General features: G+C 64.1%; 48 protein-coding genes, 1 tRNA gene and 1 riboswitch (1 of these 50 running past the window's edge). Of the genes, 21 read left to right on the top strand and 28 right to left on the bottom strand.

Translation table 11 applies throughout. The features are described 5' to 3' along the window. Positions 1–151 precede the first annotated feature (151 nt). Positions 152–472 (top strand): GYD domain-containing protein, encoded by a 321-nt coding sequence (locus N675_RS01565; RefSeq protein WP_038037544.1) that lies wholly within the window; start codon positions 152–154, stop codon positions 470–472. Between the two features lie 76 nt (positions 473–548). Here N675_RS01565 and N675_RS01560 read toward each other — a convergent pair whose 3' ends face one another. Then, positions 549–2,759 (bottom strand): LUD domain-containing protein, encoded by a 2,211-nt coding sequence (locus N675_RS01560; protein WP_038037543.1) that lies wholly within the window; start codon positions 2,757–2,759, stop codon positions 549–551. Between the two features lie 408 nt (positions 2,760–3,167). On the opposite strand from N675_RS01560, the gene N675_RS01555 reads away from it, so the two are divergent. The 8 genes from N675_RS01555 (at position 3,168) to pepF (ending at position 14,308) form a co-directional block, all read left to right on the top strand. Then, the gene (locus tag N675_RS01555; protein ID WP_038037542.1) at positions 3,168–3,836 is read left to right on the top strand and encodes a flagellar brake protein; all 669 of its coding nucleotides are present in this window, start codon (positions 3,168–3,170) and stop codon (positions 3,834–3,836) included. A gap of 441 nt (positions 3,837–4,277) precedes the next feature. Continuing rightward, positions 4,278–5,072 (top strand): ferritin-like domain-containing protein, encoded by a 795-nt coding sequence (locus N675_RS01550; protein ID WP_038037541.1) that lies wholly within the window; start codon positions 4,278–4,280, stop codon positions 5,070–5,072. A gap of 381 nt (positions 5,073–5,453) precedes the next feature. Next, positions 5,454–6,587 carry a hypothetical protein gene (locus N675_RS01545; RefSeq protein WP_038037540.1) on the top strand — a complete coding sequence of 378 codons (1,134 nt, stop codon included), beginning with the start codon at positions 5,454–5,456 and terminating at the stop codon, positions 6,585–6,587. Continuing rightward, positions 6,584–7,834 carry an FTR1 family protein gene (locus tag N675_RS01540; protein ID WP_038037539.1) on the top strand — a complete coding sequence of 417 codons (1,251 nt, stop codon included), beginning with the start codon at positions 6,584–6,586 and terminating at the stop codon, positions 7,832–7,834. Before N675_RS01545 ends, N675_RS01540 begins: the two co-directional genes overlap by 4 nt. A gap of 15 nt (positions 7,835–7,849) precedes the next feature. Continuing rightward, positions 7,850–9,907, top strand: coding sequence for a hydantoinase/oxoprolinase family protein (locus N675_RS01535; protein WP_231577891.1), 2,058 nt, complete (start codon positions 7,850–7,852; stop codon positions 9,905–9,907). A gap of 9 nt (positions 9,908–9,916) precedes the next feature. Then, positions 9,917–10,369 carry a hypothetical protein gene (locus tag N675_RS01530; RefSeq protein WP_038037538.1) on the top strand — a complete coding sequence of 151 codons (453 nt, stop codon included), beginning with the start codon at positions 9,917–9,919 and terminating at the stop codon, positions 10,367–10,369. 698 nt (positions 10,370–11,067) lie between these two features. Next, a complete protein-coding gene (gene lysX, locus N675_RS01525) occupies positions 11,068–11,991 on the top strand; it encodes a lysine biosynthesis protein LysX (protein WP_156100770.1) in 924 nt (307 codons plus the stop codon). A gap of 475 nt (positions 11,992–12,466) precedes the next feature. Next, complete coding sequence (pepF, locus tag N675_RS01520; RefSeq protein WP_038037537.1) at positions 12,467–14,308, top strand: oligoendopeptidase F; 1,842 nt, start codon at positions 12,467–12,469, stop codon at positions 14,306–14,308. On the opposite strand, the gene ubiE is transcribed toward pepF, so the two are convergent. The 13 genes from ubiE to N675_RS01460 form a co-directional block, all read right to left on the bottom strand. Next, a complete protein-coding gene (gene ubiE, locus N675_RS01515; RefSeq protein ID WP_277870621.1) occupies positions 14,289–15,023 on the bottom strand; it encodes a bifunctional demethylmenaquinone methyltransferase/2-methoxy-6-polyprenyl-1,4-benzoquinol methylase UbiE in 735 nt (244 codons plus the stop codon). The genes pepF and ubiE overlap by 20 nt on opposite strands. Before the next feature lie 57 nt (positions 15,024–15,080). Next, positions 15,081–15,665 carry a YbhB/YbcL family Raf kinase inhibitor-like protein gene (locus N675_RS01510; protein WP_081886758.1) on the bottom strand — a complete coding sequence of 195 codons (585 nt, stop codon included), beginning with the start codon at positions 15,663–15,665 and terminating at the stop codon, positions 15,081–15,083. Positions 15,666–16,281: 616 nt separating this feature from the next. Further along, positions 16,282–16,357, bottom strand: a tRNA-Gly gene (locus tag N675_RS01505). Between the two features lie 138 nt (positions 16,358–16,495). Further along, complete coding sequence (locus N675_RS01500; protein ID WP_038037536.1) at positions 16,496–17,509, bottom strand: TolB family protein; 1,014 nt, start codon at positions 17,507–17,509, stop codon at positions 16,496–16,498. Positions 17,510–17,513: 4 nt separating this feature from the next. Next, positions 17,514–19,037, bottom strand: a complete 1,524-nt coding sequence (locus tag N675_RS01495; protein ID WP_038037535.1) for a UDP-N-acetylmuramoyl-L-alanyl-D-glutamate--2,6-diaminopimelate ligase — start codon at positions 19,035–19,037, stop codon at positions 17,514–17,516. Further along, positions 19,034–20,074: a lipid II:glycine glycyltransferase FemX gene (locus tag N675_RS01490; RefSeq protein ID WP_038037534.1), complete on the bottom strand. Its 1,041-nt coding sequence runs from the start codon at positions 20,072–20,074 to the stop codon at positions 19,034–19,036. Before N675_RS01490 ends, N675_RS01495 begins: the two co-directional genes overlap by 4 nt. Beyond that, the gene (locus tag N675_RS01485; protein ID WP_038037533.1) at positions 20,071–21,039 is read right to left on the bottom strand and encodes a HEAT repeat domain-containing protein; all 969 of its coding nucleotides are present in this window, start codon (positions 21,037–21,039) and stop codon (positions 20,071–20,073) included. Before N675_RS01485 ends, N675_RS01490 begins: the two co-directional genes overlap by 4 nt. Before the next feature lie 5 nt (positions 21,040–21,044). Further along, positions 21,045–22,637 (bottom strand): hypothetical protein, encoded by a 1,593-nt coding sequence (locus N675_RS01480; RefSeq protein ID WP_038037532.1) that lies wholly within the window; start codon positions 22,635–22,637, stop codon positions 21,045–21,047. Between the two features lie 6 nt (positions 22,638–22,643). Next, complete coding sequence (locus N675_RS14195; protein WP_156100769.1) at positions 22,644–22,814, bottom strand: hypothetical protein; 171 nt, start codon at positions 22,812–22,814, stop codon at positions 22,644–22,646. Between the two features lie 196 nt (positions 22,815–23,010). After that, positions 23,011–23,859, bottom strand: coding sequence for a phosphoenolpyruvate hydrolase family protein (locus N675_RS01475; protein WP_231577890.1), 849 nt, complete (start codon positions 23,857–23,859; stop codon positions 23,011–23,013). A 31-nt stretch (positions 23,860–23,890) separates the two neighbouring features. Then, the gene (locus N675_RS01470; protein ID WP_038037531.1) at positions 23,891–25,129 is read right to left on the bottom strand and encodes a Tm-1-like ATP-binding domain-containing protein; all 1,239 of its coding nucleotides are present in this window, start codon (positions 25,127–25,129) and stop codon (positions 23,891–23,893) included. Between the two features lie 249 nt (positions 25,130–25,378). Then, positions 25,379–26,299 (bottom strand): hypothetical protein, encoded by a 921-nt coding sequence (locus tag N675_RS01465; RefSeq protein WP_038037530.1) that lies wholly within the window; start codon positions 26,297–26,299, stop codon positions 25,379–25,381. 192 nt (positions 26,300–26,491) lie between these two features. Then, positions 26,492–27,499, bottom strand: a complete 1,008-nt coding sequence (locus N675_RS01460; RefSeq protein ID WP_231577889.1) for an ROK family protein — start codon at positions 27,497–27,499, stop codon at positions 26,492–26,494. 67 nt (positions 27,500–27,566) lie between these two features. Here N675_RS01460 and N675_RS01455 point away from each other — a divergent pair, with 67 nt between their 5' ends. Further along, positions 27,567–28,556, top strand: a complete 990-nt coding sequence (locus tag N675_RS01455; protein WP_038037529.1) for a DMT family transporter — start codon at positions 27,567–27,569, stop codon at positions 28,554–28,556. On the opposite strand, the gene N675_RS01450 is transcribed toward N675_RS01455, so the two are convergent. Together N675_RS01450 and mdh are read right to left on the bottom strand one after the other, a co-directional pair. After that, a complete protein-coding gene (locus N675_RS01450) occupies positions 28,537–29,862 on the bottom strand; it encodes a molybdopterin molybdotransferase MoeA (protein ID WP_231577888.1) in 1,326 nt (441 codons plus the stop codon). The genes N675_RS01455 and N675_RS01450 overlap by 20 nt on opposite strands. Positions 29,863–29,887: 25 nt before the next feature. Next, a complete protein-coding gene (gene mdh / locus N675_RS01445) occupies positions 29,888–30,814 on the bottom strand; it encodes a malate dehydrogenase (RefSeq protein WP_038037528.1) in 927 nt (308 codons plus the stop codon). Positions 30,815–30,940: 126 nt separating this feature from the next. On the opposite strand from mdh, the gene aroB reads away from it, so the two are divergent. The 5 genes from aroB to N675_RS01420 all read left to right on the top strand — a co-directional run bounded on the left by aroB (position 30,941) and on the right by N675_RS01420 (position 37,444). Next, positions 30,941–32,602, top strand: a complete 1,662-nt coding sequence (gene aroB / locus N675_RS01440) for a 3-dehydroquinate synthase (RefSeq protein WP_038037527.1) — start codon at positions 30,941–30,943, stop codon at positions 32,600–32,602. Positions 32,603–32,659: 57 nt separating this feature from the next. Then, a riboswitch (SAM riboswitch) is annotated at positions 32,660–32,778 on the top strand. Between the two features lie 58 nt (positions 32,779–32,836). Then, positions 32,837–33,937: an S-methyl-5-thioribose-1-phosphate isomerase gene (gene mtnA, locus N675_RS01435; RefSeq protein WP_051913806.1), complete on the top strand. Its 1,101-nt coding sequence runs from the start codon at positions 32,837–32,839 to the stop codon at positions 33,935–33,937. Further along, a complete protein-coding gene (locus N675_RS01430; RefSeq protein ID WP_038037526.1) occupies positions 33,934–35,196 on the top strand; it encodes an adenosylhomocysteinase in 1,263 nt (420 codons plus the stop codon). The genes mtnA and N675_RS01430 overlap by 4 nt, the downstream gene beginning before the upstream one ends. Before the next feature lie 53 nt (positions 35,197–35,249). Beyond that, positions 35,250–36,464, top strand: a complete 1,215-nt coding sequence (gene metK / locus N675_RS01425) for a methionine adenosyltransferase (protein WP_038037904.1) — start codon at positions 35,250–35,252, stop codon at positions 36,462–36,464. Positions 36,465–36,475: 11 nt separating this feature from the next. Beyond that, the gene (locus tag N675_RS01420) at positions 36,476–37,444 is read left to right on the top strand and encodes a GDP-mannose 4,6-dehydratase (RefSeq protein WP_038037525.1); all 969 of its coding nucleotides are present in this window, start codon (positions 36,476–36,478) and stop codon (positions 37,442–37,444) included. Here N675_RS01420 and N675_RS01415 read toward each other — a convergent pair. Continuing rightward, positions 37,441–38,358, bottom strand: a complete 918-nt coding sequence (locus N675_RS01415; RefSeq protein ID WP_038037524.1) for a formyltransferase family protein — start codon at positions 38,356–38,358, stop codon at positions 37,441–37,443. The two genes, N675_RS01420 and N675_RS01415, sit on opposite strands and share 4 nt — an antisense overlap. A 60-nt stretch (positions 38,359–38,418) precedes the next feature. Here N675_RS01415 and N675_RS01410 point away from each other — a divergent pair, with 60 nt between their 5' ends. Continuing rightward, positions 38,419–38,730 (top strand): oxidative damage protection protein, encoded by a 312-nt coding sequence (locus tag N675_RS01410; protein WP_038037523.1) that lies wholly within the window; start codon positions 38,419–38,421, stop codon positions 38,728–38,730. A 131-nt stretch (positions 38,731–38,861) separates the two neighbouring features. Here the strand turns inward: N675_RS01410 and N675_RS01405 are convergent, their stop codons facing one another. From N675_RS01405 to N675_RS01390, 4 genes are all read right to left on the bottom strand, one after another. Beyond that, positions 38,862–40,145 (bottom strand): ATP-grasp domain-containing protein, encoded by a 1,284-nt coding sequence (locus tag N675_RS01405; protein WP_038037522.1) that lies wholly within the window; start codon positions 40,143–40,145, stop codon positions 38,862–38,864. A 67-nt stretch (positions 40,146–40,212) separates the two neighbouring features. Continuing rightward, positions 40,213–41,121 (bottom strand): SMP-30/gluconolactonase/LRE family protein, encoded by a 909-nt coding sequence (locus N675_RS01400; RefSeq protein WP_051913804.1) that lies wholly within the window; start codon positions 41,119–41,121, stop codon positions 40,213–40,215. An 18-nt stretch (positions 41,122–41,139) separates the two neighbouring features. Then, positions 41,140–41,886: an NAD-dependent epimerase/dehydratase family protein gene (locus N675_RS01395; RefSeq protein WP_038037521.1), complete on the bottom strand. Its 747-nt coding sequence runs from the start codon at positions 41,884–41,886 to the stop codon at positions 41,140–41,142. Next, on the bottom strand, positions 41,883–42,116 hold the full coding sequence (locus N675_RS01390) for a hypothetical protein (RefSeq protein ID WP_038037519.1): 234 nt from the start codon (positions 42,114–42,116) through the stop codon (positions 41,883–41,885). The genes N675_RS01395 and N675_RS01390 overlap by 4 nt, the downstream gene beginning before the upstream one ends. A 371-nt stretch (positions 42,117–42,487) precedes the next feature. On the opposite strand from N675_RS01390, the gene N675_RS01385 reads away from it, so the two are divergent. Continuing rightward, a complete protein-coding gene (locus N675_RS01385) occupies positions 42,488–44,557 on the top strand; it encodes a heavy metal translocating P-type ATPase (protein WP_156100768.1) in 2,070 nt (689 codons plus the stop codon). Between the two features lie 81 nt (positions 44,558–44,638). Here N675_RS01385 and N675_RS01380 read toward each other — a convergent pair whose 3' ends face one another. The 6 genes from N675_RS01380 to N675_RS01355 form a co-directional block, all read right to left on the bottom strand. Beyond that, positions 44,639–45,709, bottom strand: a complete 1,071-nt coding sequence (locus N675_RS01380; RefSeq protein ID WP_051913800.1) for a mannonate dehydratase — start codon at positions 45,707–45,709, stop codon at positions 44,639–44,641. Between the two features lie 31 nt (positions 45,710–45,740). Beyond that, positions 45,741–46,478 carry a ribonuclease activity regulator RraA gene (locus N675_RS01375; protein ID WP_038037518.1) on the bottom strand — a complete coding sequence of 246 codons (738 nt, stop codon included), beginning with the start codon at positions 46,476–46,478 and terminating at the stop codon, positions 45,741–45,743. A 19-nt stretch (positions 46,479–46,497) separates the two neighbouring features. Next, complete coding sequence (locus N675_RS01370) at positions 46,498–47,685, bottom strand: mandelate racemase/muconate lactonizing enzyme family protein (RefSeq protein WP_038037517.1); 1,188 nt, start codon at positions 47,683–47,685, stop codon at positions 46,498–46,500. A 35-nt stretch (positions 47,686–47,720) separates the two neighbouring features. Beyond that, entirely contained in the window at positions 47,721–48,560 is an 840-nt protein-coding gene (locus tag N675_RS01365) for an ABC transporter permease (protein WP_038037515.1), read from the bottom strand. Positions 48,561–48,568: 8 nt separating this feature from the next. Then, on the bottom strand, positions 48,569–49,573 hold the full coding sequence (locus N675_RS01360) for an ABC transporter permease (protein ID WP_038037514.1): 1,005 nt from the start codon (positions 49,571–49,573) through the stop codon (positions 48,569–48,571). An 84-nt stretch (positions 49,574–49,657) separates the two neighbouring features. Further along, positions 49,658–51,544, bottom strand: a complete 1,887-nt coding sequence (locus N675_RS01355) for an ABC transporter substrate-binding protein (protein ID WP_038037513.1) — start codon at positions 51,542–51,544, stop codon at positions 49,658–49,660. Between the two features lie 192 nt (positions 51,545–51,736). Between N675_RS01355 and N675_RS01350 the strand changes: the two genes are divergently transcribed. Genes N675_RS01350 through N675_RS01340 form a run of 3 tightly spaced genes read left to right on the top strand, consistent with a single transcriptional unit; the run spans position 51,737 to position 55,077 of the window. Continuing rightward, positions 51,737–52,693, top strand: a complete 957-nt coding sequence (locus N675_RS01350) for an ABC transporter ATP-binding protein (protein WP_038037510.1) — start codon at positions 51,737–51,739, stop codon at positions 52,691–52,693. A gap of 19 nt (positions 52,694–52,712) precedes the next feature. Continuing rightward, a complete protein-coding gene (locus tag N675_RS01345; protein ID WP_081886757.1) occupies positions 52,713–53,810 on the top strand; it encodes an ABC transporter ATP-binding protein in 1,098 nt (365 codons plus the stop codon). Positions 53,811–53,829: 19 nt separating this feature from the next. Continuing rightward, positions 53,830–55,077, top strand: coding sequence for an enolase C-terminal domain-like protein (locus N675_RS01340; RefSeq protein ID WP_231577887.1), 1,248 nt, complete (start codon positions 53,830–53,832; stop codon positions 55,075–55,077). Here the strand turns inward: N675_RS01340 and N675_RS01335 are convergent. Further along, positions 55,074–56,345 (bottom strand): multidrug effflux MFS transporter, encoded by a 1,272-nt coding sequence (locus N675_RS01335; RefSeq protein ID WP_051913799.1) that lies wholly within the window; start codon positions 56,343–56,345, stop codon positions 55,074–55,076. The genes N675_RS01340 and N675_RS01335 overlap by 4 nt on opposite strands. A gap of 510 nt (positions 56,346–56,855) precedes the next feature. On the opposite strand from N675_RS01335, the gene N675_RS01325 reads away from it, so the two are divergent. Next, a protein-coding gene (locus N675_RS01325) for a YceI family protein (RefSeq protein WP_051913797.1) crosses the window boundary here: on the top strand, positions 56,856–57,671 show its 5' portion. Its footprint extends 12 nt past the window's final position; the window shows 816 of its 828 coding nt (coding positions 1–816); its start codon is at positions 56,856–56,858; its stop codon lies beyond the right edge, outside the window.

Below are 57,671 nucleotides of genomic sequence, written 5' to 3'. Positions count from 1 at the left end.
TTCAGGCAGGGGCAAGCGTGCCTGTTCCAGCATTCGTGTTGGATCTCTGCGCTGAGGTCGCGCAAGTCAAGCGGCTCGCTCTTCATCGCAACTGCGGGATCGCGTTTGCGCGATCGGCACGCTGGCCCTGACGCCGGAAAGGAGCAGTTCCATGCCACTCTTCGCCCTCCTTACCCGTCTCAGCACGAATCTGCCCACTGCCCCCTTCGGTGGTGAACAGCAGGTCGGCCCCAAGGCGATCGCGGAGATCGGTGACCGTGTCTCAGCCGCGATCAAGCAGCAGGTACCAGAGGCGCGCTGGATCGCTAGCTATGCCGTGCTCGGCCCCTATGACTACCTCGATATCTTCGAGGCGCCGGATGCCGAGACGGCCGCGAAAGTTGCTGTCCTCGTCCATACCTACGGCCACGCCACGACGGAAACCTGGGTGCTCACGCCGTGGGAGCGCTTCCGCGAGGTATTGCCGTCCTAGCTCACGCGCGCTTACCTACCTTGCACCGCCTGCTCCGCGGCACGGGCAGACCTGGTGCTATTCGCTCTCTGGCAGATCAGCGTGCCGGCGCGAGGTCGGCAAGCCGTTCGGCGAGCAGTTCGGCCAGATGCAGCGCTCGCACTGTGCTGCCACGCGCGTGGAGCGCCCCGCGAAGTTGCATGAGACATCCAGGGTTATCGGCGATGATCGCGCTCGCTCCGGTGGCAAGTGCATTGTCGAGCTTGCGTCCAGCGAACAGTGCCGAGAGTTCTGGGTAGTCGATCGAGAACGAGCCGCCGAAGCCGCAGCACACACTGGAATCTTCCATCTCAACGAGTGTGCAGCCAAGCACCTCGATGAGCAGGCGTCGGGGAGCTTGACGGATGCCGAGCGCGTTGTGCGACTGGCAGGAGTCGTGGTACGTCACCGTTGGGCCGGGTCGCGTCCAGGACTGTGGCCCGAGCCGGGCGATGCGGTCGAGGAAGGTCACGAAGTCGACCATGCGCTCGGCGACGCGTGCTGCCCGTTCGCGCCATGCTGGTTCGGTGCGGAAGAGGTGCTGGTAGTCCTGGAGCACGGCGGCGTAGCAGCTCGTTGAGTGGCTGACGATCCAGTCGGCCTCGACCTGCTCGAGGACGGTAATGGTGTGGCGGGCCATGGCCTTGGCGTGCTCCCGATCACCGCTGTTGTTGGCGACAAGCCCGCAGCAGTGCTGTTCTCGGGGGAAGACGACCCGGCATCCGCAAGCCTCAAGCACCCGCACAACGGCCTCACCCATCTCCGGCATAACCCAATCGGTGAGGCAGCCGGGGAAGAAGGCAACGGTCGAGCCGGCAACGGCGCTGCTGGCTAGCAACGGCGGTGGCGCTGGCTTCCGGCCATTGCTGCTGAGGCGGTCACGCAGCGGCTGAGGTGTCGGAGCGAGGATGTGGCGGTTGGCGGTGGCCCCGTCAACGACGGGCAGGTGTGCAATGTAGCCATCCTGATCAGCAACCAGCCGCGAGGCACGCGCCGCGAGGCGGACAAGCCGTTGGCCACTCGCTGGCGAAGCCCAGCGGCTGAAGGCCGCCGCCTTGTACCACGGTAAGCCGAGGCGCTCGGCGACACGGGTGCGGACATCGAGGATAAGCCGTGGAATCGGGATCGCGACTGGGCAGACCGTCTCGCAGGCATTGCAGGAGAGGCAAAGGCTCTGTGGGTCGGCGACAGCGGCAAGTCCATGGTGGATAGCAGTCAGCGGCAGGCCGATCGGGCCAGTGTAGATGTAACCGAAGAGATGGCCGCTGACGATTTCGTAAGGTGGGCAGACGTTTGAGCAGGCACCGCAGCGGATGCAATAGAGTGTGTCGACAAGTTCAGGGTCCTCGCGCGTGGCCAGGCGGCCGTTGTCGAGCAAGATAATGTACATTGCCTTCGGACCATGAGCTCCCCGCACTGGTGTCAGTTCGATGTCGGAGGTGCGGGTGGGGCCAGTGATGAAGGAGACGCGCACGGTCAGCTTCTGGGCCGTGCCTGAGCGAGGCAGCAATCGCAGCATGGCGACGGCGTCGTCAAGGCTAGGCAGGATCTTCTCGACGCCGAGCACGGCCACGTGGACAGGCGGCAGCGTTGCCACGAGTTCAGCATTGCCCTCATTGGTGACGAGCATGATCGAGCCGGTCTCGGCAATGGCGGCATTAGCGCCGGTGATGCCCATACCCGCTTCGAGGAAGGCACGGCGGAGTTCTTGCCGAGCAACCTCGACAAGTTGTGCAGGGTCGGGTGGGACGTCGCGGCCCAGCACGCGCCGGAAGATGTCGGCGATGTCCTCACGGCGCTTGTGGATCGCCGGGGCGATGAGATGTGAAGGGTGCTCGCCAGCGAGCTGGATGATCCACTCACCGAGGTCAGATTCGATCGCGTGAATACCAGCGGCCTCGAGGGCGGCGTTGAGCCGGATCTCCTCGGTTGCCATCGACTTGCTCTTGATAGCCAAGCGGACGCCGTGCTGGGCGGCGATCTCGCGGATGCGCGCACAGGCATCGTCGGGGGTGCGGGCCAGATAGACCTGCGCGCCAACGTTTTCGGCCTCGCGCGTGAACTGTTCAATCAGCTCGGGCAAGCGAGCGATGGCAGCTGCTTTGCGGCGTCGCATATCCTGACGCATCGCCTCAAAGTTCATCCCGGCGAACGCCTGGGCGCGCCGCTGACGGAATGTCGAAAGCGAGCGATGGAGTGCTTCTTGCTGGGCTGCGTCGTGCAGAGCACGGGTGAGTGCCTGCTGAAAGGCCTTGCTCCGTGCGGGCATTCGTGACCTCCACGCTGTACTGGGCACGTGCCGTCCTGTGTTCTTGCTGCCAATCGTAACGCGCTGGCAGCGACGTGGAAAGTGGTAGGCGCTGGCCATGCGCCGCACTGTTCTCCCGGCATTCGACTGCCTGATAACCCTCATGCTCATGTGGCAATGTTTTTGGAACGATTCGGCATAATGAGTAGCTGAGAGCGCCCCGAATTGCACGGTTCATTGGTTGAAATACGCCAAATCAGTAGCACAATCATCGTGCAGGAGGTGTCTGCCCGCGCCTGAATGACACACGCAGGACAAGTTGACAGCAGGCTGCTCGACAGCCAGAACGTGGGAACTATGGTAGGCTGAAGAACACGGCGCGTGTGCCGATAGGCATCAGCAGGGAATGGGGCGGAGGAGAGGCCGGACGTGGCGGTTGCGCCGAAAGCACTGCAGATTTGGCAACCGGTTGAGCTCGGCATTGAAGAGCGCGGTCGGCTCAGCTGGTACCGGACACGGCTGGAAGAACTCGATGAGCGCCAGCGCGTGTTCGTCGTTGGCTGGCCGATGGCGCAGTTGCACTACGTCAGCGTCCATACCGGCGACCAAGTCTATCTTGGCACGACCATTGCCAACGATGCCCTCTACGTCACACTTTGTACAGTCGTCCAGACGGTGCTGGAACCCCAGGCTCGACTGACACTGCAGCAGCAGAGCGCCTGGGAGCGGATGCAGCGTCGGGAGTATGTGCGCGTTGAGGTCGCGCTTGTTCCCGACGCTGTCACCTGGATGCCGCAACCAGGTGCGGAGCCAACGCCACTCGCTGCCCGCATCCTCGACCTCAGTGCTGGAGGGGCGCGCCTGCGGGTTCCCACAGCGTTGCCAGTAGGGGCAGCGCTCACGCTCACATTCCGGTTGCCGGGCACCGAGCCGCTTACACTCAAAGCCGAGGTGCGGCGCTGTGCGCCAGTGGAGGGGCTCGACCCGCCGCGGTGGGACATCGGCTGCCGCTTCCTTGACGTGCCGGTGCGCGTGCAGGAGACGATCGTGCGCTTCGTCTTCGCTCGCCTGCGCGAACTGGCGAAACGCGAACGCTAGCCAACTGGGACAAACTTCTCCCGAATTGCTCCGGCTAGCGTCGGCTAGTGGTGCACAAGAATCGGAAGCTGCCCAATCATGGCCTGAATGGTTCCCCGCTGTGTAGTGAATCCTGCATCGATCAGCGGCGCTCACGCTCCAGGAATGGCACACGCATCCCACCAGGCTCCCCAGTCATCCCATCACCCAGGCCCGCCAGTCGGACAGATTGTGCAAAGAGTTTGTCTCCGGAAGTTGAGTATGACAGGTGCTTTCTCATCATGTGTCCTCCCACCGGCATGCTTCTCGCCGCGTCTACACGGCACGGCCATCGCGCGTCAAATTGGCAGCATGACAGAGCCTGTCGGCGGTGATCCAACTGCGCCCAAGTACCCGTAGTTGTTGGTGATCGCGCGATTGCGGTATGCGGTGACGGGCTGCACAGCGGTAAGGAGGGAAACGATGACACCTCTCCCCTACTCCAGCTTGACGCACGTACTGAACGATCTCTCATCACACGGGATGTCGCGCCGCACGTTACTCAAAGCGATAGCTGGCACAGGCGCTGCGGCGGCTGGTGCAAGCCTGCTGCCACTTGCCACGCTGGCTCAAAATGTTGACTCGGTGACGACCATTCTCACTATCGCCGCAATTGCCGAGCGTTTGGCTGTCACCTTCTACACGAACGGCATTCGGAATGCTCCACGTCTTAGACTCAATAGCTACCGGATGCTGAATGAACTAAAAGCCTTCGCGATCGAGGAGCAGATTCACGAAAACTTCTTCATCGCTGCCGGCGCGGACACGAACACGGTGAATCAATTCACTGCCTTCAGCTTTCCATACGGGCAGCAAACGTTTACGAGCTTGCGGCTCTTCTTGCAAACCCAGCAGCAACTCGAGGGCGTCTTCGATGCTGCATTCATCGCAGCCGTCTATGAGTTTGCCGCACAAGGCCGCCCAGACCTCGCCCGTATTGCAGCGATGATCGCAATGGTCGAAGAAGGGCACCGAACCGTGGGCCGACGGCTCGGGTTCGAGCGCGGCTTGCTTGATCTCGCGCCAGCCGAAGAACAAGCCTTCGCGCCGCAGCTCATCAAAAGCGTTGGCGATGCGCCAAACGTGGTCGCTGGCGCTGGCTACTTAAGCCCGCAGGATGGCAACGCCTTCACCTACACTCCGATCAATTTCAATGATCCAGAATATGCTCCCATCTATGCTCGGATCAAATATCAGCAGCCTGAAGTCGCCTCATAGCCCGCAGGTGTTGCAACGCTCTAGTGAAGCGAGGGTACTGGAAGGGGCACCGGCCCACTGGTTCCCCCTCCAGTACCACTCCAGCATGTCTCGAGAGGGATGCACCGAGGCAGCTTCAAACATGCAAACAGTGCATGAGGCAGGAGTGAACCAGCGAAACGTTGGTACTGTGACGGCGAATGCGCCTCATACGGACGCCTGCGCCCGCGGCGCTCTCTGCGCGTGAAGTGTTCGTCTACCTGCTTTGTCGATCTATGCCCATCCACCATGGCTTGACAGGCCAGCACTTTATCCCTAGAATGAATCCCGACTAGTTTAGTCGGGTTTGGTCGCCGGCGGCCGAACCGGGACGGTGTCATGCACAACGGAGAAGGAGTGCAAATGCGTGGCCTTCCCCTTCCGGTTCGGATCGGGGCGAGCATAGTACTGCTTATCGTGGGGTTGACTGCCTGCCGCTCAGCGGCGACGCCGACATCAGATGGGACAATGCCAACGCCGACCCATTCTGGTCATACGATGCCATCCTCTGCCACGACCACGGCTACTGTGGCGACGGGCACCGCAGAGGCGGCCGTCGTGACAACGCTCATGGAAATGCTCGGCCATCTTGAGGCAAGCCGGGCTAATCTTGAACGCGGCAATTGGACACTTGCTCAAGCCCATGCTGCTCATCCCACTGCTGAGTACTGGGCGGCGATCAGTGCTGAGCTTACTGCGCGGGGGCTTGCAGCCACGCTGCGTCCAGCCCTTGATGCATCCCTCGAGGCTGCTAAGGCCCAAGCAAGTGATGCGCTCGCCAAGAACGACGCTGCCCGCCAGGCTGTGCGCCAGGCCATTGATCGTGTGCTCGCCGGTCAGTCGGAGCACACCACACTCGCGGTGGCGCTGGCCGACCTTGCGGAGTCAACAGCAACAGAATTCGGCGAAGGGGTTGCGTCTGGCAAGCTCGTGAATCTTGAAGAGTTTCAGGATGCGTGGGGGTTCTTCCGCGTCTTGGACGCTTATCTGCCTACGCTGCTGCAGCATGCGCCTGCCACTGGTGCAACTGCCGTTGCAGAAGTCCGTGACGATCACCAAGCGCTTGCACAAGGACCTCTTGGCCAGTTTCGCGACCGTGCTGGCGACACCATCGATGGCGCAGAACAGGTAGCTGCGCGCCTGACCCATCTTGCGGCTGAACTCCGCGCGGCATTTGGAATTACCGCGACGAAGCCAGCAGGCATTGACCAGCAACTGGAGCGCATCCGCGCTGATCTTCACCAGGCGCTCGCCGAATATCGCGCTGGTAACACCGACCGTGCGTACGAGCTTGCGGCCAACGCCTATCTTGAGGGATTTGAGCAGCTTGAGCCGCCCTTGCTGCAAGCTGGCCACCGCGATCTCGTTGAGCAGCTCGAGAAAGACTTCATGGCTGTGCGGAACGCGATTCGTGAGGGGCGGTCACCGGACGAAGTCGCGCAACGTATTCAGCAAGTCGAGAACGGCCTGCGTACTGTCGAGGAGGTCTTGTCGTGACCATCGGTCGAAGGTGGCTCGTTCTTGGAATGCTGGTAGGGCTCGTGCTGAGCTTCACGAGCGTCGTTGCGGCGAGCGCTGCTCGGACAACCGCAGACCCTACCGTCGCCGTCCAGCAAGAACTCGACGCGATCCGCCAGCTGATGCAGCAAAGCCAGGAGGCATACCGTCGTGGCGACCATCAACAGGCACTGCAACTTGCCAGGCAGGCCTATCTCGACCACTTCGAGTTGATTGAGATTCCGCTTCGCGTTGCTGACCCGAACTTCACCTTCGCGATGGAAGTCAAGTTCGCGCGCTGGCGACAGCTCATCCAGGAAAACGCCGCGCCAGAGGAGATTGCGCGCTTGCTTTTCGACATTGACCAGGGCCTTGTTGACGTGGAGCGGGTTGTTGGCACGCCTGGCCACGCTGCTCCGCTCTTCGTCAGCGTGGCGTCGTTCTCCGTTCTGTTTCGCGAAGGCATCGAAGCGATCCTCGTCATTGCGGCGTTGTTGGGCTATTTGCGCACCCATCAGCCATCACTCCGACGGCCCCTGTGGATTGGTGCAGCCCTTGCTATTCCAGCGAGCATTGCGACATGGTTGGTCCTCGTGGTGCTGCTTGACGTCGTTCCGGTGGGCCGTGAACTGCTCGAAAGTGTGATGTCGTTGATTGCGGTCGTGCTCATGATCTCCATCAGCCTCTGGCTGCTGCGTCGTATTGATACTCGGCGGTGGATGGAATTTCTGCGGGCCCATGCGTGGGAAGCGGTGGCAACCGGCAACGCATCAGCAGTTGCGCTCCTTGGCTTTACGACGATCTATCGGGAAGGTGCTGAAACTGCTGTGCTCTACCAGTCGCTGGTGCTGATGGCGCGCCGGCTGGAGCTGTGGGTCGTTGTTGGGATTGTGGCTGCCGCCCTTGCGCTCGCTGCCCTGGCGTGGGGAGTCATCGGGCTCGGTGCACGCTTGCCGCTCCGTCTCTTTCTCTCGCTCGCCATCATCGTGATTATGGTTCTGTCAATTGCAGTCCTCGGCCATGCTGTCTGGGAGTTGCAGATGCTCGGCTATCTTCCGGTCACGGTCGTTGCGTTGCCGCCGATGAACCGTGGGCTGAGTGATCTGCTGGGCTTGCATCCGACGCGTGAGACGCTCCTTGCCCAAGGCGCATTGCTGCTCGCCTATCTTGTAGCATGGGGCTACGCGTTTCGCACCTGGCAGCGCAGCACAGCGGCCCGCCCCATGGCCCGCCTGTCAGGCCGCTAGTCGAGGAGGATGATCGTGATCCGTATTGGCGTTGATGTTGGCGGCACCTTCACCAAGGCGGTTGCCGTTGACCAGGAGACTGGCCGTCTCCTTGGCCGTGCTGTTGTTCCCACGACGCACCATACTGAGCATGGCGTTGCTGATGGGGTGGTCGCGGCACTGCGCGCCGTGCTTGCCAGCGGGGACGTTGATCGGCAGGCGGTGCAGCTCGTCATGTTGAGTACCACCCAAGCCGTCAATGCCTTGGTAGAAGGCGATATTGTGCCGGTTGGCGTGCTTGCCCTCGGCCCGCGACAAGAGCGGCGACAGACGATCGAGCGTACCCGGCTGCAGCAGATTACTCTTGCCCCCGGACGCACGCTTGCTGTCCATCATGTCTATCTCGACAGCGAAGATGTGACTCGGGAGCGCCTCCGCGCCGCGCTTGAACACCTTGCCAAGCGCGGCGCACGTGCGCTGGCCATCTCAGCGGCCTACGCCGTTGAAGATCCGGCAGTCGAGTTGCTGGCGCTGGATGTTGCCCAGCAGCTCGGCATCCCTGCCACGGCCGGACACCAGCTCACCGGGCTCTATGGCCTTGAAGTGCGCACCGTCACTGCCGCGATGAACGCGAGCATCTTGCCACGCATGCGCGAAACGACAGCGTGGGTCAACGAAGCGCTCAGCGACGCAGGCATCGATGCGCCCTTGCTCGTGCTGAACGGTGACCTCAGCGTAGCACCGCTCGACCAACTCAGCGCGTTGCCGGCTGCCAGTATCCTCTCCGGCCCCGCGGCCAGCGTAGCTGGAGCGCTTCGCCAGTACGAGATTGTCAATGCGCTCTTTGTCGAGGTCGGTGGGACAAGCACGAACATCGGGGTTATTCGTGATGGCCGACCTGCCCTGCGCTATGTGCGGATCATGCGTCATCCCACCTGCCTGCGCTCAGTTGACGTGCATGTCGCCGGTATTGGAGGCGGCTCACTTGTACGCCTTGACCGCGGGCGTATCGTTGGCGTTGGCCCACGGAGTGCGCATATTGCAGGGCTGCCCTATGCCAGTTTTGTCGCTGCGCTCCACCCACCGCTTCGGCTTGAGCGGATTGCGCCAACGCCGGGAGACGAGCCGTGCTATGCTGCTGTACGTGACGCCACCGGCCAACTTGTCGCTATTACCCTGACTGACGCTGCCAATGCCCTCGGGTTACTCCCTGCTGGCGACTATGCCCATGGAAACGCCGCATTCGCCCAGATGGCGTTGGAGCCGCTCGCGGCGGAGCGAGGGGACACGGTTGAGCATGTTGCCCGGCAGATCCTCCATCACGCGCTTGCGCTGCTTACGCCGCTTGCCCAAGAACTGCTGCGCGAATATGGTCTGCAGCGTGCACGCGTGGTGGGCCTCGGCGGTGGAGCAGGCGTGCTCGTCCCGCTCCTCGCCGCACAGCTGCGTCTTCCGGTTGTCGTTGCCGAGCATGCGGAAGTCATGGCCTCACTCGGCGCGGCAACGACGCCACTCAACTTGTTGACCGAAGTCCAGGTGCGCACCGGTCCGGATATCCTCCGTGCCGTCGAACAGGCAGAAAGCCGCCTTACACGCCTCGGCGCAGCGCCGGACAGTGTGCATGTTGTCGTCGAGCCAATTCCTGAGCGTGAGGCAGTCCGGATTCGTGCTACGGCGGTCGATCACGGGCAGCGCTCGATGATCGGTAACCGGATTGGGCTCGAGACAGCGCAGCGGCTTGCGGCTGAGGCGCTCGGCGTCGATCCTGCGGCGCTCTCGCTACAGTTTGCCAACGCCCACTATTTCGTGTTTACGACCACGGTTCAACGCGGGTTAGGGCCATTTCGCCGAGTCCGTCACCCTATTGCCGTGATCGACCGGTTTGGCACCGTCTGCTTCCGCGCAGCTGACGGCTGGTGCCGTGCGCTGCGTCACGACGATCCCGTGCCGGAATGTCGAACAGGGCAGGACGGTTGCGCATGTGCCATTGTGGGGGCGCGCTGTCTGCAGTTCGACCGATGGTCGCTTGATCTCCGGCCGCTTGCAGCCACTGAGCCGATCTGCTTGCTCGTTGGCCAGCCGGCGCGGGGGTGAGGTCTCGCGATGGCGATTGTGCGACCACAGCGGCATCGTCCTGTCTGGTTGCCAGTTGCTGTCCTGGCAGGCCTGATTGTCGTTGGAGCAGTGAGCCTTAGCATCGGCATACTCTGGTGGCGCACAAACACGGCCGAGCCGCCTCTTGCACCGACCGTTGAGCAGATCCGTGCGGAACTCGACGTCTTGTCCCTGTCACTTTACACGACAGCGGTGGTGACCGACGGAACAGTTCGCGCGCCCACAGAATATCAGGCAGCTCGTGATGCTGTCAGCCGAGCACGCCAGCAATGGGAAACAATTCGCCTCCGGGTGCCTGAACCCCAACGGAATGCGCTTGATGACGCATTTGCGCGCCTGCACGAGGCGGTCGAGCGCAAAGCGTCGTCGAGCGATGTCCAAGCCGTGGTGAGCGAGCTGAATGGCAGGCTGGCCGAGCTTGGACCAGCCACAGTCCGGTAACCGACGTGTTCCGGCGTTCACGCTGGCGGCCTCCCTGGCTTACTCCTCCGGTGTCATCCGTGATCGTGGCAGTGTGCCTGACGACGCAGGCTACCCGAATGGTCGCCCGCAAGGGCAATTGACTAGACAGGCAGGACAGCGCTACGGTATACTGCTGATGCCAATGCAGTTGGCAGCGGCGGCGATGAGGAGAGTAGCCGGCGAGGCCGGTCCAGAGAGCCGCGGGAAGCTGGGAACGCGGTCCGTGATCGCCGGTGAAGAAGGCCTCGGAGCTTCGCCCCGATCCACAGCAGTGGGGTAGGCGGCGACGGGTCGCTCCCGTTATCGAGCGAGCTGTCGGTCTGACATGAGCCGACAGGTCGAGGCCACGGGCCGCGAGGTCGTGGCGAAACGGGGTGGTACCGCGAGGTGACCGCTCGCCCCCGTCGGGGAGCGAGCGGTTTTTGTTTGGGGTTCTGCAGGCATGCGTACAGGCGGTGTGTGAGGCGGCACCGGCATGATGGGGATGGACATGGGTATTCCAACACCACACGGATTCGTGCGACGTTGTCCTTTCCCGGCACGGCTCGTGTTTGCCTCGCCCTTCCCAGCTGGTGTGCTGAAACGCCTGGCCGGGGCGGCGAAAGCCAAACGCTGCTCCAGCATCCGGTTCGCGGTCGGTTGGGCGGTTCAGCATACGGCATGGAGGGGAATGCACAATGGCAGAACCAATCCATTTGGCACTGATTCATGGACCTCTACGAGCCGAAGAGCGCCTGCTCCTCGAAGTGTGCGTCCAGCGGGGCGTGCGCTGCACCCGCATGCTTGACCAGCGCCTGCAGTTCGACCTCACTGCCCCACCGCCACCGTTCGATGTCGTCCTCGGGCGGAGCGTGAGCCAACAACGCACGCTGCATGCGCTCAGCATTTTCGCCGCATGGGGCATCCCCACCATCAACCCGCCAGAACTGCTCGACCGCTGCAACGACAAGCTCCGCACGTCCGCCCTACTCGCCGCAGCCGGCGTACCTCAGCCGCGCACCCTGATCGCCTTTAGCCCGGAGGAAGCGCTTGCAGCGATTGAGCAGTTGGGATATCCCGTCGTCATCAAGCCGCCACTCGGCTCCTGGGGGCGACTACTCGCTCGCGTCCACAACCGCCAGGCTGCCGAGACGCTCCTGCGTCATAAGGCCGCCCTGGGTGGGTTTCACCACGGCACGTTGTACATCCAGGAATACGTCGACAAGCCGGGGCGTGACATCCGCGCGTTCGTCATCGGCGAGGAAACGATCTGCGCCATCTATCGCGAGTCGCCGCACTGGATCACCAACACGGCCCGCGGTGGCCGGGCAACGAACTGCCCAGTGACACCGGAGCTTGCCGAACTCTGCGCCCGCGTTGCCCGCGCACTCGGCGGCGGCGTGCTGGCCATCGACCTGTTCGAGCACCCGGAGCACGGCTTGCTTGTCAACGAAGTCAACGCCACGATGGAATTCCGCAACAGCATCGCGCCGACTGGCGTTGATATCCCCGGCCGAATCATCGACTACGCCATCGCCGTCGCGCGCGGGCAACGTGCGCCTGCTGGCCCGCTCGCTGTGCCGCGCCTTGCTGCTGAAGCAGCCTACTGCCAGCCAGTATAAAAGCAGGCCGGCTTAAACGGTGGAACAATCAACAGACGCCTGGCCCTCGCATGGTAAGCCGGCCTGCTCCTACGGATGGGATTGCTCCGCGCTGGTGCCGACCCGCTTTCGGCGTTTCACCCCCGTGTCCGTCAACACTGTGCTGCCGCTTACCCACTTTGTATCCGCACGCGAGGGCCGTTTGTCTATACGACAAACGGCGTAGTTGGGCGGTGTACGGACTACGACAAAAGGCGTAGTCGCTTTGTACGTACTCCGCCAAAGCGCTGAGTACGTACACTTTCTGCCCTCATGCAAGGCGTGCGAGACGGCTGAGGTGCGGTTGACGCCGCTTGTGATCCTTCAGCGGACGGTCTGGGTAGCCTGTCGGTATACTGAGCGGTCGAGCAGCGCTCCGCTGCCTCTACGGCAATCCTCACCGGTAGCGTGGCGCTGTCGAGAGTCGGTGCATGCGGATGGAAAGACAGGTGATGGCATGGCCCAGGCATTGACCCGTGAAGCGATCCCTGAACCCTATCGCTGGAACCTGGCTGACCTCTTTCCCTCGCCGGAGGACTGGGAAGCCGAGCGTCAGGCACTCTTGGCCGAGCTGCCAAAGCTTGAGGCGCTGCGGGGCACGTTGCATCAGGGCCCACAGCAGGTGCTGCAGGTGCTCCAGTTTGCCGACGAACTTGACCAGCGCGTCTCCAAGCTCTTCGCCTACGCCCTGCTTGCGCGTGATGAAGATACGCGGGTACCTGAGGCTGCCCAACGCTACGAGCAGGCTGTGGCGCTGGCCGTCGCCGCTGGTCGTGCGGGCGCCTGGATTACCCCAGAGCTACTCAGTTTCTCCGATGACGAACTCCGGGCGATGCTCGAGGCTGAACCGCGGCTCGCGCCCTTCCGCCGCGCGATTGAGCAGGCGATCCGCAGCCGCCCGCACACACGCTCAGCCGAAGTCGAAGAGTTGCTGGCCGCGTCGGCCCAAATGGCCCAGGCGACGGGCAACGCCTTCCACTTCCTGGACAACGCCGACATCACCTATGGCACTGTCGTTGACGAAGACGGCAGTACAGTTGAGGTCACCAAGGCCCGCTATCGCCTGCTCCTCGAGCGGCGCGACCGACGCGTACGCCAAGCAGCCTACGAGGTCTTCAACGCGCCGTATCTTGCCCATCAGCACACCTTCGCGGCTTTGCTCTCAGGCAGCGTCCAGCGTGACGCCTTCTACGCCTACGCGCGGCGCTATCCTTCCGCGCTCCACGCTGCCCTCGAGCCGGAGAATATCCCCGTCGAACTCTACAGTACGCTCATTCAGGCCGTGCGTGATCACCTGCCGGTGCTCTACCGCTACTTTGCCCTGCGCAAGCAGGTGCTGGGGCTTGACCGTCTGCGGATGTACGACCTTGTCGTGCCCCTCGTGCTCATGCCACCACGCCGCTACACCTACGACGAGGCAAGGGAGATTGTGCTCGCAGCGCTCCAGCCATTGGGCGAAGACTACGTGCAGGCGCTGGCTGAGGGGCTGGCTGCTCGCTGGGTCGATGTCTACGAGACGCCAGGCAAGCGGTCGGGCGGCTACAGTCTGGGCGTCTACGGTGTCCACCCCTACATCCTGCTTAACTGGGGCGAGACGCAGCGCGACGTGTTCACGCTTGCCCACGAGGTCGGGCATGCGATGCACTCGCTGTTCTCGTCGCGCACCCAGCCGCATCCGACAGCTGAGTACACTATCTTCGTCGCGGAAGTCGCCTCAACGGTCAACGAGCGTCTGCTCACGGCGGCGCTGCTGGAGCGTGCCGATGACCCCCAGATGCGGGCGGCGCTGTTGACGGACTCAATCGAGACATTCCGCACGACGGTCTACCGCCAGACGATGTTTGCCGAGTTCGAGCGCTGGCTCCATGAGGTCGTTGAGCGAGGCGAGGGGGTTAGCGCCGACCGGCTCTGCCGGCAATACGCTGAGCTTGTTGCCGCCTACCACGGGCCAGACGTCGAGGTGGATGCGCAGGTTGCCGTCGAGTGGAGCCGCATCCCGCACTTTTACCGTGCCTTCTATGTCTACCAGTACGCGACTGGCCTGATTGCTGCTACAGCGCTCGCAGATGCCATACGTGCTGGAGAGCCGGGAGCGCGCGAACGCTACCTAACCTTCCTATCATCCGGTTCGGCCAAAGACTCGCTCGACCTCCTGCGCGATGCTGGCGTTGACCTGCTCGCGTCGGAGACGTATGAGCGGGCGTTTGGTGTGTTTGCCCAGGAGGTCACGGCGCTCGAAAGCGCGCTCCGCACGCTGGGCCTGCTGCCTGCAGACGGGCTCAGCAGCGAGGCGCACTGATCCGCCGCGCGGCGATCAGCGCGACCGTGCCACGCATGAGCTGGGCGGCATACTCGACACGCAGTCCCGCCTGGCTCATCACGCGCACGAGCTGGGGAACGTCGAGGAAAGCGGCGGTCGAGCGGGGCAGGTAGGTGTAGGCATCGCGGTTGCCACTGAGAAGCCCGCCGACGAATGGGACCAGCCGGCCGAAGTACCACCGGAAGAGGTGCCCGAAGCCGCCGCGGCGCACGGGCGTGGTCTCCAGCACGACGAGCAGACCGCCAGGGCGGAGCACGCGGGCCATCTCCTGAACGGCGGCGGGATAATCCGGCAGGTTGCGGAGGCCGAAGGCGATGGTGCACGCCGCAAAGGTGCCGCTTGGGAAGGGCAAGCGCATGGCATCGCCGCAGACAAGGTAGATGGCCGGCTGCTGGGAGCACTTCTGCCGGGCGCGCCGCAACATGCCGAGCGAGAAATCGACGCCGACGATACGATCGACGCCGGCCTGCGCCAGCGCAAGGGCGAGGTCGCCGGTTCCAGTGGCAAGGTCAAGCACGGGCGCCTCACCGCGGGGCTGCAGGGCGACGAGCGCGGCTGCCTGCTTGCGCCACTGGACGTCTTGACCCCAGGACATCACGCGGTTGAGGAGGTCGTAACGCGGGGCGATGCGATCAAACATGGCGCGCACCTCGCTTGGTGGGCGGAGTGCGCCCCAGCGGCTCTCTTCGTGCACGAGTGTTCCTTTCCCTTCGGTCGGGCCAGCCTGTGCTCAGCGTGACTGGCCTGGCTTTTAGGATACGCGGGCACGCTGGCGCTGGTAGAGACCGACGAGCTGTCCGGAGGCGAGCGCGTGGCGCTGGACGGCAGCCAGGAAGGCTGCGCGGTCAGCGCCGGGCTGGAGGTCGAGCGGCTGGTCGAGTGCCCAGAGAGTGAACCGGTAGTGGTGGGCTGGGCCAGGAGGTGGGCATGGGCCGTTGTAGCCGAGATGGCCGAAGTCATTCTTACCCTGCCGGCTCCCATCGGGCAGCACGGCATCCGCGGGGAGTCCAGCAGGCAAGGACCGGCTTGTTGCCGGGATGTTGAAGAGGATCCAATGGGTGAACACGCCATTGGGTGCGTCGGGGTCGTCGACCAGCAGGGCGAAGGCCTGCGTGCCGGCGGGCGGATCGCTCCAGGCGAGAGCTGGAGAGCGATTCGCGCCATCACAGGTGGCTTCCATCGGCAGCGAGGCATTGGCGGCGAAGGCAGGGCTGCGGAGCTGGAGGGATGCGGTGGGCGAGGGCAGCGCTGGCGATGCCTGCCGGCATGCGATGATGCCGAGGGCGATGAGCCCGATACCGACCACCCAGGCGACCGTCAGTGTACGGTGCTGCATCGGCCACCATCTCCCATCGTAATTGTGCCGCTTTGCTCCTCATATCCCCTACTCCTGTCTCCCCGGAGCGAGGTGATAGGTCGCGGGCTGAAGTATCGTGTCCTCTCCCATCGCCTGCTCCCACGGCCACTCGGCTGCACACTTACTCATCGCGGCCAACGCGAATCCGTCTCCATGGGTGCGCGAGGCCGCGGACAGTGTCATCACCGCGCGTCTGCTTCACCGGCGCAATGCCTGCCCTGGCGCGTGTTGCCTCATGCTTGTGGGCAACGGGATCAGCGATGCAAGCGCCCCTGCCCTTGACTGACCTGCTTCGCTCAATACTCGGTGATCCAGAGTTGACACCAGTACGCACTCGGCGCGCGTTGCCAGCTTCTCTCAATGAGAGGGAATTGGAAATGCCCACGACTCGCTGCCTCGTGCCTGGCGAACGAGCGGGGAAAGAGGAGGAGAATGAGGCGACCAGCCTGCGGTCTACTCCCTCGTATGTGGAAAGAAAGCAGCGAGCAGCCCTGCCTTGCGGTCGGGCTCAGTTCCTCCGTGTGGAAATGAGAACAAGTGATGGAGGGGGAAGAAAACACCAACCCCGGCTGACGGATACCAGCCGGGGGACTGTTGGAGCGGAAGACGGGACTCGAACCCGCGACCTCCTCCTTGGCAAGGAGGTGCTCTACCAACTGAGCCACTTCCGCATTTGCTCTGGTGCCAGCGGCTGTTCCCGCTTGGCACTCTTTAGTGTACTGCCATCCCGCGCCCCTTGTCAAGTGGGGCTGCCTTCTTTCCCCAATGAGGGTGGGGAGTTGAAGCGTCGAGCGTGCGGTGATGGACGGTTAGCGAGACCAGGAGAGGCCGGAGCGGGCGTCGATGTCTGGGGCAGAGAAGAGTTTGCTGGGTGTGCTCGCTTGTGGCGTTCCGTTGGCGTCGACGCTGAAGCGTACCGCCTCAACGCTGAAACTCCCATCTTTCTCAGCGACAAGAAAGGCCAGTTGCTGTCCATCCGGCGACCATGCCGGCGCGGCGACAGTGCCGAGCGTTGTGAGCTGCACCGGCTGCCCTCCACGCGCTGAGACGACTGCGAGGTCATTCTGCTCGCCGTGACGGCTCACGAACGCGATCCACTGTCCATCTGGCGACCAGGCTGGGGCATAGTTGCCGTCGCCACCTTGCACGAGCGGCGCAACTTCGCCAGTCGTCAGGTTAACAACCCATAGATCCGTGCGCCGCTGCAGCTCGGTTTCCCCCGTGACCCGGAGCGCGAAGACGACGCGTTGGCCGTCGGGTGAGACGCTCGGCCACTCAATGTTGTCGCCGAGTCTCGTCGTTGCGCCAACGAGCCGCGGTTGCCCACCAGTGCTGGGGATCAGCCAGAGGAAGTTTTTGGCGGTGTTGAGGTCGCTAATGTAGGCGATCGTTGAGCCGTCAGGAAGCCAGGCCGGCATCAGTGCCCAGACAGCCTGCTGCACATAATTGTAGGTGCCAGGTTGTCCACTCGGCTGATTGCGCGTCAGCGCTTTGGCCGCGCTGCCATCGGCATTGGCGACCCAGAGATCGGAGTAGGAGTCGCCCATGCGGACGTAAGCGATGCGCTGGCCGTCGGGCGACCAACGAGCCCAGGCGGCGTCGCTGACGTCGCCGAGTTGCTGGATCTTGCCATCCTGCCAAACGGCCAGGTGGCCGTGTTGGACGAAGAGGATGCGGCCGCTGGGATTCGCGCCCGGTCGCGCGATGGGCGTTGTGCCGGCTGTAGGGTCGGGGCCTGCACAGGCTGCCACGGCGCTTCCAAGGATGAGGATAACGAGCCACAGCACCACCCAACGGCTGCGTGCCCCGTGCCGGTTCGCCATCGCGTCAAGCCCCCTCTCTGTCGTAGCCGAGGGCTGCCAGTGCCCGGCGTGCCTCGGCGGCCTCGTCCCAGGGGCGAGGCTCGGCGCCGTAGATGATACTCGTTTCATGGCCTTTGCCAAGGAGTAGCACGGCATCGCCAGGCTGGGCTCGGCGCATCGCTTCGGCAATGGCAGCCCGGCGATCTTCAATCCGTAGGTAGCGCTCACCTTCACGCCCGCCGGCTCGTTCAGCCCCGGCTGCGATCTCGGCGATGATCGCCTCGGGATCTTCGAATCGCGGATCTTCCGAGGTGAAGATGGCGAAGTCTGCCAGCCGCATACTCAGCTCACCCTGCATACCGCGCTTGGCCCGGTCGCGTTCGCCGGCGCTGCCAAAGACGACAATCAGCCGGCCGGGGACGAGGAGGCGTACGAAGGGAAGCAGGCGCTCGAACGCGCGTGGGGTGTGGGCATAATCGACGAGCACGAGGAACGGTTGGCCGCAGTCAATGCGCTGCAATCGCCCTGGTACGGCTGCGAGCTGGCCAAGTCCTGCAGCGATCGTTGCGGGATCGAGGTCAAGCAGGTGTCCAACGCCCGCGGCGGCGAGTGCGTTTTCCACGTTGAATGCGCCGAGCAACTGCAGTTGCACGGAGGCTGTGCCGCGTGGGGTGTGGAGCACAAAGCGCGTGCCGTCGGCTCGTTCCTCGATGTCGCTGGCTCGGATCGGTGCAGCTGGATCTCGGGTACTGTACCAGAGCACGGGAGCGGGGCCTGCAGCGTCGGCGATCGAGGCAGCACCGGCGTCGTCGCGGTTGAGAACGACCCCCCAGGGATACGGACGCGGGCGACGTTGTGCGGCGAAGCGCAGCAGGGTTGCTTTGGCCTGACGGTAGGCTTCGTAGGTGCCATGGAAGTCGAGATGCTCGTGCGTGATGTTCGTCACAACGGCGATGTCGACGTCAATCTCGTCCAGCCGATGCATGACGAGCCCGTGTGATGTCGCCTCGACGACGGCCCACTCCATTCCCTGGTCGCGCATGGTCGCCAGGAGCGCCTGCAATTCGAGCGATTCCGGCGTCGTGTTGCGGCTGGCGAACGGAAGCGGCGTGCCGTCCGCCCGAGCAGTCACCGTGCCGACCAGGCCGGTATGGTGGCCAACGCTGCGCAGAAGCGTCTCAATCAGGAACGTCGTGGTCGTCTTGCCGTCAGTACCGGTGACGCCGACAATGCCGAGCGAACGCGAGGGGTAGTGGTAGAACGCTGCAGCAAGCTGCGCCAAAGCCGCGCGGGTATCGGGGACGACCACGAAGGCCGTGAACGGCGGAGCGTCGTCCGGGACGCGTTCGACGACGGCCGCCACTGCTCCACGCTGGTGAGCATCGGCCAGAAAGTCATGGCCGTCGGCGTAGCCGCCACGCAAGGCGACGAAGAGGCTACCGGTGGTAGCGCGGCGGGAATCGTAGACGATCGTGGTAATCGGGACGGTCAGATCGCCGTGGTGCGCGAGGATGGGCACGTGCTCGAGTAGATCACACAGCTTCGTCATGCATCTGCCCGTTCTAGTGGCCGCAGACGGCGCCAAAGCCAGACAAGTGGCGGTAGGTAGACGCGTTCAACTGGTGCCGGATAGCGGACAACCTCACCGCCGAGTCCGAGTTTAAAGCGATAGACGCCCCACAGACCAGCCCGGACGTTGCGATGCTCGTCGTCGGCCTCGTCGGGTGGTTCGTCGCTGGCTGGAATACCCCAGAGGTCGTAGACCTGGCAGCCACGTGCACGAGCCCATTGCATTGCTGTGAACTGGACGAGATAGGACGGCATGTGCCGCTGATGCGCGGTGGCTGAGGCGCCAGCAAGGTAGATGGCTTCGGGACCGAAACGCACAATCAGGGCGGCGGCAGCCGGCTCATCTTCGTACTCGGCCAGCACGATGACGGCATCGTCGCCAAAGAGACGCAAGATGTCGGCATGGTAGCCCGCACTGTGGATGCCGAAGCCGTCGCGCTCGGCTGTTTCCTGGAGCAGACGGTAGAACGGCGCGAGCAACTCGAGGCCGCCAAGCTGCACGCGCACACCGCGGCGCATGGCGAGGCGGGTGTTGTAGCGTGTCTTGGGTTTCATGCGAGCCAGCAGTGTCGCATCATCGGCATCGACACGGACGCGAATGGTGCGTGCTGGCTGCAAGCGAACCGGACACGGGCGCCAGCCGGGCAAGCCAGCCAGCAACGCGGCACCAGCGTCGTCCTCGGGCTCGGCGATGATGGCAATGGCTCGGTGGCGACGCGCGAGTTGATCGAGGGCGCGAGCAAACGCGGGATCAGGCTGACTGCCGGGATGGGCGAGCGGCCCGCGCGGGATGTAGGCGATGCTGAGTGGGCCGGTGGGGCGCACCAGTACCTGTGCTACCCAACGCGGTGGATCGTCTGCTCCGCTGGAGAGCCGCACGGGAATCCAGCCATACCGGCGCTTGAGCTCACCCCACTGCCAGCTCTGCAGCAACCGTCCGCCGAGAGCAAGCACCTGATCATTCCACGCCGCAGCGCAGTGTATGGCGCTTGCCAGGGGTGTTTGCTGGACAGTCATGGCCCGGGTTGCTGGAGAGGATCAACAAGGAAGAGGGCCTGCTCCAGCGCCTCTTCAGCAGCATCCCGCACGACGGGGTCAGACGAGCGTGCCAGGCGGCGCAAGGTGTTGACCGCGATCGTCCCGCCAATGCGGCCCAGCGCGTCGATAGCCGCGCCTTGCACCTCGCGATCAGGATCGTTGACAAGCGCGAGCAGTTCGTCGACCGCCTCGGGAGCACCGAGTTCGCCACAGGCGCGAGCGGCTTCGTAGCGCAGTTCGGGATCATCGCTTGTCAGCTCCGCGAGCAGCACTGGAAGCCACCGGCGGTCGAGCGTGCGTCCCATGGCGAAGAGCGCGCTCACCCGTAGCAGATGCTCGGGCGCGTCGTAGGCGGCGGCGATCAGGTCATGGACGGTCGGATCACGATCGCTGAAATAGGCCAGCGCCTCGATCGCACGGCGACGGACGGCGACGGGCTCATCATCGCGAGCGAGCGACTGGAGTGCGGCGTGCAGCCGCTCGATGCGCGGCTCGTCCAGTTCCTGTAGCGCAGCCTGAGCGCTGAAGCGGCCGAGGGCCAAGGCGAGGGCCTCACGGACGTCCTGGGACGTCTCGCGATCGAGCAGAGCAAGCAACTGGTCGAGGACAGCCGGGTCGTCCTCTTCCCAGAGCCCGCCGACCGCCTTGGCCCGTACGGTCGGGTCAGGATCATCGAGTGCAATTTCGAAGACGCGGCGAAAATTCAGCTCGACAGTGCTTTCCGCCAGCTCGGCCATGAGCCCGACCACATACTGCCGAGTCTCGACTGGCAGCGTTTGCCAGTGGGCTCGGGCGAGCGGAACCAGCCGGCGCGGCAGGTCGGAGAGCTGGGCGACGTCACCCGCAGCAGGCTTCGGCCGGGCCGTTAGCCGGGCAAACAGGGTACGGAGTTGCTCTTGCTCCTCGTGTGTTGGTGGACGGTGCAACGTTCGGAGCGGTGTCATAAACCTCACGCTTCCTTTGGTGTGTAGTAGTAGACGCCTTCAGCGTCTGGATCGGCACTGAACTCGTCAGGATGGTCGTGGACGACCTGCGCAATCAGTTCAGCGGTCATCGGTCGCTCGACATTGGCCACCGCGAGCAGGTCGTCGAGCAGGGCCATGTAGCGCGGTTGCGCGGGCGTGCCGATCTGCTCGCCGACCCGCTCGAAGGTAACCGCCAGCACCCGCTCTGGCGATCGGCGCGTGCGCTCGTCAAGCGGCGACTGGCCGGCGAGCTTCGGGTAGCGGTTTTCACTGAGCAGCATCTGCTCCTGCACCGCGCAACGGTAGCTGACCTGGCGGAAGACGTAGCGGTTGCGCTTTTCGTCGAGTGTCAGCAGCTTCTCATCGCGCGGGGAGATCGGCAAAAACTCGATCAGGTAGTGGCCGGGCTCGTCGGTGCGCTCGATGGTGATCAACGCGCCAGGCACGAGATTGGCCTGGAAGAAGGCTTCGAACCCAGCCAGGTAGCCACCACGGTTGCCCGAGGGATAGCGCAACTCGACGGGGAATGTCTCGTAGGTCTGGGGTGACTCGAACGTGAGCACCGCGACCCGCTGATCGGGCAACACCGGCTTGGGCAGCAGGGGCGCCAGCGTCGCGTCATAGGGCAGGACACCGAGATAATGCTCGTAGAATGTCAGCACGTGGTCGACAACCGGCTCGCTTGGCGCCTCGGTGGGGATCGGTTCATCGAGCAGGAAGCGATAATCCTGGCCGATATCGGCCGCCCGGCGCTTGGTGGTGACACCTGGTGCGCCCTTGGTCGTCCAGAGCGCCAGTCCGGGCACACCGACGAACTCGAAGTCCCCTTCTTGGGCGAGCCGATAGTTCAGGCCGAATTGATAGACGCTGAAGTCGGGCGATGTCTGCCGGATGCCGAGGATAACTTCGACGAGTTCGACATCGCTGAGTGGCTTGCCCTGCTCCAGAATGTAATCGCGCAGCCGGCGCAGGTCGCCGCGGCTGAGGCGCGGGACGTCCTCTTCGAGCATCCACTGGTCGCCAAAGTGGGCGATCTCCGGGCTCTGTGACAGCTCATCGATGATGAGGCGCTCAAGCGTTGCCTCGTCGAGTGCCAGCGGGTCGACAACCGTCTCAGCGACTGGCGTTGCCGTTTCGGCAGCAACTTTGGCGGTTTCGGCCGGTGCCGTCGTTGGAGTAGCCCGGCGAGGTCGCACGGCGGTTGCCGGAGGCGCATCCTGGAAGCGGCGAGGCAGCATATGCGCCACGTCGACCTCGGGCTGCGGCGTGGGCGCCCGGCCGGCACGCGTGGTGATGACGAAAGTTGTGCCGGTCTCCGCATCGTCCTCGAGGATGAAGACATGCGGATTCTGCTGGACGCTTTGGCGGATCTGCGCTTCCCACTCAGGAGCGCTGTGGGAGGGATCGGTCTGGGCAAAGTAGTCGACAAGCGCGCTGAGTGGCGCCCGGATCGGCGCGGTTTCAGGGAAGAACCGTCCGGTCGCCCGCAGCAATGCCCACACCTGGGCAGCAAGGCGCTGTTCCTCCTCACTGCCCTGGAAAGACGGAGCGGCGACTGTTTCGAGTGTCTCAGGCATAGTGGTTTATTCCTCCTCGGCAGAACGGGTCGAGGATTGTGGCTGGCCTGCCCGCTCAGCGAGCGACGCTCGGAACGCGGCAACCAGTTCAGCAGTCGTCAGCGGCCGGCGCGCCTGGCTGAGCAGGGCGATGAGTAGCTCGCGATCCTCCTCACGCAGGCGTGGTGTTGTAGACATCGCGCCTCCATCCGCAACGTCCTGTATGCCAACCGCTAAGTGTACTGGTGTTCGCCTGCTTCGCGCAATCGTTACAGGCGCAGTTGTCGTGTAACACGGTACACCGGCGGGTGCCGAGGGGCAACCGGCGTTCATTACTCACCACGTGCCCCTCGGCCCAAGGAGTCTGGTGATCAGAAGGTTGGTATAGCCAACGTCACGCGGAAGGCGACACCTGGAGCGCCTTAAAGCGCTGCATGTTCTCGACCATCGCTTTCTCCGTCGGCAGCCGCTCGACGCTCGAGGCCCCGAAGAACCCGACCACCCCGCGCGTGCGGGCCAGCACGTATGCCACGTCCTCGGGCTCGGCGATCGGCCCGCCATGGCAGAGCACGATGATGTCAGGGTTCACCGCCTTCGCTGCGTCGCACATCGCCTGTACCCGCTCCACCGCCTCATCAAGGCTGACCGCCGTCTGCGCCCCGATCATTCCCTTGGTCGTCAAGCCCAGGTGAGGGACGAGGATGTCAGCACCCGCTTCGGCCATTGCCCGGGCTTGCTCAGGGTCAAAGACGTAGGGTGCGGTGAGCAGATCCAGCTCGTGCGCCATTCGGATCATCTCGACTTCGAGGGCAAAGCCCATCCCGGTCTCTTCCAGGTTCTGCCGGAAGATGCCGTCGATGAGTCCCACCGTCGGGAAGTTCTGCACCCCAACAAATCCCAGCTCACGCAACTGGCGCAAGAACAGCGGCATGATCCGGAACGGATCGGTCCCGCAGACCCCCGCCAGCACTGGCGTGTGCTCGACGATCGGCAGGACTTCGGCTGCCATCTCCACAACAATGGCGTTGGCATCGCCGTAGGGAAGCAAGCCAGCCAGCGAGCCACGCCCTGCCATGCGATAGCGGCCCGAGTTATAAATGATGATGAGGTCGGCTCCGCCCACCTCCGCACACTTGGCGGACAACCCGGTGCCTGCCCCTGCCCCGATGATAATCTTGCCCGCCGCAATCGTCTGGCGAAGCCGTTCGAGTGCCTCTGCACGCGTCATCGGCGGCCAGCGCATTGGTCTCTGTTCCTCCCTCCCATTGAGTGCATTAAGCCCGCCATCCCCCTGGCGCCTGCGCCTCGATCAGTGCAGCCAGCCGCTCGGCCATAGCCCGCGCAAACGCCGGGTCGTTGATGTCCGTATCCCACTCCTCGACCGGAATGTCCGGCCGCAGGTGGGCTTTGAGCGCGGTGAACAACGCCTGGTCAGCATCCGGGTCGTAGAATGGCCCACCTTCTGTCGCAATGGCCGAAACGCCCCGTTTCGGGATGAAGACAACGACAGGCCCCCGCGCCTGGTTCAACTTCTGGGCGATGATCCGTCCCAACTCCGCACACTCCTCGGGAGTGGTGCGCATGAGCGTGACCGTCGGGTTGTGCTTGTAGAGTCGGCGGTGCCGGAACCGTTCGGGCACCGTGTCGATGGGGCCGAAGTTGACCATGTCGAGTGCCCCAAGCGAGACAACCTGAGGGATGCCCATCGCCCCAGCCGCCTCCAGCCGCTCCGGGCCCGCCGAGAGCACGCCGCCGACCAGCTCATCGGCCAGCTCAGTTGTCGTAATGTCGAGCACGCCAGCCAGAAACCCGCCCGTGACGAGCGCTTCCATGGCTCGGCCACCGGTGCCGGTGGCGTGGAAGACCAGCACTTCGTAGCCGAGTTCCTCCAGCCGCTGGCGCGCTGCAGTGACGCATGGCGTTGTGACGCCGAACATCGTTGCCCCAATCAGCGGCTTGGCCGTCTGGGGCGGGCGGTACTGCTCGTAGGCCTGGGCCATGCCGGCAATGGCGCCAGCGGCGTTGGCCAGGATCTGCTCAGAGAGCCGGTTGAGGCCGGCGATGTCGACAACTGGATAGAGCAGGGCAATGTCGCTGACACCGATGTAGGGGCGCGTGTCACCCGCAGCCAGGGTTGAGACCATCAGCTTCGGTACGCCAATCGGCAACGCCCGCATGGCGGCGGTGACCAGGGCCGAACCACCCGAGCCTCCCAGGCCCAAGATGCCGTGGAGTTTCCCCTGCTGGAAGAGCGTACGGACGATCTGGGTTGCCCCGCGGGCCATGGTCTCGATTGCTGTCCCGCGGTCGGCCTGGGCGACCAGCGCTTCGATGGTCGTCCCGGCAGCACGAGCGACCTCGGCGCGGGAAATGTCTGGAGTAATAAGCGGCTCCCCAAGTACGCCGGCATCGACGAGGATGACCTCACAGCCAGCGGCGCGGAGGCGGTCGCGCACGTACCCGTACTCCGCACCTTTGGTATCGAGCGTGCCGACTAAGACCACGGTTGGCATCGGAATCCGCTCCGTTCGTTGGTTCCGCACACAACCATTCCCGCGACTATACCGACGTTGCCGCTGTTGCAGGCGCAGGTGAGCTGAGCGAGCCACAGCGGTGGAGAGCGCGAGCTGGCCGCGTACCATGATGGCAAGGCAGGGCGTAAAGAACACTGGTTACGGCGAGCCACTGCGCATCCAGCGGCATTGTACAGCCCGTGGCTGCTTCTTACAGCACTGGTGCATGCTAGCCAGGGAACACCCCAGTTAGCCTTCGGCCACTTGCGGCTCGTGTCCGGCCCAGTCTCGCGGATGGCTCGCATCCAGCATCACGCGAGTGGCAGACTCTGGCGGCTCATCGGTGAGTCGGGCTTGGAGCATATTGACCAGGCGCTGGGGATGGTCGACGGCAGCATGGATCGTCTCGACCGGGGCCGAGTACCCGAACGCGGTACGGAAGGCGTGCGGCTGCCGCAGGATGATCGTCACGTCGGTGCGGCCGCCGACGGCAAGAAAAGCCGTCCGCTCCGCTCTGTCAACATAAAGCCCGTCATGGTGGTTCGGGGCTGCCCGCGGAGCGACTTGAACAGCAGTGATCGCCGCAAAGGGGATGAATGCCTCGTTGAGCAGCCCGTAGCGCAGCCAGAGGCCGTCGTCCGTGACCGCATGCGGCAGCACGACCAGCGAGGCGTAGAGCCCGAGCACCCAGCACAGTGCGTAGATCGACAGAGTAAGCAGTGTCCAACGCAGCCAAGGCCACGGGATGAGGAGTTCGAGGAGCAGGATCTCGGCCGGAGACGTCACGAGCACGAGCACGACGAGCGCGCCCAGGCTCGAACGCGTGCGGTAGCTGAACGCGTGCTCGCCCAGTTGGGAACGGCGCGAGAGCCAGCGGATCAGGCAAAGCCAGAGGCGCAATTCCAGGGTTATGAGCCGGGCAAGCCGCTGGGGCATGGTCACGGCGAGCGCTGCTTCGAACGCATCAAGCCAGTGCTGTCCAGCGGCGCGCTGGCGACGAAACCGGCGAATCGCTTGCATTGCCTGGATGCCAGCGACCACGGTCAGCAGCCCCTCAATGGCGACGACGATCGCCACGGCTTCCCGAACGGAAAGCCAGCCTGACCGCACCAGCGCAACTTCCAGCAGAATCAGAAGGATGAGGAGCCAGCTTCGTCCGTGATGCAGCATCGGGACACCATGTTCCACCAGGCGATGCCCGCGGCCCGGCGTCGTTAGGGCAATGCTAGCATGGCGACTCGGTAGGGTCACGTCGTCCGGCAGGGCACAGCGGCGGTGGAACGCCAACCAGGCAGGTTGCCGTTAGGACGAGCAGCGTCCTGGCCAATGCAGGATGGCGCGGCAACCGAGCGTGCGGCGACGTTAGCTGCTGGCCGCTTGGTGGGCTAAGGCGAGTGCCGCAGCCCCCAACACGATGGCATCGCTGCCGAGTTCGCTCGTGGTCACGCGAACGCTGCCAAGGGCTGCAGGGTAGCTGTACTGTCGGACGCGGGCCTGGAGTGGGCCAAGGAACGCGGCGCCGACCTCGGCTACTGGCCCGCCGACGATGACGACTTCTGGATTGAGCGCGGTGATGAGGTTGGCAAGGGCAATGCCGAGCGTCTGGACCGTCTCGCGCACAACTTCATCCAGGACGGGGCTGGTCGGTGCATGCTGGAACAGCTGGCGCAGGCTTGGTACCCGCCGCCGAAAGAGTCCAGCGGCTGGATCATCAGGGTGGGCGACGAGTTGCTCACGAGCACGGCGCACGATGGCCGGTGCCGAGGCATAGGCTTCCAGATGGCCGGGTTTACCGCAGGAGCAGAGCGGGCCGCCGTGCGTGACGACCATGTGGCCAATCTCCCCGGCAGCGCTACTCGTTCCATAGAGCGGCCGGCCATCAACGATAATCCCGCCGCCGACCCCGCTGGCGAGATGGACGTAGACGATGTTCTGGCAGCCTCGCCCAGCGCCGAACGCGGCCTCGCCCAACGCCGCTGCCCGGGCATCGTTGTCGAGCACGGCGTGGATGCCAAGGCGCTCCTCGAGCAAGGCCACCAGGGGGAACTGCTCAAAACCAGCGGCCCGGTGCGACCAGAGCGTTGTGCCACGCTGCGGGTCGACCGGGCCGCCGAAGGCTACGCCACATCCGGCGAGCCGCTCTGGCCTCAGGCCAGCTTGGCGACATGCCTCCTCAGCCAGGTGCTGGGCGACGGTTAGGGCGCTGAGTGCGTCAGCGACACCGTTCGGGGCGTGAGCTCGCCCATGCACCTGCCCGCGCTGGTCAGCGACGACTGCACGCTGGCCCGTGCCGCTAATTTCGATACCGAGTACCAGAACCGGTTCGGCTGTCATCGAAAGCTGCCACAGTTGACTGATACTGAGGGCCACCCGTTCGCATCCTTTGCTTATATCGAAGCCTGCGCCGACTTCCGGGCAATGAGCTCGTCATTGTAGCATGAAGGCGGAGCGTATCCGTTATGACCGAGAGAAAGGCAAGATGACCGTGGACAACCAGCGTGGTGATGCTGAAGCTCCAGCGTTGACTCTTCCGGCAGCGCACCAGCGGCGAGCGCTCTCGCTCTCTGGTGTCGGCTTGACGTTGCTGGCGGTGTTGAGCGTCTCGACGAGTGCACTGTTCGTGCGGCTCGCCGGCCAGGTCAGCGCCTATGAGATCGCGTTCTGGCGGCTCGTCATCGCCTCGACGGTCCTCACGCCGCCGATGCTGCTCCGTGGCGAGTGGCGTGCTGTGCAGACGGAGGGGCTGCGGCGCTTCGCGGTCTACGGCCTCACGTTAGCGGTCCACTTTATCGGCTACAACCTCGGCCTGCGCTACGCTCCCGTCGCTCACGTCATGCCGTTGGTCTACACCTCGACAATCTTCCTTGCCCTCCTCTCCGCGGTGATCTTGCACGAGCCACTCCGCCGGCTGCAGATCGTCGGTGTCGTTGTCGTCATTGTTGGCATCGGTGTGCTCGCGGGCTTCGAGCCTCACCTCACGCCGCGCTTGCTTCTCGGCGACGCATGGGCCATCGTCTCTGCGATCGCCTTCGCCTTCTACTCATTGCTCGGCCGGCAGACCCGCGAGCGAGTGCCACTCCTCGGCTATGCCGTCGGTGTCTACGCGCTTGCGGCACTCTGGACTGCGCCGTTCGCTCTCGCCGCGGCGCTGCGGGCGCCGTTGCCGCTCGGCGCGCTCGGCCGTTACACCCCGCAGGTGATGCTTGCCCTGCTTGGGCTTGGCCTGCTGCCGAACGCCATTGGCCATACACTCTACAACGCGAGCGTGCGCCGTGTGCATCCCGCCGTGGCCAATGTGCTCTTCACCCAAGAAGTTACCGGCGCTATCGTGCTCGCCTGGCTCTTCCTCGGCGAAGTGCCAAGCCCCAACGCGCTCGTCGGCGCGTTCATCATGCTCGCTGGCATCATCATGGTGTTACTCGGCTAGTCATGCCTGGCAACGGCGGCTGCTCCAACGGATTGAGCACCAGCACCTGGACGTCGACGAGGCTGCCCGCCGGTGCCAGGCGACATGACTCCGGCAGGACGATCAGCGCGTTGGCCTGCGCGACCGAGCTGAGCACGCCAGCGCCCTGCATCGGCACTGGCTCAACCACGTATTCCCCGTCCTCCCACCGAAGTTGCCCGCGCACAAAGTGGCGACGTCCGCTGTTCTCGAGGCTGCTGCGCAAACGCGCCCGAACGACCGGCAAGTCGAGGTTGCGGAATCCCTGCATCAGCAGCAGCGCCGGCCGGACGAACTGGGTAAAAGCAACGAAGGCTGCCACCGGGTTGCCCGGCAGGCCGATCAGCGGCGTCTGGCCGATCCAACCAAAGGCTAACGGCTTGCCAGGCTTAATCTGCACCTGCCAGAGTTCGATCCGGCCGGATTGCCGCAACACATCCTTGACGAGGTCGTAGTCGCCGACCGAGACGCCGCCTGAGGTCAGCACGACATCGAAGGCGTCAGCGTAGCGCAGGCGCCAGCGCAGTGCATCCGGATCGTCACGAGCCACGCCAAGCAGCGTCGGCTCGCCGCCGCAGAGCTGCGTGAGTCCAAACACCATGGTGTTGTTGCTGTTCCGGATTTGTCCGGGCAGCAGCGGCCAGCCGGGATCAACCACCTCGTCGCCGGTTGCCAGAATGGCAACACGCGGCGCGCGATGCACAGACACCCAGGTGAGTCCGAGCGCGGACAGCAGCCCGAGCTGCGCTGGCAAGAGTACCGTGCCAGCTGGCAGGACCATGTGACCGGCCGGGACGTCCTCGCCGGCCAGCCGCACGTTCTCGCCCTGCGGCGTCGGCCGGTAGACAGCGATCGTGCTGCCAGTGCGGCCTGCTCCTGGCTGTTCGACCTCACTCGTATCCTCGAAGCGCACGACGGTGTCAGCGCCCGGCGGTAGCACTGCCCCTGTCATGATCCGCACCGCCTGGCCAGGCTCGAGCGGCGGCAACGTCGCCGGGCGCCCGGCCGGTAGCTCACCAATGACCGTGAGCCAGACCGGGCGCTCGCGGCTGGCGGCGGCGATGTCGGCCGCGCGGAGCGCGTAGCCGTCCATCGCCGCGTTGGTGAACGGCGGCACTGGCGACGGTGCGACAACCGGTTCGGCCAGGACGCGTCCCAACGCCCGTGAGACTGGTAGCCGGGTCGGGGGCAGCGGCAGGAACGCGGCCAGAATGCGCGCCCGGGCCTCGTCGACGCTCAGCATTCGAGCCTCGTCGCTGACAGGCTGGGATGGACGCAACGTCGCCATCGTCCGCTCCTCCTCGTGCGTGTCGCTAGAGGTTTCGCATTGCCTCAACCAAGGTGCGCACGGCATCAGCCGAGCGGTGCAGCGCCGCCCGCTCCTCTTCCGTCAGCTCCAGCTCGATCACGCGCTTGACCCCGCCCGCGCCGAGCACAACGGGCACGCCGACGTAGAGATTCGTGATGCCGTACTGACCAGTGAGATAGGTGCTACACGCGAGCACCCGGTTTTCATCGAGGAGCACGGCCTCGACCATTTCAGCGACAGCGGCGCCAGGGGCGTAGTAGGCGCTGGTGCCGAGCAGTCGCACGATCTCGCCGCCGCCGTCGCGTGTCCGCTCGACGATCGCCTCGATGCGATCCTGCGGGAGCAACGCGGTGACGGGAATGCCAGCGACGGTCGAATAGCGTGGGAGCGGTACCATGGTGTCGCCGTGGCCGCCAAGCACGCAGGCCGTGACATCACGCGGCGAAACGCCGAGTTCCTGGGCAACGAAGGCACGGAAGCGGGCGGCGTCAAGCACACCAGCCTGGCCGACCACACGCGCTGCCGGGAAGCCTGACGTCTCGAGCGCAACATGGCACATCGCATCCAGCGGGTTCGTCACCACGATGATGACAGCGTTGGGCGACAGCGGCGCAGCTTGCTCGACGACCGAACGCACAATGTTCATGTTGACGCGCAGCAAGTCGTCGCGGCTCATGCCGGGCTTGCGTGGTGAGCCCGAGGTAATCACGATGACGTCCGAGTTTGCCGTCGCCGCGTAGTCGTTGGCGCCGCTGACCAGGCAGTCATAGCCGAGCACCGGGCCAGCTTCGAGCAAATCGAGCGCTTTGCCCTGGGGTAAGTTCTCGACGATGTCGATGAGCACAATGTCGGCAATATTGCGTTGCGCCAGGTACTGGGCTGTCGTTGACCCGACCATCCCCGCCCCGACAATGGTGACCTTGGGTCGCATCACTCCTCCTTCCCTTCATCCTTTGTCCATGCGCAACGCGCAGGCACCCATGCTCTCCGCACATCATACACGCTACCCTCTAGAATTACCCCAGTTGCGCGGGTCAGGGGAGGAGCGCACACGAGCATGCAACTTCCAGAGCGCGTGGTGCTGGTGGGGTTAAGCGGAACAGGCAAAACGGTCGTCGGGCAGGCGCTGGCGCGACAGCTTGGCTACGCGCTCGTCGATACAGACGCGCTCGTTGAGGCGCGCTTTGGCTGTCCCGTCGCCGAAATCTTCCGGCGCTACGGCGAGCCGGTCTTTCGGGCAGCCGAGCGCGAGGCCGTCCGGATTGCGGCCCGCCAACGCCGGACGGTGGTGGCGACGGGCGGAGGCGTTGTGCTTGACGAAGCAAACTGGGCCGCGCTCCGCCCGGGCAGCGTCATCGTCCACTTGCGGGCGAGCCTGCCGACGTTACTGGCCCGCCTGCGAGCGCAGTCTGGCGCGCAGCCTGGCCGCGATCGTCCTCTGCTCCAGGGCGATCCTGCCGCACGTCTCGCGCAGTTGTGGGAAGCCCGCCGCCACTTCTACGCCCGTGCCGACCTCACTGTTGATACTGATGGCCGCACGCCGGAAGAACTCGCAGCCGAGATCGCCCGGGCCGTTGCCGAACGCCAGCGCCGCGGCCTGGTGCCTGCGCTCTCACTGCTGGGCCAGGCTGGCCGCAGCGACATCGTCATCGGGCCTGGGGTGATTGGAGAACTGGGGACATTGGTCAGCCAGCGCTGGCCCCAGGCGCGGACAACCTTCGTCGTGAGCGACCAGCAAGTCTGGCCGCACTGGGGCACCCGCGTCACTGACGCGCTTGCCAGCGCTGGGCTGCGGGTCGAGTCACGAGCGGTACCGGCTGGCGAAGCGAGCAAGTCGTGGGAAACGGCTGGTGACCTGCTCGATTGGCTCCTCGCTTGCCGCGTTGATCGGCGGGATGTCGTCGTCGCGGTCGGCGGCGGTGTCGTCGGCGATCTGGCGGGCTTCGTTGCCGCGGTCGTGCTGCGCGGCATTGGCTTTGCCCAGGTGCCGACGAGCCTGCTCGCCATGGTCGACGCGAGCGTCGGCGGCAAGACCGCGGTCAACCACCGGTTTGGCAAGAATCTCATTGGCGCGTTCTACCAGCCGGCATTGGTCGTCATCGACCCGGAGACGCTCACAACACTACCCGATGCTGAGCTGCGTGCCGGCTGGGCTGAAGTCGTCAAACACGCGATGATCGAGTGTACCGCGACGGGCGCGTCGCATCCGGCGCTGCTTGCCGCGCTGGAGGCAGCACCGCTCGAGACGCTGCGGCTCGAACCGGCTGAGATGACCGCGCTGATCCAGCACAATGTGGCGATTAAGGCCGCAGTGGTGCAAGCCGACGAGCGCGAGGATGGCCTGCGGCGCATCCTGAACTACGGCCACACGTTCGGCCACGCCTTCGAGGCCGCTGCCTACCGCTACCGTCATGGGGAGGCTGTCGCGTTGGGCATGCGAGCGGAAGTGCGCCTTGCCCAACGCCTCGGCCTGGCTGACGACAGGCTGGTGGCGCGGCAGGACGCGCTGCTCGACCGGCTTGGCCTGCCGCGCCAGTTCATCGGCGATGCCGCGGCGGTGTTGGCCCGCTTGCCCTATGACAAGAAAGCCGTGCACGGCCGCCTTACCTGGGTGCTGCCAACAGCTCCTGGCCAGGTGACCATCACGGACCAGCCGAGCGCCGAGGACGTCGCCGCGATTGTCGCAGCCGTGAGCCAGGCAGAGGTCGAGCGAGCCTGAGCTTGGATCAGGCTCGTGCGCTATGGTAGAGTTACGGAAAATGTAACGGTGGGGCTCCTCTTATCCAGAGTGGTGGAGGGAACGGCCCGAGGAAGCCCGGCAACCGGCAGCAACGCTGCACGGTGCCAAGTCCGCCAGCGACGAGCTGTTGTGTGAGGCGCGCTGGGAGATGGGAGTGAGCCGAAGCCCCCGGCTTCTCTCTGGAGAAGCCGTTTTTCGTGAGCGGATGGGACGATGACCGAGCGGGGTGGGACGCCAGAGTTCCGGCCGATCGTATGGCAAGGTGAGCACCTGCTGCTGCTTGACCAGACGGCGCTCCCCCAGGCTGAGCGCTGGGTCACCTGCCGCACGGCGGAGGATGTTGCTGCTGCGATCAAGGAGATGCGGGTGCGCGGCGCTCCGGCGATTGGCATTACAGCCGCCGCTGGCGTTGCCCTGGCTGCGCGCCAGGCCTGGCACGACGGCCACGACGTCGACGAGGCGATCGACGCCGCCGCAGCGATGCTGCGCCAGACCCGCCCAACGGCGGTGAACCTCGCCTGGGCACTCGAGCGGGCACAGGCTGTCGCTCGCGTCCAGCCAGACCCTGCCACGAAAGTGCAAGCGCTGGCTGCCCTTGTCGATCAGCTCCTGGCTGAGCAGTGGGCGTCCGACGAGGCGATCGCCCGGGCTGGGGCAGCGCTCTTGCCCCGCGGCGCTCGGGTGCTGACCCACTGCAACACTGGCGGACTCGCCACCGGTGCGCTTGGCACGGCGCTCGGGATCATCCGCTGGGGTCACCAGCAGGGGATCGTCGCGCACGTCTACGTCGACGAGAGCCGGCCCTGGCTGCAGGGTGCTCGCCTGACCGCGTGGGAGCTCGGCCGCGCTGGCGTCCCCTACACGCTGATTGCCGATGCGGCAGCCGCGAGCTTCATCACCAGCGGGCAGGTCGATGCCATCATCGTCGGAGCAGACCGGGTGGCGGCCAACGGCGATGTCGCGAACAAGATCGGCACGCTCGGCCTGGCGATCATCGCCGCCTACGCTGGCGTGCCGTTCTATGTCGCTGCGCCATGCTCGTCGTTTGACCTGCACGTGCCGGATGGCAGCGCGATCCCGATCGAGCAGCGCAGCCCGGACGAAGTGCGTCGCGTTGGCGGCGTGCTCGTCGCGCCACCGGATGCGCCCGCAGCCAACCCGGCGTTCGACGTTACCCCTGCCAAGCTCATCACCGCATTGGTGACCGATGTCGGCGTCATCAGCCCGCCCACGCCTGACCGGATTGCGGCCGCCGTCGCAGCGGGCGGCCCGTCACACAGCCGACTGCGAGCAGAGGAGGAAATGCGCGCGTGACTGCAGCACGAGCTGAGATCCGTGACCGCAGCTTGGCCCCACAAGGACAGGAGCGGATCGCCTGGGCGGCTCGCGAGATGCCGGTGTTGCGCCTCATCCGCGAGCGCTTTGCCCGTGAGCGCCCACTCGAAGGCGTGCGCATCGCGGTCTGTGCCCACGTGACGACCGAGACGGCAAACCTGGCCTACACACTCCGGGCCGGCGGTGCGACGCTCGCGCTCTGTGCCAGCAACCCACTCTCCACGCAGGACGACGTGGCCGCGGCGCTGGCTGAAGACGGCTTCGCCGTCTTCGCCATCCGCGGTGAAGATCACGAGACGTATTACCGGCACATCCGCCAGGTTCTCGACTTCCAGCCGCAGATCGTCATTGACGACGGCGCTGACCTGGTGACCACGCTGCACCGTGAGCGCCGTGACCTGTTGCCCTTCGTCTTTGGCTCCACGGAGGAGACGACGACCGGCGTGATCCGGCTCAAGGCCATGGCCAAGGACGACTTGCTGGCGTTCCCGGCCATCGCCGTCAATGATGCCGATACGAAGCACTTCTTCGATAATCGCTATGGCACGGGGCAGAGCACGATCGACGCGATCCTGCGCGCGACCAACATCCTGCTCGCTGGCAAGACGGTCGTCGTCGCAGGCTATGGCTGGTGCGGACGAGGTATCGCCATGCGGGCTCGTGGGATGGGCGCCCATGTGATCGTGACCGAGGTCGATCCGGTGCGGGCGCTCGAGGCCGTCATGGATGGCTATGTCGTGATGCCGATGCGCCAGGCTGCGCCATTAGGCGACCTGTTCATTACCGCCACGGGCGACATTCACGTGATCAGCCGCGAACATTTCCCGCTGATGAAGGACGGGGCAATCCTCTGCAACGCCGGGCACTTCAACGTCGAGATCGACCTGGACGGGCTCGCCGAGCTCGCGACTGAGCGGCGGCAGGTTCGGCCGTTGATCGAGGAATACCGGCTTGGGCCTGACCGGGCCATCCTCGTGCTGGCCGAAGGCCGGCTCGTCAACCTGGCGGTCGCCGAGGGGCACCCGGCCAGTGTCATGGACATGAGCTTTGCGAACCAAGCGCTCTGTTGCGCCTATCTGGCCGCCCACCATGGGGAACTGGAGGCCGACGTTTACCCCGTGCCAGCCGAGATCGACCGCGAGGTCGCCTCGCTCAAGCTGCAAAGCATGGGGATTGGCATTGACCGGCTGACGCCGGAACAAGAAGCGTATCTCCAGTCGTGGCAACATGGCACATGATTGCGTGCTGCTCCTGGGAAAGGTGAGAGGGCAGAGCCGTGACGATCAGCATGATGCGCGCTCCGCGCACGTTCTTCACATCAGAATCTGTCACCGAGGGGCATCCTGACAAGATCTGCGACCAGGTCTCCGATGCCGTGCTCGACGCTGTGCTCGCACAAGACCCGGCGGGCCGCGTAGCATGCGAGGTCGCGACGACGACCGGGTTGCTCTTCATCTTCGGGGAAATTACCACGAGCGCCCGCATTGACTATGAGAAGGTCGCGCGCCAAGTCGTCACGGAGATCGGCTATACCCGTTCCGACTATGGCCTCGACGGGCGCACGATGGCAGTGATCACCTCCATCAAGGAGCAAGCGCCGGAAATCAGCGCCGGGGTCTCGCGTGCCTACGAAGTCCGTGAGCGCGACACGGGTGACCCGTTCGATGCCATTGGCGCTGGCGACCAGGGAATGATGATCGGCTTCGCCTGCACGGAAACGCCCGAGTTGATGCCGCTGCCGATCGCGCTGGCCCACCGGCTGACCCGGCGCCTGGCTGAGGTGCGCAAGACCGGCCAGCTGCCGTACTTGCGCCCCGACGGCAAGAGCCAGGTCACCGTCGAGTATCGCGCAGGCAAGCCCGTGCGCGTCGACACGGTCGTGCTCTCGGCCCAGCACGACCCTGACGTCGACCCGGCCCGCATGCGCGCTGAGCTGATCGAGGCCGTGATTGCTGAGGCGATCCCGACGGAGTTGATGGACAGCCAGACCCGCTGCTTCATCAACCCGAGCGGCAGCTTCAGCGTCGGGGGCCCAATGGCTGACGCCGGGCTGACCGGGCGCAAGATCATGGTCGACACGTACGGTGGGATGGCACGGCACGGTGGCGGTGCCTTCTCCGGCAAGGATCCAACCAAGGTCGACCGCTCAGCAGCCTATGCGGCACGCTACGTGGCCAAGAATATCGTCGCAGCCGGGCTCGCTGATCGCTTCGAGATCCAGCTCTCCTATGCGATCGGCGTCGCTCGCCCCTTGGCCATCCACATCGAGACGTTCGGCACCGCGCGCGTGGACGAGTCGGTCATCCGTGCGCTGATCGAGCGGCACTTCGACTTGCGTCCCGCGGCCATTATCCACCACCTCGGGCTCAACCGGCCAATCTACCGGCAAGTCGCCGCGTATGGCCACTTTGGCCGGCCCGACCTCGACCTGCCGTGGGAGCGCCTGGACAAGGTCGAGGTGCTGCGCGAAGAGGCCAAGCTCTCATCCGTCGTCTCGTCGCGCTAGGAGCGGTGCCCATGCCGCGCGCCCTGATCACCGGCGCGTCAGGCTTTGCCGGTCGTCACCTGGCCCGGACGCTGGCCGCGGAAGGGAACTGGGAGATTATCGGCTTGTCGGCGCGCCCACATCCAGTTGGCCCAGAGTTGCACCATCACCTGGTCTGCGACCTGTTGAACGCTGAGTTGACGCGACGCACGCTTACCCAGTGGAAGCCGGACGTCATCTTCCACTTAGCCGCCGTCAGCTACGTGCCGCATTCCTATGCTGACCCAGCAGGCACGCTCGTCAACAACGCTGTCGGCGAGATCAACATCCTCGAAGCGGCGCGGCACCTCGAGCCGCCGCCCGTTGTGCTGATCGTCAGCTCCTCCGATGTCTACGGACTCGTCCATCCGGAAGAACTGCCGATCACTGAGCAGCAGCCCTTCCGGCCGATCAGCCCCTACGGCGTCAGCAAGATCGCCCAGGACATGATCGGCCTGCAGTACTACTTGAGCTACCACCTGCCGGTCGTACGGGTGCGCCCGTTTACCCACATCGGCCCGGGTCAGAGCGAGCGGTTCGCGATTGCCAACTTCGCCCGGCAGATTGCTCAAGCCGAGGCCGGGCAAGCACCGCCGGTGTTGCTCGTCGGTAATCTGGACGTCGAACGCGACCTGCTGGACGTGCGTGACGTCGTCCGCGCCTATCGGCTGGTCGCGGACGTCCGCTACGCTGGCGAGGTCTACAATATCGCCCGTGGCGAATCGTGGAGCCTGCGTGAGGTCGTCGACCAGTTGCTCGCGATGGCGACGGTGCCGATGACAGTGCGGGACGATCCCGCGCGCCTGCGCCCGATCGACGTGCCGGTGTTGCGCGGCGATGCGACGGCGCTGCGTGCGGCAACCGGCTGGGCACCGACGATTCCCTTTGCGCAGACGTTGCGCGACATCCTCGACTACTGGCGGCAGGTCGTGCGCGGCCAGCGCGGCGCATCCACTGTCTAGTTAGGCGTCTCTGCAGCCTGAACCACGAGCACACCGTCGTGACAGGCAAAGAACTGCGCGCCGGCGACGGCATACGCTCGGGCATGCGTAGGGCTGGCTGCCCACGCAATCAGCCGGGCGACTGGTACCGGGGCAGCGCCAGGCCACGCGAGCACCGGCCGGTAGCCGAGCGGTATAACGCCGCGCAGGAAGTGGACGGCCCGCCAGGCTGGCAAGTCCGGCGTGACCGTCCAGTCGGCTGGGCTGGGGAAGGGATCGAAGCGGGCTCGCTGCTCGTCTTGTGGGCGAGCTGCAGCGAGCGCGGCTGGGAGGTCGGCGAGTGCGCGGGCCAGCAGCCAGCCGCCGAGCTGCCCGAGCAGGCGCTCGAGCTGGTCGCCAGGGAGTCCGAGGGGAACATCGACAGCCTGCTGGGCGACGATTGGGCCGGCATCGAGCTCGTCGGTTAGCTGGTGTAGGGTGAGGCCGGTGCGTAACGCGCCGCGGCGGTAAAGCCAGAAGAGCGGATCAGGGCCACGCCCGTCAGGCAGCAACGCCGGGTGCAGATTCAGCCCGCCATACCGGGCGGTTGCGAGCAACGCGGCCGGCACACGCCAGGGGAAGCAGGAGACGACGAACAGCTCGGCTGCGAAGGCAGCAAGCGCCTCCTGCACTGCTCGGTGGCGCAACCCGCGTACCCGCAGCAGCGGGATGCCCGCCTGCTGGCAAAGGTGCGGCAGGCTTGCCGTGGGCGTGCGCAGCAGCGGGCGGCGCGGCGGCGGCACTACGTGCACTGGCTCACCTTGTCCCGGGGCGGCTGGCGTCACGACGGCGCAGACCGGCTGACGGTCGGCGAGTAGGCGCGCCAGTGGCCAGACGCTCAGCGCGCACGGCGTGCCGAAGAACAGGATGCGGCGTGGCGCGGTGCAGTTTGACATCAGCGTGCCCCTCAGCTAGCCTTGGCCCAGAAACGATGCTGCGAGAGGACGCGCAACACGATGCCACGAATGGTCTTCTGCGCAAAGCTGCGCAAAGAGTTGCCTGGATTGGAAAAGCCACCGTTTCCTGGCCCGCTCGGTGAGCGGATCTATAACGAGATCTCCCAGCAGGCCTGGGACATGTGGCGCGAATACCAGACGATCGTGATCAACCATTATGGCCTTAACCCCGCTGACCCCGACGACCGTGCCGTCCTGCGCCAGGAGATGGAGCGGTTCTTCTTCGGCGAAGAAGAGGAGATGCCCGAGGGCTGGACGCCACCCGGGGCTGGGAGCAGCGCCAAGAAAGGCGCCCCCGCGCGCAAGAAGTAGGAAACCGCCCTCCTGCGGGCCGGCGCCACCCGCGCGGCTGCCTGGGTGCCGCGACACCTCAGGTGTCCAACCAGGGGTATCCAAGCAGGGCATGACCAGCATGGGGCGTGATCGCGAGTCACTGTGCGTCGTCATGCAGGGCGGGCTGCGCCGGCCGGCGTTGGCGCGACCAGCAGCGGGATTTCCGGACTGATGTGGAAGCGGAGACGGCGATGGGCCTCGCGCAGCGCGGCCTCGACCGCGTCTGGCGTGTCAGCACGCGCGAAGATGAAGCCTAAGTAGCTCGCGCCTTCCGGCAACGGCACGAGGGGAGCGTTGCGCTTGGCCGTGATCTCCACACCCGTGATGCCCGGTACGGCGCATGCCTCCGGGATGCCCTCGACCCGGCGCAGAATGCCCGCACGCGGAATCGGGATCATCATGACGCCGACCGCATCCGGCCGCCGATCGAGCGACGTGATCGGGTCGCCGACGGCGTGGCGCAGAATCAGTTCCTCGAGCGTCATGCCAGTGCCGAATTCTAAAATGGTCGAGCACAGGCCGCCAATTGATCGGCCGGCCAGCTCAATCACCCATGGCCCCTGCTCGTTCACACGCAGTTCGGCGTGGACCGGCCCTGTGCGGAGCCCCAGGCTGCGCGCAGCCCGTTCAGTGCAGGCGGCGATCGCCTGCTGGGTTGCGGGTGGCAGGCGTGACGGCGTGACGTAGATCGTCTCTTCAAAAAACGGGCCATCGAGCGGATCGGGCTTATCGAAAAGTGCAAGGACGTGCAACTGACCGTCAGTGAGCAGGCCTTCGAGCGCGACCTCGACGCCGGGGATGAACGTTTCGACCAGCACGACCGCCTGGTCCAGGGCAACGCCGTCGGCAAGCAGGATGCGTTGCAGGCGCTGGAACGCGGCGACGAAATCCGCCGGCGTATCGGCACGGATCACCCCGCGGCTCCCCGAAAGCCGGGTCGGCTTGACGACACAGGGATAGGGCTGCTGGTCAGCGATGGTCGCCGGGTCGAGCGCTGCCGGGTAGGGCGTGAAGGACGGGATTGGCAGGCCGCCGGCGTGAAGCCGCTGGCGCATGATCAGCTTGTCGCGGGCTGCGAGTGCAGCCTCAGGGTCGTTCTGCGGCAGGCCGAGCCGCGTGGCGACCAGCGCGGCCAGGAGGGTGCCGCTATCGTCAACCGGCAGGACAGCAGCGACCGGGCGTTCAGCCAGGACGGCGCAGATCGCGTCAGCAGCTTCCTCCGGCCGGCTGAAATCAACGGCGAAGGGCGAGTGCCACTGCTGGGCCAGCGGCGTGGGTGTGTCGGTGAACACGAGCGTCTCAAGCCCGGCCCGCTCCGCAGCGCTGAGGAACGCCGCGGTGCGATAGCTTGTCGGTGTCGTCAGGAGGGCAACACGGCGCGGTCGTCTCGGCACGGCATGCTCCTCATCTCTCCTGTCTTAAGGATACTCCTGCCCATGACGGCGCTCGTCGTGACCCTCATCACCTGCGTTGCGGACCATGCTCGGCTGGAGAGGGCTCCAAGCCGAGACGGCTGAAGAAGGGCGGACGCCCACGTACGCCAGGGCGGAGGTGGAAGAGCGCGCCGGCCCCCGGGCCTTCGTGCGCGCGGTTGTCGCCACCAGCGGTTGTCACGTACAGGTCGGTGTAGTCTGGCCCGCCGAAGATGACGCTCGACACCTTGCGGGCCGGGAAGTGGATCACCTGGTCGACCTGGCCGTCTGGGGTGTAGCGGTAGAGCGCGCTGCCGTCCCAGCGGGCTGACCAGACGTAGCCTTCAGCGTCGACAGTCAGGCCGTCAGGCACGCCTTCGCCCTCGGGTACCGTCACGAAGACCTGGGGATTGGTGAGCGCGCCAGTGGCGGCGTCGTAGTCGAAACGCAGGATGCTGCGCCGATCAGAATCGGTGTAGTAGAAGTGGCGGAGGTCTGGGGAGAAGTCCATGCCGTTCGGGATGAGTGCGTCATCGAGCAGCGTAGTGCGCTGGCCATCGGGGTCGATCCGGTAGAGCCGGCCGGGCCGCTCAGGCGTGGCCATGGTGCCGGCGAAAACACGGCCGTGCGGGTCAGCGACGACGTCGTTGAAGCGGGTGTGGCGCTCGTCCGGGATTTCGGGGACGATGGGCGTGAAGGAACCGTCGCGGCGCCAGATGGCGATCATGCCGCGTGCCATGAAGAGCAAGAGCGCGCCGTCGGCCTGGATGGTGAAGCCGCCGATGGCCGCTGGGGCATGGAAGACGAGCGCGTGCGTGCCGGTGGCGGGGTCGTAGCGGAAAAGCTGGCCGGTTGGGATGTCGATCCAGTAGAGGCACTGCTCCTGTGGGTGCCAGAGCGGGCCTTCGCCAACGGCGCAACGGGTATCAGCGACGAGGCGCGGTGTTCGATCAGTCATCGTTCGCTCCTCACCGGGTCAGGATGCATCGGGCGCAGGCTCGGCCGTGTCGGTAAAGAACCGTTCGGCGTCGTCCTCGGGGCGGTAGCCGAGCAACTCCATCGCGTCGGTGATATCCCAATGGCGCCCGCTGTTGTTGGAGATGGCGTAGAAGATACCGAAGGGTAACGGGCTTTCAAGTGCGCGCCAGACGATCTGCACGCAATCGCGCGGGCTCAGCCACATCCATCGACTGATTTCATCGTGCGGCTCGGACAAGAACCAGCCGATCCGCAGGCAGATGACGGAGATGCCGTAGCGGTCGGCATAGTAGCGGCCGAGGGCTTCGCCGAAGGCTTTCGAGACGCCGTAGAGCGAGTCGGGGCGCACCGGCAGGTGCGAGTAGACCGGCCACTGGTGGTCGCGATCGTACATCCCCATGACGTGGTTGGTGGAGGCGAAGACGATCTTGCGCACGCCGGCCTGTCGTGCTGCTTCAAAGACGTTGTAGGTGCCGATGATATTGTTGGGCAGGACACTGTCCCACGGTGCCGTGGTGCGTGGGTCCGCGGCCAGGTGCACGACCGCATCGACGCCGGTGACAGCACGCTGCATTGCGGCGAAGTCGCTGACATCGCCGGTGACGACGTCGTCGACCGGTGGGTTGGGTGGGGCGTGATGGTAGTGGAGGCGCAGGGCATAGCGATCGCGCAGGTGGAGGGCGAGCGTGGTGCCGATGCGTCCACCGGCGCCGGTGATTAACACGCGCATGCGCTGCTGGCTCATGCGCCCTCCTCGGTGTGGCCGTGGCCCTGCCAGAGGCGGGCGAGTGCGTCGGCCGCTTCAGCGAGCACACGGTGGGCTTCAGCGACCGTTGCGCGGTCATCCTCGCTGAGGCGCAGGTGGACGAGGTAGTGTGCGAGGCGCTGCTCGAGCCGCTGCAGATCATAGGCAACCGGGCGCAGCAGTCCCGGCGCTGTCTGCTGATCAAGATGATAGAGCACCGGTTCAGCCATCGACGCCGTCCTTTCTGCCACACTCTCCTGGCAGCACTGCCGTTGGCGCACTACGGCGCACTGTAAGCATAACAGACGATCAGCTGAGCAGATCACCGGAGATCTGGCCTTTCGTCACGGGATGCTGCGTCTCGCTGCTCTATCGATGGTGGGCGTATCGGGTTGTCCCGCGGCGCATGTGTCCAGCGTCGCGCTGCGCGCTGCGCGTGCGAAACTGCTGATTCTGTGCACACCAGGGGTGATGGCATCGGCTGCGTCATGCGTCCGTTCTGACGCGCGTCGCATGCCTTGCCGGAGCGCACACCCGTGCGGAGAACGTTCCGTATAGGATACCCCTGTATCGTATAGTTAGAGATAGAATGGAGGACGCGATGCATCCTCACCCGCACAATCATCACCAGCATCAAGCGCACCGTATGGTGCATACCCATGCGACAGCGCACGCGGCGGCTGGGCCAGCAGCTGCACACGCTGGACATGCGCCAGCGCTCTTGCGCCGCCGCTTCTGGCTCTCACTGGTGGCCACGCTCCCGGTTGTGCTGCTCGCGAGCCCGCTCCGTCACGTGCTCCGCCTTGGCGCAGTGCCGGGCGAGACGATCATCGTTGTCGTGCTCTCGGCGTTTGTCTATGGCTACGGGGGCACGATCTTTCTTGAAGGAGCACGTGACGAGCTGCGGGCGCATCGGCCAGGGATGATGACGCTGGTCGCGCTCGCGATCACCGTGGCGTTGCTCTACAGCCTTGCGACGACGCTTGGTCTGCCGGGTGAGCCGTTCTACTGGGAACTGACCACCCTTGTCGTCGTCATGCTCCTTGGGCACTGGTTGGAGATGCGGGCCGTTGGGCGTGCGCAACAGGCTGTGACCGCGCTCGCCAGCCTGCTCCCGGCGACGGCTGAACGCGTCGAGCCGGATGGCAGTGTGCACGAGGTGCCGGTGACGTCACTCCAACCCGGCGACATTGTGCTGGTTCGTCCTGGCGGCCGGATCCCGGCTGACGGCATTGTGGTTGATGGGGAGTCAGAAGTCAACGAAGCGGCCGTGACTGGCGAGTCGCGGCCGGTTCCCAAGCATCCAGCGAGTCCGGTGATCGGCGGGACGATCAATGGGAGCGGGCTGCTTCGCATCCGGGTGACGCGGGTTGGGCAAGCGTCGTTCCTTGGGCAGGTCATGCAGCTCGTGGCCCAAGCCCAACAAGAGCGGACACAGTTGCAAGCGCTGGCAGATCGGGTGGCCTTCTGGTTGACCCTAATCGCGGTCATCGCCAGTGGTGGCACGTTCGCGGTATGGCTGGCGGTGAGTCCTCTTGTCACTGCAGTGAGCCGGGCTGTCACGGTGCTGGTGATTGCATGTCCGCATGCGCTTGGGCTTGCCATCCCGCTCGTGGTCGCACTGTCGAGTGGACTTGCTGCTCGACAGGGCGTGCTGATCCGTAGTCGCCAGGCGTTCGAGCGCGCACGGCTCGTTGATACCGTCGTGTTTGACAAGACCGGTACCTTGACACGTGGCCAATTTGCCGTTGCCGAGCGTGCCCTTGCGCCTGGCTGGAGCGAGGAGCAGGCCATTGCGCTCGCCGCTGCCGTTGAAGCGGGGTCGGAGCATCCGATTGCCCAGGCGATTGTCCGTCGTGCAGCTGAACGTGGCATCCAGCTTCCCTCGGCGGAGGGCGTGACGGCGCTGCCTGGACGTGGCGTTGCTGCGCGCGTCAACGGCCATCAGGTCGTCGTTGGCCGGCCGACGTTGCTCGCGCAGGTGCCAGCCTGGCTCGAATCTGCACTCGCGACCTGGGCTGAGCGCGGCATGACGGTCGCGGTTCTCGTCGTCGATGCGCAACCGGCAGCTGCCTTTGCTCTGGCGGATGAGATCCGACCGGAGTCGCGCGAGGCCGTTGAGCGGCTGCAGGCGATGGGGTTGCAGGTCGTCATGCTCACTGGCGACAGCTGGGCCGTTGCCCGAACGGTCGCGACGGCGCTCGGGATAACGCAGGTTTATGCCGAAGTGATGCCGCAGGAGAAGCACGAGATCATCCGGCAGCTGCAACGTGACGGGCATGTCGTGGCTATGGTCGGTGACGGCATCAACGACGCGCCAGCGCTCATTGCCGCTGACCTTGGCGTGGCCATCGGCGCCGGCACCGATGTCGCGGTTGAGAGTGCCGACATCGTGCTGGTGCGGGATGACCCACGCGATGTTGTCAGCCTGTTCGAACTGAGCCGCCGAACCTATCGCAAGATGGTCGAAAACCTCGGCTGGGCGTTGGCCTACAACGTCGTTGCCATCCCCTTGGCCGCTGGTGTCCTTGCGCCGGTTGGCGTCGTGCTCCCGCCGGCAGTTGGAGCCCTGCTCATGTCGCTGAGCACCATCATCGTGGCACTCAACGCCCTTACCCTGCGCGTTGGGCATCACCATGCCCACGAGGGGCACGGCGCGGCGAACTCCTGAACAGCCCCGCCGCCGCTGACTGTAGCCAGGGGAACAGGCCTGGTGCTGTCGGAGCGGCGCGGGGCGCGCACGGCGTGCGTGCTAGGCGTGAGCGGGGGCAGTGACTGGATACTGGCTTGTCTTTTGGACGCCTTCGAGCAGCCCTTTCATGTAGCCGATGGCGAAAAGCCGGCCGAGCATCATGTAGCCGGGCTGGTCGTTCGGCTCACCGGCCATCGTCGGCGTGTGGTCAGGGCGCATGACCCCATCGAAGCCGATCTCATAATACGTGCGCATCGCCTCGAACATGTCGGTCTGGCCGTCGTCGTGGAACGTCTCGACGAACTTGGTGGGGCCACCGCGCACGTCACGGAAGTGGACAAAGTGGATGGCGCGGCGGGCGCCGAAGTGGCGAATCCAGGTCGGCACGTGGACGCCCATCGTCGAGAAGACGCCCTGACAGAACGTGATGCCGTTGACCGGGCTGGGTACGAGGGAGATGGCGCGTTCCATCGCCTCCGGCGTGATCAGAATGCGGGCGATGCCGCGCAACGACGGTACCGGCGGGTCGTCGGGGTGGAGCGCGAGCTTGACTCCAGCCTCTTCAGCGACCGGCACCACGGCCTTGAGAAAGTAGGCGAGCGAGTCCCAGAGTTGCTGCTCCGTGACGGTGCCGACCTCCGTTGGCCCGGCGCGTTCCATCAGCTCGTGGTCGTAGCTGGTGACGAGCGCGCCGCCGCGGGTTGGCGTCGTGATCGAGGTGCGGGCCCAGTTGATCACCGCCATCCAGTTCCAGCACCACACCGGAATCTCGAGCTTGCCCATGTTGCGGATGAGCGTGATGACCCACTCGATCTCCTCGTCCCGGCCTGGCAGGCCGAGGCGCGCCCGGTGCATCGGCGGCGAGGCCTCAATGACGCTGACGGTGAACCCGGCCTCGTTGAAGCGCTGCTTCATCAGCAGCAGGGGCATAAAGTCCCAGGGGCGATGGTCGGGCGGCGGGACTTCGGGCGGGACGATTGGCTGGGGGACGCCGGGCTGGTTAGCGGCGACGTGCCCGCCGCGGATCGTGAACGGCAAGGGGGCGACGACGTGGCTCACGCCGAGCTGGCGGGCTAATTGCCAGCGTTCACTGGGCTCGGCCGGTAGAAAGAGCGCGAACTCGAGTGCCATCCTGTTCTCTCCTCTCACCGCGTCATGGCGGCTAGTGTCCACGGGTGCGCCGCCACTCGGCATATTCTGCTTGCGCTTCCTCGGTCAAGGGATAGTACTTCCGCAGATCGCCGCCCTGGGCCAGCCGCTCGCGCGAGAACTCCTCCCACTCGGCGTGTTCACGCGCGTCCTGGAGCACGGCCTCGGCGTGCTGGCGGGGGACGACAACGGCGCCGTCATCGTCAGCGATGATGATGTCGCCGGGAAAGATGAGCCGTTCGCCACAGGCGATCGGGACGTTGACGGCGAAGGGGAAGATATCGGTCTGCGTGTGGAAGTTGGGGGTGACGCCGCGCAGCCACAGCCCCAGCCCCAGCTGCTTGACGCGGGGATAGTCGCGGATGCAGCCATCGACGACGACGCCGATACCGCCCTTGGCTTTGAAGTAGGTGAGCATCATCTCGCCGAAGACGCCACTGCCCAGGTGGCCGCGTGCGTCGACGACGACGACATCGCCGGGCTGCGCGACGTAGAGCACGTGGCGGTGGAGCTGCCGCTCGGGATCGCCGTACTCTTCGAGCGTGTAGACATCCTCGCGTTTCGGCATGAACTGGAGCGTGAGTGCCGGGCCGACGATATGGGCGCCGGGTGTCCAGGCGGTCAGGCCGCGCAGGTGGGAGTCGCGGAAGCCGAGGCGGTAGAGCGCGCCGGTCGCAGTGGCGCTGCTGACGTGGCGCAGTTGCTCGATCAACTCGCGGGGTGGCCGTTCGATATCAGGCACGGTGATCATGCCGTCTCCTCTCCGTGGGTTAGTCGGCGTAGGGCGTTGGGCCGAAGAACGAACTGCCTTCCTTGAGGTGGGCACGCGCGACGTCTTCGTTGAGCGTCAGACCGTGGCCGGGGGCATCGGTGAGCGTGATGTAGCCGTCGCGGATGATCGGGCCGCCCTCGACCAGGTCGCCCCACCAGGGGACATCGAAGGCGTGGAACTCGAGTGCCAGGAAGTTGGGGATAGCGGCGCAGAGGTGGGCCGCGGCGACCGTGCCGATTGGGCTGCACACGTTGTGCGGGGCGATGGGGATGTAGTACTGGTCGGCGTGGTCGGCGACCTTGCGTGCCTCGAGCAGTCCGCCCATCTTGGGGATGTCAGGGGAAAGGATATCAGCTGCCTGCTTCTCGATCAGCTCGCGATAGCCGTGGGTGCGGTAGACGTTCTCGCCAGTGCAGATTGGCGTGCAGGTGCTGGCGGCGACTTTAGCCAGGGCATCGACATTTTCCGGCGGGATGGGGTCTTCGAGCCAGAGCAGGTTGTAGGGCTCGAGGGCCTGGGCTAGCAGCGTGGCGTCGATGACGTTGAACTTCCAGTGGCAGTCGATGGCGAGCATGGTGTGCGGGCCGATCGCCTCGCGGACGGCGGCGACGAGTGAGACGATGAAGTCGCGCTCGGCCGGGGAGATGATGCGGCTGTAGGGCTCGTACCAGCTGCGGCGTGGCTCGGGGGAATCGGAGACATCGAGCTGGTAGGGGTTGGGGACGTCGATGTCGAACTTGAGCGCGGTGAAGCCGGCTGCGCGCACCTCACGCGCCCGTTCGGCGTAGGCTTCAGGGGTGTAGGTATGGCCGCGACCGCCGTGGCAGTCGGCGTAGACGAGGACACGGTCGCGGAAGCGGCCGCCGAGGAGGGTGGAGATTGGGACGTTGAGGGCGCGGCCGAGGAGATCCCAGAGTGCGAGCTCGATGCCGCTGATGGCGGTGACGGTTGCACCGGCGAGCGAGCCAGCGCCGGACATGCCACGGAGCATTTTCGCGACGAGCTTGGCGATATTGAAGGGGTGTTCGCCGATGATAATCGGCTTGATGGCGTGGACGAGTTCGGCGACGCCGGCGCCCCAGTAGGCCTCGCCGAGGCCGCTGAGCCCCTCATCGGTATCGACCCGCACCAGCACCCAGTCGAAGTTGCCAGCGATCACCGCCGTCCGCACATCAGTAATGCGCATCGCCCCTCCTTTCTTGTTTCGAGAAATTCCAGAGATTAGACAGCTCGCCGTTTCCGTGGGTTGACCAGTTCGTCAAGGCCAGCCGAAATAGCGAATAATCCAACAAAGATAAGGACAATAATCAGGATTGGTGGGAGGAACCACCACCACAGACCATGGAGAATAGCGGCGTAGTAGTTCACCCAATAGATGGTCATCCCCAAGGTATTCGCTTCAATCTCTCCTAAGCCAATGACCTCTAATCCAATCGAGGCCAAAATTGCTGATGCAACTGCGCCGACAAAGGTGGCCATGAGATACGGTAGGAGATTGGGCATGAGCTCGAGGAAAATGATGCGCAAGCTGCCTGCGCCGGATAGTCTTGCGACTTGGATAAACGCTCGTTCTTTCAGTGTCAGGACTTGTGACCGAATTGTTCGGGTCGGATGCAGCCAGGCGAGTGACGCAACAACGAGCGCCATTTGGCTTATCGTTAAATTCGATTTGATCGATACTGCTAACAGAATGAGAATAAGGAGAGGCGGTATTGTCAGCCCGACATCAACGATAGCTCGAATCACTGCATCAACGATGCCTCCATAATACGCGCTAATCAGTGCTAAGAGCGTACCGATGACGAGCCCGATGAATCCAGCAAGCAAGCCAATGTAAAACGTTAAGGGGGTGCCGACGATCATCACAGCGAGGATATCCCGGCCTTGCCGGTCAGTGCCCAAGGGGTGTTGGAAGGACGGTGGGCGATTGGGAGGAGCAGAGAGGGGATGTGCCTGATGCACATCCCAGAAGAGCCGCCCTGCTCCGGCAAACAGGAGCACCAGTCCGATCAGGATAAGCCCAACCAACAGGCTGCGATTACGGCGGATGTATGCCAGCATAGCGCACCTCACAGGCGCTGATAGCTAATCCGCGGGTCAACGAGCGGATAGATTAAATCAAGAATGAGGGTAGCAATGGTGACGCCAAGCACGATGGTAAACACTATCCCCTGAATGACGAAATAATCGAATTGCCGAATTGCATGGTAGAGGACTGTTCCGATGCCGGGGTATGAGAAGATGACCTCAACGAGTAAGGCGCCTGAGAGAATCTGTCCTAATGAGAGGCCAAGACCGGTTATTTGCGGTAAAAGGGCGTTGCGGATCGCGTACCGGAAAAAGAGCGTACTTGCCCGCAGTCCGAGTGCTTCTCCATACGTGACAAAGTCTTCTCCTTCAACGGAAACCATCATCCCCCGCATGCCAAGTGCCCAGAAGCCGAGCGATGCTAACAAGATGGAAAACGCTGGAAGTACCGCATGCTTCAGGACATCGAGCGCGAAGCTGAGGTTCCAGCCCGGAAATGCCCCGGCGCTGTACCCTCCGAACAAGGGGAACCAGCGGAGTCGGAAGGCAAAGATATAGAGCAAGAGAAGACCAAGCAGGAAATAGGGGATTGACGAAAGCGTCAGGAGGGGCGGGAAAAAGATTTGTGTCCATTTCGGAGCTTTTTGCCAGGCAAGGAGCGCTCCTAACAAGGAGCCAATCATGAAGGCGAGAATGGTCGTCACAAACAGTAGCCCCATTGTCCATGGTAGTGCATCAGCAATCATACTCATGACGGTTCGTGGATAGTTGGCCATAGAATATCCAAAGTCTAAGCGAATGATTTGGGTTAGGTAGTTTACATATTGCACCCAGAGTGGCTTATCCAGTCCAAAGCGTCGATTATATTCTTGAACCATTTGCTCAATGCCAGCCTGAACATACCCTCCTCGCGATGCTTGTTGCATGAGTTGGTCGCGAACGGCGTCATGGCCAGATAAGCGCGGCAGGAAGAAATTCAGGCTCGCTGCTGCCCAAACGACGAGAATAAAGAGAAGGATCCGACGAAGCAGGTAGTCGCGCCACATACGTGTTCTCCTCGCGAACTAGATCGTGCGGCGAGCATCAGCGAGCTCGCCGCACTGCACACTCTCGCATCCTTCCGCGCTGCTCTATTGTGTCGGTTTGAGCTCGTTCAAAATGAGTTGGAACGTAAGGTGCCAGAATGCGCCATTCACGTAGGGATTATCCCGCGTTGGCCATCCTTGCCAATAGGTCGTGTTCATAGGAATGCGGTGGAACCACTTTTGAATCGGAATGTCAGGGAGTTCAGGAAGCCAGATCTGCATCGCCCGTTTCCATTGATCCATGATCTTGTCTTTCTGTTCGGGCGGGGTAACAGCCATCTCGTCTACAATTTTGTCGAATTCATCATTATGCCAGCGAGAGAAGTTGACCTGGTGTGCACCGGGGACAGCCTCCGTCTTTGATTGGTACAGTCGCAGGGTGAAATACGGGTCGACACCGATACTACCACCATGTCCGTAGAGGGCTGCATTGTAGTCCCCTTGGTTAAAGCGCGTATCGAAGTCAGGCGGCATATTGTAGGAAGACTGCACCCCTTGCCGTCGCAATTGTTCAGCAATGACCGGACCAATGTCGGCCATTACCGTGAAGCTTTCCATTGGTACCTCGAGCACTTTGCCGTTCTTTTCCCAAAAGCCGTCTTTGTTTTTCTGCCAGCCTTTGCTTTGTAACAGTTGAGCTCCCTTCTGGGGGTTAAATTCATTCGTCGGATACTGCTGTAAGAGATCTTTCACAGCATCGAAGTAGGGTAAGAGCCCTGGGTATGTTGGCATCGGGAGAACAGCGGGTTCACCTGCACCGCCGAGCGCGACCTCAATCAGTTGCTTGCGATCAATGAAATAACTCAATGCCCATCGGACATCTTTATCGTTGTATGGTTCGCGCTCACAGTTGACATAGAGCGATGTTGGCCACCAGTCTTCATAGCCATATGGCGGATCTTTATACGTATGCGTGATGATCTTCGGGTTCTGTTGCAGAACAGTCTCGATAGTCAGCGGGCGCAGATCCAAGGAACAGTCTACATCATTGCTGATCAGTTGTTGGGCTACTTGTTCCTCGCTTGTGAACGGCAAATAGATAATCCGCTCGACTTGGGGCATTGCTTTCACAAGTCCTTGGTCAACAGCCCACCAGGAATCGCGTCGGTCGATCACTTTTTGCTGGGGCGACGAATAGACCACCTTCCATGGACCGGTGGTTACTGGCCAATCCTTGTCAAGGTCAAAGGCCGTGAAGGTTGACCAATCTTGGCCTTGGAAAATGTGCTTGGGGACAATGTACACGCCAATATCATACTTGTAGGTCACGAAATAGAAGAAGCGCGGAGCAGGGATTTTGAAGTTAATCTGGACCGTTGTATCATCGAGTGCCTTCGCTTCATCGACGAACTGCTGAACGTCAACTCCCCACCGCACTTTCGGACCGAGGTCACGCAGGGTGTTGAACGTGAACGCAACATCCTCTGCAGTAAACGGCTGTCCATCGCTCCACTTGATTCCAGATCGCAGCTTAATCGTAAGTTGTTTATAGTCGGGGGTATATTGCCAGCTCGTAGCGAGCCACGGGATCATCTTATCGGCAAATGCACTATAGTACGCCAGTGGTTCATAAAAAATTCCTGGACCATTTTGATGATTTGCACCGAGGTTATATGGGTTCCAGAGATTCCAGTCTTGATGCTGGCCTTCGGTGCCGCCCCATCGAAGAATGAGGGTTCGATTCCTCGGCACCTGCTTGAGTTGTCGCGGTGGGATGGTGGGCGCTACAGTGGGGGAAGCTGCACCAACGGCTGCTGCTTTCGTTGGGGTAGCACCAGATACTGGCGTTGTCGACGTGCTACTCGTGCTTGGCGGGGGTGTCGATTGTTTGCTGCTACACGCAGCAAGGAGCGCTGAACCAGCCATCAGCGCGGTCGTTGCTCTTTTCAGAAAGATTCGCCGAGTAAACCGACTGGCGTCGCCGCGCGCCATAGGGCTATCCTCCTCCCACGTCCTCTCCACTTTGGTACACTCCTCTCAGCCTCACAGCCGATTGCTGCTTCCGTAAGGATGCGAAGAAGTGAATTGCCGTTACGCTTTGTTGTATGATGATGCTGTCACCCTGCGCTTTCAGTCTAGCCGGTCGTCAGCCGCTTGTCAAGCGGAATGGCATGAGGGGGCTGAATGGAGAAGTCAATCCTACGCGTTGAGGATTTGCGGGTCTACTACGAGACTCCTGAAGGGGTGGTACACGCAGTGGATGGCGTGACCTTTCACCTGAGGGAAGGTGAACGACTGGGCATTGTCGGAGAGTCAGGCAGTGGGAAATCTACCGTGGCGCTGGCATTGTTGCGTCTTATTAAGCCGCCAGGGAAGGTCGTTGGCGGTCGCGTCTATCTCGATAGCGTGGATCTCCTTGACCTGAACGAAGAGGAGATGCGCCGCTTGCGGCTCTCGCAGCTTGCATTGATTCCGCAGGGGGCCATGAATGCGCTGAATCCGGTATTAAAAGTACGTGATCAATTGTTGCTCCCATTGCACGATCACGGCGTACAACTTACGAAAGCTGAAGCTGACAGTCTGGTGAGAGACCTGCTCCAGCGTGTTGGGTTGCCCTCTCAGGTTGCAGAGCTCTATCCGCACGAGTTGAGTGGTGGCATGAAACAACGCGTTTGTATCGCAATTGCTATCGCAATGAACCCCAAAGTGATTATTGCTGATGAGCCCACGAGCGCCCTTGATGTCGTTGTCCAGTGGCAGATTATGGATACGCTCCGACAACTCCAACAGACGCTGGGTGCCGCGGTGATCGTAATTGGGCACGATATGGGATTAATGGCCCAGACGGTTGATCGGATTGGCGTGATGTACGCTGGCAAGCTCGTCGAGCTTGCTCCAACCGCGGAACTCCTGCGCCACCCCCTGCATCCCTATACGCAATTACTGATTGCCAGCTTACCCTCGTTGGACAAACGTGGCGAGTTCCAGGGTATTCCTGGCTTACCGCCCTCACTGCTTAGTCCTCCGCCTGGTTGTCGCTTTCATCCGCGGTGCCCCAAAGCGTTTGATCGTTGTTCAGCCGAAGAACCCACCTTGCGTGAAGTGCGACCTGACCATTACGTTGCTTGTCACCTGTGGTGAAAAGGCGAGGAGGACGGCAATGGCCGCATTGCTCGAAGCACAAGACGTGACCAAGGTATTTTCCGGCGGTTTGCTGAAGCGAGAGCGCGTTATTGCACTGCGTGATTTCTCCTTTACTGTACCGGAAGAGCAACCAATCTTTACCGCAATTGTTGGGGAAAGTGGGAGTGGTAAAACCACACTCGCTCGTCTGCTGCTTGGCCTTACCACACCAACAACGGGAGATGTACGGTATCGTGGTATCTCCCTGAAACAGCTAAACCGCGAGCAGCGCCGTGCCTTCTTGCGCGATATTCAAGCAATTTTTCAGGACCCTTTCGAGGTCTACAATCCTTTCTACAAGGTCGATCATGTCCTTGAGTTGCCAATTCGAATGTTTCATTTAGCGAAATCTACCCAAGAGATGCGCAATCGCATCGAAGAAGCGTTGATAGCCGTTGGATTGCGTCCGGAGGAAACACTCGGCCGATATCCTCATCAGCTTTCGGGAGGACAGCGTCAGCGGGTCATGGTTGCACGTGCACTCTTGCTTCGCCCGAAGGTGATCATAGCCGATGAGCCGGTTTCAATGGTTGATGCTTCACTGCGCGCAACCATCCTCAGCAGTTTACAGCAACTTCATCGTGAGTACGGGATCTCGATCTTGTACATTACCCATGATCTGGCAACAGCGTATCAGGTTGCCAATGATGTCCTTGTTCTGTATCGCGGAACAGTGGTTGAAGCAGGGGATGCTGGCCTCATTATTCGTGAACCTGAGCATCCCTATACGCGATTACTCGTTAGCTCCGTCCCTCTGCCAGATCCAGATCGCCAATGGTTGGGGGAGCGTGCTCTTGGTCAACCGGTGAGTGGCCTAACGCCACGTGGCACAGCGTTTTGTGTGTTTTATGACCGCTGTCCCTACGCTATGCCTATCTGCGTTGAGCAGACACCTCCACTGTTTCGCACTGGGGATCGGCGCGTCGTGGCCTGCTATCTCTACCGTGATTCACCGACAATTGATCGCCGGAATCTGGCCGCTGGTGGCGTATTTACGAATGGGAAAACCGAGGTATCTCCACCATCCTATTCTGCGCTCAAGCGCGAAGCTCAGCCTGATTCGCCTCATGCATGACTCTGGTAGGAGAATGAGGATGAAAGAGCCGTTCGTCCACACGAGTCCCCCCTGGGAGGCGGGGCGTGGCATGCCCCGGGTGCGCATCGCCGACGTCCAGCCGATCTGTACCGCGCCCGAGGGCATCCGCCTCGTGGTCGTCAAAGTCCAGACCACCGAGCCCGGCCTCTACGGCCTCGGCTGTGCCACCTTCACCCAGCGCCCCCTGGCTGTCGTCGCCGCCGTCAATGCCCTCAAGCCGCTCGTTATCGGCCGCGATCCGACCGAGATCGAGGATATCTGGCAGTCGCTCGCGCTGAGTTCCTACTGGCGCAATGGCCCCGTCCTCAACAACGCCCTCTCCGGTATCGATATGGCCCTCTGGGATATCCTCGGCAAGCTGGCCGGGATGCCGCTCTACCAGCTGCTCGGCGGCCGCTGCCGAACCGCTGCCGCACTCTACGCCCACGCCACCGGCCGCGATATCCCCGAGGTCATCGCAAACGTCCGCCAGTGGCTGGCACAGGGTTACCGCTACGTCCGCTGCCAGGTCGCTGTGCCCGGCCAGGCTACCTACGGCGCCCCAAGCGAGCCCGGCGCCCAGGTCTGGGATCCCGCCGCCTACTGCCGGCTCGTCCCCCGCCTCTTCGAGGCCCTGCGTGCCGAGTTCGGCGACAGCGTCGAGTTGCTCCACGACGTCCACGAGCGCGTGCCGCCGATCATGGCGCTGCAGCTGGCCAAGGCGCTCGAACCGGCCCGCCTCTTCTTCCTCGAAGATCCCGTCGCGCCCGAAGATCTCGCCTACCTGCGGCTCATCCGCCAGCAAACCGCCACGCCGATCGCGATCGGCGAGCTGTTCGTCAACCCAGCGGAGTATATCCCGCTCGTCCAGGAACGGCTGATCGACTTCGTGCGCGTGCACCTCTCCGCCATCGGCGGCATCACCCCAGCGCGCAAGCTGGCGGCGTTCTGCGAGTTCTTCGGCGTGCGCACGGCCTGGCACGGGCCCGGCGATGTCTCGCCTGTCGGCCATGCCGCCAACTTGCACCTCGATCTCGCCTGCCCGAACTTCGGCATTCAGGAACAGCACGTCTTCAGCGAGGCCGCCCGGGCGGTCTTCTCCGGCACGCCCGAAATCCGCGACGGCATGCTCTGGCCAAACGATCGGCCGGGGCTGGGCGTCGAGATCGATGAGGCGCTGGCCGCGCGCTTCCCCTTCCCCGACGACCCGCTCGGGGGCGCCTGGCCGCCGGTGCGGGGCCGCGACGGGACGGTCATGCGGCCCTAGTCGCCGCGGGCCGGACTCGCCGCTGCGGCATGCGTCCGCTCCCGCCCCCAGCCAGCGCGCTGGGCCACCAGCAGGCTCGCCAGGCTGCCAAGCGCCAGGAGCATGATGCCCAGCGCAAAACCGCGGGGCCCGCCCTGCGCTGCCTGGCCGATCACCAGGCCAAAAAGGTTGGCCATCACCGTGCTGGTGAAGCCAATGACGCTGCTCGCAAACCCAGCAATCTCGCCCAGCGGCTCGAGCGCCGCGCTGTTGGCGTTGGAGAACACGAGCGCGATGCCGAAAAACACGAGGGTCAGCAGGAACCAGTAGACCACCGGCTGCGCACCGAGCAGTCCCGCCACCAAGAGCCCGGCCGCCGCCACCGCAACCCCGCCGACGGCCCACGGTAGGACGCGTCGCAGGCCAAGGCGCGTGATCGCCAGCCCGTTGAGGAACGTGCCGCAGACCTGCCCAAGCCCCGTGCCAGCAAAGGCCAGCGCGAAGGCCGTGTTCGAAAACTGGAAGTGCTCGCGGTAGAGTTGCGCCGCACTCGTCAGGTAGGCGTAGAGGATGCCGTAGCTGCAGCCCATCACCGCCGTCAGCGCAAGGCTCGGCGGCGTGTTGAGCACGAGGCGGGCAGCCGCCGCAAGCTGCGTGAAGGAGAGTGGACGACGCCGTTCCGGCGGCAGGCTCTCCGGCAGCCGCGCCGTCAGCCAGGCCAGCAGCAGCCCGGCCAGGACGGCGATCAACGAGAAGGGCGCGCGCCAGCCCCAGCGCAGCAAAAAGACGCCGATCGACGGCGCAAACACCGGGGCGATCAGCAGCACCATCAGCGCGAAGGACAGCACGCGGGCCATCGCCTCGCCGCGGTAGAAGTCGCGCACGAGCGCCGTGCCAACCGAGCGTAATGCTGCGCCGAAGAGCCCCTGGATGAAGCGCACGGTGAGCACGACGGTGAAGGTCGGCGCGACGACCAGGGCGAGCGCGCAGGTCAGGAAGCCGCTGGTGCTCACCAGCAGGACGCGGCGCCGGCCGAAGCGGTCGCTGAGCGGCCCAAAGAAGAGCTGGCCAACGGCAAAGCCGAAGAAGTAGAGGTTGACGACCAGCTGGGCTTGCGTGTCGCTCACGCCGAAGAACACGGCCAGGTCGTGCAAGGCCGGGAGCATGCCGTCGGTGCTGAAGGCGCTCAGCGACATCATGAAGCCGAGCAAGGCGGTCAGCTCGACCAGCGAGCGGGATGGACTGGGCCGGGCGCTGGTCGACGCCGGCCGCGGCGAGGCCATCGTCATCGTCGCTCCACTCCCTCAGTGCCGGCCCGTGGCCAGCCGGCAATCGCACGATTCTACCACACGCCCACGTCCCCGCGCCCCGCCTCGCTCGCCGGCGGGGTGCGCTGCCGCGGCCAGACCCCACGCCGGAGCCCTAACCAGCGGACTGCCCTGGGTGCGCTGCTGCGGCCAGACCCCGCGGTACCATGCCCGCCCGCCATTCCTGTCCAGCACAGGCGACGCGGGAGCTTGCCGCGTGCCGCCGCTGCGGTCGATGACGCACCGCCAGGCCCGGCGAGGGCTGAGGCCGGGCCGCGCAAGCCTGCCGCTCTGCCGTGTGCGCCGGAGCATGCCTGCGGCAACAGCGCGGCGCGCATCCGGCGCTCCCTGACCAGCTACGACGCGCGCCTGAGCGCAGCTGGCGCCACTGGCGCGGTTACCAGACGGTTACATCGCTCCGGCATGCTTATCCCTGTCGGGCAGGAGCCCGGCACGGTGACTGATCGGATAAGCGAGCCGAAGGGAGGCACAATGACCCGGATCCGCCTGATTGCCCTGCCACTGCTGGTTTCGCTGGCACTCGCCCTCGTCCTCGCCGCCTGCGGTGGCACCGCGACGCCCACGCCCACGCCAGCTGCCAGCAGCGCGAGCACTGCCACACCAACCGCAACCGCGACAAGCGGCACGGCCACGGGTGGCACCGCCACCAGTAGCGCGGCTACGAGCACCGCCACCAGTGGCGCGGCCACGAGTGGCGCGGCCACGAGTGACACGGCCACCAGTAGCACGGCCACGAGTGGCAGCACGGCGGGGCGCGTGGTGCTCGTCGTGAACCCGAGCCAGAGCCAGGTGAGCTACACCGCCCACGAACAACTGGTCGGCCACACCTTGCCAAACGACGCCGTCGGCAAGACCTCGGCCGTCAGCGGTCAAATCGTGCTCGACGCCACCGGGCAGCCGGTCGCCAGCGCCTCCAAGATCACCGTCGACCTCACGACGCTGCGGAGCGATGAGTCGCGTCGCGATAACTACATCAAGCAGAACACGCTCGAAACGAGCAAATATCCGCAAGCGACGTTCGTGCCGAAGTCCATCACTGGGCTGAGCTGGCCCCTGCCGACGAGTGGCCAGGCGCAGTTCCAGCTGACCGGTGACCTGACGGTGCACGGCGTGACCAAGACGGTCACCTGGCAGGTGACGGCCACGTTCAACCAGAACACCGTGCAGGGCACCGCGACGACCCAGGTCACCTTTGAAGACTTCGGCATGCAGCCGCCGAAGGTGCCGGTCGTGCTGAGCGTCGAAGACAACCTGGTGCTCACCGCGAACCTGCAACTGACCGTGCAG

The sequence above is a fragment of the Thermorudis peleae genome, assembly GCF_000744775.1.
Classification (GTDB): domain Bacteria; phylum Chloroflexota; class Chloroflexia; order Thermomicrobiales; family Thermomicrobiaceae; genus Thermorudis; species Thermorudis peleae.
Note: the sequence above shows the minus strand (reverse complement) of the source record. Positions and strands in the feature narration are given on the sequence as shown.

Bases quoted from the DNA above. Each gene is read 5' to 3' on its own strand.
- N675_RS01375 (WP_038037518.1), bottom strand. From the start codon at position 46,478: ATGATCACCGTGCCTGATATCGAACGGCCACCCCGCGAGTTGATCGAG.
- N675_RS01455 (WP_038037529.1), top strand. From the start codon at position 27,567: ATGAAGGCGGAGCGTATCCGTTATGACCGAGAGAAAGGCAAGATGACC.
- lysX (WP_156100770.1), top strand. From the start codon at position 11,068: ATGGCAGAACCAATCCATTTGGCACTGATTCATGGACCTCTACGAGCC.
- N675_RS01495 (WP_038037535.1), bottom strand. From the start codon at position 19,037: ATGACGAAGCTGTGTGATCTACTCGAGCACGTGCCCATCCTCGCGCAC.
- pepF (WP_038037537.1), top strand. From the start codon at position 12,467: ATGGCCCAGGCATTGACCCGTGAAGCGATCCCTGAACCCTATCGCTGG.
- N675_RS01510 (WP_081886758.1), bottom strand. From the start codon at position 15,665: ATGCAGCACCGTACACTGACGGTCGCCTGGGTGGTCGGTATCGGGCTC.
- N675_RS01380 (WP_051913800.1), bottom strand. From the start codon at position 45,709: ATGGCACTCGAGTTCGCGCTCTTTCTACCGGCCGAGCCCAGTGAACGC.
- N675_RS01390 (WP_038037519.1), bottom strand. From the start codon at position 42,116: ATGGCTGAACCGGTGCTCTATCATCTTGATCAGCAGACAGCGCCGGGA.
- N675_RS01355 (WP_038037513.1), bottom strand. From the start codon at position 51,544: ATGGCGCGCGGCGACGCCAGTCGGTTTACTCGGCGAATCTTTCTGAAA.
- N675_RS01410 (WP_038037523.1), top strand. From the start codon at position 38,419: ATGCCACGAATGGTCTTCTGCGCAAAGCTGCGCAAAGAGTTGCCTGGA.
- N675_RS01340 (WP_231577887.1), top strand. From the start codon at position 53,830: ATGAAAGAGCCGTTCGTCCACACGAGTCCCCCCTGGGAGGCGGGGCGT.
- N675_RS01500 (WP_038037536.1), bottom strand. From the start codon at position 17,509: ATGGCGAACCGGCACGGGGCACGCAGCCGTTGGGTGGTGCTGTGGCTC.
- N675_RS01565 (WP_038037544.1), top strand. From the start codon at position 152: ATGCCACTCTTCGCCCTCCTTACCCGTCTCAGCACGAATCTGCCCACT.
- N675_RS01465 (WP_038037530.1), bottom strand. From the start codon at position 26,299: ATGCTGCATCACGGACGAAGCTGGCTCCTCATCCTTCTGATTCTGCTG.
- mdh (WP_038037528.1), bottom strand. From the start codon at position 30,814: ATGCGACCCAAGGTCACCATTGTCGGGGCGGGGATGGTCGGGTCAACG.
- N675_RS01350 (WP_038037510.1), top strand. From the start codon at position 51,737: ATGGAGAAGTCAATCCTACGCGTTGAGGATTTGCGGGTCTACTACGAG.
- N675_RS01400 (WP_051913804.1), bottom strand. From the start codon at position 41,121: ATGACTGATCGAACACCGCGCCTCGTCGCTGATACCCGTTGCGCCGTT.
- N675_RS01345 (WP_081886757.1), top strand. From the start codon at position 52,713: ATGGCCGCATTGCTCGAAGCACAAGACGTGACCAAGGTATTTTCCGGC.
- N675_RS01475 (WP_231577890.1), bottom strand. From the start codon at position 23,859: ATGCGCTGGCCGCCGATGACGCGTGCAGAGGCACTCGAACGGCTTCGC.
- N675_RS01470 (WP_038037531.1), bottom strand. From the start codon at position 25,129: ATGCCAACCGTGGTCTTAGTCGGCACGCTCGATACCAAAGGTGCGGAG.
- N675_RS14195 (WP_156100769.1), bottom strand. From the start codon at position 22,814: ATGTCTACAACACCACGCCTGCGTGAGGAGGATCGCGAGCTACTCATC.
- metK (WP_038037904.1), top strand. From the start codon at position 35,250: ATGCGCGCTCCGCGCACGTTCTTCACATCAGAATCTGTCACCGAGGGG.
- N675_RS01360 (WP_038037514.1), bottom strand. From the start codon at position 49,573: ATGTGGCGCGACTACCTGCTTCGTCGGATCCTTCTCTTTATTCTCGTC.
- N675_RS01560 (WP_038037543.1), bottom strand. From the start codon at position 2,759: ATGCCCGCACGGAGCAAGGCCTTTCAGCAGGCACTCACCCGTGCTCTG.
- N675_RS01545 (WP_038037540.1), top strand. From the start codon at position 5,454: ATGCGTGGCCTTCCCCTTCCGGTTCGGATCGGGGCGAGCATAGTACTG.
- N675_RS01385 (WP_156100768.1), top strand. From the start codon at position 42,488: ATGCATCCTCACCCGCACAATCATCACCAGCATCAAGCGCACCGTATG.
- N675_RS01450 (WP_231577888.1), bottom strand. From the start codon at position 29,862: ATGGCGACGTTGCGTCCATCCCAGCCTGTCAGCGACGAGGCTCGAATG.
- N675_RS01490 (WP_038037534.1), bottom strand. From the start codon at position 20,074: ATGACTGTCCAGCAAACACCCCTGGCAAGCGCCATACACTGCGCTGCG.
- N675_RS01550 (WP_038037541.1), top strand. From the start codon at position 4,278: ATGACACCTCTCCCCTACTCCAGCTTGACGCACGTACTGAACGATCTC.
- N675_RS01420 (WP_038037525.1), top strand. From the start codon at position 36,476: ATGCCGCGCGCCCTGATCACCGGCGCGTCAGGCTTTGCCGGTCGTCAC.
- N675_RS01415 (WP_038037524.1), bottom strand. From the start codon at position 38,358: ATGTCAAACTGCACCGCGCCACGCCGCATCCTGTTCTTCGGCACGCCG.
- mtnA (WP_051913806.1), top strand. From the start codon at position 32,837: ATGACCGAGCGGGGTGGGACGCCAGAGTTCCGGCCGATCGTATGGCAA.
- N675_RS01485 (WP_038037533.1), bottom strand. From the start codon at position 21,039: ATGACACCGCTCCGAACGTTGCACCGTCCACCAACACACGAGGAGCAA.
- N675_RS01530 (WP_038037538.1), top strand. From the start codon at position 9,917: ATGGCGATTGTGCGACCACAGCGGCATCGTCCTGTCTGGTTGCCAGTT.
- N675_RS01335 (WP_051913799.1), bottom strand. From the start codon at position 56,345: ATGACGATGGCCTCGCCGCGGCCGGCGTCGACCAGCGCCCGGCCCAGT.
- N675_RS01395 (WP_038037521.1), bottom strand. From the start codon at position 41,886: ATGAGCCAGCAGCGCATGCGCGTGTTAATCACCGGCGCCGGTGGACGC.
- N675_RS01480 (WP_038037532.1), bottom strand. From the start codon at position 22,637: ATGCCTGAGACACTCGAAACAGTCGCCGCTCCGTCTTTCCAGGGCAGT.
- N675_RS01365 (WP_038037515.1), bottom strand. From the start codon at position 48,560: ATGCTGGCATACATCCGCCGTAATCGCAGCCTGTTGGTTGGGCTTATC.
- N675_RS01370 (WP_038037517.1), bottom strand. From the start codon at position 47,685: ATGCGCATTACTGATGTGCGGACGGCGGTGATCGCTGGCAACTTCGAC.
- aroB (WP_038037527.1), top strand. From the start codon at position 30,941: ATGCAACTTCCAGAGCGCGTGGTGCTGGTGGGGTTAAGCGGAACAGGC.